General features: G+C 70.9%; 42 protein-coding genes and 2 pseudogenes. 25 read left to right on the top strand and 19 right to left on the bottom strand.

Annotation, left to right across the window (positions count from 1 at the left end; translation table 11 throughout):
* Positions 1-31 precede the first annotated feature (31 nt).
* Together M4D54_RS05610 and M4D54_RS05605 are read right to left on the bottom strand one after the other, a co-directional pair.
* Positions 32-262: a sulfurtransferase TusA family protein gene (locus M4D54_RS05610; protein ID WP_193865253.1), complete on the bottom strand. Its 231-nt coding sequence runs from the start codon at positions 260-262 to the stop codon at positions 32-34.
* Positions 263-340: 78 nt separating this feature from the next.
* On the bottom strand, positions 341-1,411 hold the full coding sequence (locus M4D54_RS05605) for a YeeE/YedE family protein (protein WP_193865252.1): 1,071 nt from the start codon (positions 1,409-1,411) through the stop codon (positions 341-343).
* 107 nt (positions 1,412-1,518) lie between these two features.
* Here M4D54_RS05605 and M4D54_RS05600 point away from each other — a divergent pair, with 107 nt between their 5' ends.
* Positions 1,519-1,890, top strand: coding sequence for an MGMT family protein (locus M4D54_RS05600; RefSeq protein ID WP_396121476.1), 372 nt, complete (start codon positions 1,519-1,521; stop codon positions 1,888-1,890).
* Between the two features lie 141 nt (positions 1,891-2,031).
* Positions 2,032-2,481, top strand: a complete 450-nt coding sequence (locus tag M4D54_RS05595) for a hypothetical protein (protein ID WP_193865251.1) — start codon at positions 2,032-2,034, stop codon at positions 2,479-2,481.
* Between the two features lie 9 nt (positions 2,482-2,490).
* Here M4D54_RS05595 and M4D54_RS05590 read toward each other — a convergent pair whose 3' ends face one another.
* Positions 2,491-4,014, bottom strand: a complete 1,524-nt coding sequence (locus M4D54_RS05590; RefSeq protein WP_259890662.1) for a DUF3375 domain-containing protein — start codon at positions 4,012-4,014, stop codon at positions 2,491-2,493.
* A gap of 409 nt (positions 4,015-4,423) precedes the next feature.
* On the opposite strand from M4D54_RS05590, the gene M4D54_RS05585 reads away from it, so the two are divergent.
* Positions 4,424-7,444 carry a glycoside hydrolase family 2 TIM barrel-domain containing protein gene (locus M4D54_RS05585; protein ID WP_193865249.1) on the top strand — a complete coding sequence of 1,007 codons (3,021 nt, stop codon included), beginning with the start codon at positions 4,424-4,426 and terminating at the stop codon, positions 7,442-7,444.
* Between the two features lie 218 nt (positions 7,445-7,662).
* A complete protein-coding gene (locus tag M4D54_RS05580; protein WP_193865248.1) occupies positions 7,663-8,412 on the top strand; it encodes a hypothetical protein in 750 nt (249 codons plus the stop codon).
* Positions 8,413-8,542: 130 nt separating this feature from the next.
* On the opposite strand, the gene M4D54_RS05575 is transcribed toward M4D54_RS05580, so the two are convergent.
* Together M4D54_RS05575 and tgt are read right to left on the bottom strand one after the other, a co-directional pair.
* Positions 8,543-10,231: a PQQ-like beta-propeller repeat protein gene (locus tag M4D54_RS05575; RefSeq protein ID WP_259890661.1), complete on the bottom strand. Its 1,689-nt coding sequence runs from the start codon at positions 10,229-10,231 to the stop codon at positions 8,543-8,545.
* Positions 10,232-10,238: 7 nt separating this feature from the next.
* Positions 10,239-11,495, bottom strand: a complete 1,257-nt coding sequence (gene tgt, locus M4D54_RS05570; RefSeq protein WP_396121475.1) for a tRNA guanosine(34) transglycosylase Tgt — start codon at positions 11,493-11,495, stop codon at positions 10,239-10,241.
* Between the two features lie 156 nt (positions 11,496-11,651).
* Between tgt and M4D54_RS05565 the strand changes: the two genes are divergently transcribed.
* From M4D54_RS05565 to M4D54_RS05555, 4 genes and pseudogenes are all read left to right on the top strand, one after another.
* The gene (locus M4D54_RS05565; protein ID WP_259890659.1) at positions 11,652-14,192 is read left to right on the top strand and encodes an acyltransferase family protein; all 2,541 of its coding nucleotides are present in this window, start codon (positions 11,652-11,654) and stop codon (positions 14,190-14,192) included.
* Positions 14,193-14,227: 35 nt separating this feature from the next.
* Complete coding sequence (locus M4D54_RS05560; RefSeq protein WP_259890658.1) at positions 14,228-16,393, top strand: DUF6541 family protein; 2,166 nt, start codon at positions 14,228-14,230, stop codon at positions 16,391-16,393.
* A gap of 153 nt (positions 16,394-16,546) precedes the next feature.
* Positions 16,547-16,597, top strand: a pseudogene (locus M4D54_RS13860) (hypothetical protein); the annotation flags it as partial.
* Positions 16,598-16,697: 100 nt separating this feature from the next.
* Positions 16,698-17,492, top strand: coding sequence for a hypothetical protein (locus M4D54_RS05555; RefSeq protein ID WP_250646990.1), 795 nt, complete (start codon positions 16,698-16,700; stop codon positions 17,490-17,492).
* 54 nt (positions 17,493-17,546) lie between these two features.
* Here M4D54_RS05555 and M4D54_RS05550 read toward each other — a convergent pair whose 3' ends face one another.
* The 3 genes from M4D54_RS05550 to M4D54_RS05540 form a co-directional block, all read right to left on the bottom strand.
* Positions 17,547-18,485 carry a lysylphosphatidylglycerol synthase domain-containing protein gene (locus M4D54_RS05550; RefSeq protein ID WP_259890657.1) on the bottom strand — a complete coding sequence of 313 codons (939 nt, stop codon included), beginning with the start codon at positions 18,483-18,485 and terminating at the stop codon, positions 17,547-17,549.
* On the bottom strand, positions 18,485-19,516 hold the full coding sequence (locus M4D54_RS05545) for a glycosyltransferase (protein ID WP_259890656.1): 1,032 nt from the start codon (positions 19,514-19,516) through the stop codon (positions 18,485-18,487). Before M4D54_RS05545 ends, M4D54_RS05550 begins: the two co-directional genes overlap by 1 nt.
* A gap of 68 nt (positions 19,517-19,584) precedes the next feature.
* The gene (locus M4D54_RS05540) at positions 19,585-20,664 is read right to left on the bottom strand and encodes a glycosyltransferase family 2 protein (RefSeq protein ID WP_193865244.1); all 1,080 of its coding nucleotides are present in this window, start codon (positions 20,662-20,664) and stop codon (positions 19,585-19,587) included.
* 212 nt (positions 20,665-20,876) lie between these two features.
* Between M4D54_RS05540 and M4D54_RS05535 the strand changes: the two genes are divergently transcribed.
* Positions 20,877-22,367, top strand: coding sequence for a hypothetical protein (locus M4D54_RS05535; protein ID WP_193865243.1), 1,491 nt, complete (start codon positions 20,877-20,879; stop codon positions 22,365-22,367).
* Here M4D54_RS05535 and M4D54_RS05530 read toward each other — a convergent pair.
* A complete protein-coding gene (locus M4D54_RS05530; RefSeq protein WP_193865242.1) occupies positions 22,300-24,051 on the bottom strand; it encodes a hypothetical protein in 1,752 nt (583 codons plus the stop codon). The genes M4D54_RS05535 and M4D54_RS05530 overlap by 68 nt on opposite strands.
* Positions 24,052-24,308: 257 nt before the next feature.
* Entirely contained in the window at positions 24,309-24,527 is a 219-nt protein-coding gene (locus tag M4D54_RS05525) for a hypothetical protein (RefSeq protein ID WP_193865241.1), read from the bottom strand.
* A 164-nt stretch (positions 24,528-24,691) separates the two neighbouring features.
* Here M4D54_RS05525 and M4D54_RS05520 point away from each other — a divergent pair, with 164 nt between their 5' ends.
* Positions 24,692-26,020, top strand: coding sequence for a UDP-glucose/GDP-mannose dehydrogenase family protein (locus M4D54_RS05520; protein ID WP_259890655.1), 1,329 nt, complete (start codon positions 24,692-24,694; stop codon positions 26,018-26,020).
* Positions 26,021-26,117: 97 nt separating this feature from the next.
* Positions 26,118-27,440 (top strand): M18 family aminopeptidase, encoded by a 1,323-nt coding sequence (locus tag M4D54_RS05515; RefSeq protein ID WP_193865239.1) that lies wholly within the window; start codon positions 26,118-26,120, stop codon positions 27,438-27,440.
* A 260-nt stretch (positions 27,441-27,700) separates the two neighbouring features.
* Here M4D54_RS05515 and M4D54_RS05510 read toward each other — a convergent pair whose 3' ends face one another.
* A complete protein-coding gene (locus M4D54_RS05510; RefSeq protein WP_193865238.1) occupies positions 27,701-28,987 on the bottom strand; it encodes a glutamyl-tRNA reductase in 1,287 nt (428 codons plus the stop codon).
* A gap of 81 nt (positions 28,988-29,068) precedes the next feature.
* Here M4D54_RS05510 and hemE point away from each other — a divergent pair, with 81 nt between their 5' ends.
* From hemE to M4D54_RS05460, 10 genes and pseudogenes are all read left to right on the top strand, one after another.
* Complete coding sequence (hemE, locus tag M4D54_RS05505) at positions 29,069-30,337, top strand: uroporphyrinogen decarboxylase (RefSeq protein WP_228018931.1); 1,269 nt, start codon at positions 29,069-29,071, stop codon at positions 30,335-30,337.
* Complete coding sequence (locus M4D54_RS05500; protein ID WP_259890654.1) at positions 30,334-31,863, top strand: NAD(P)/FAD-dependent oxidoreductase; 1,530 nt, start codon at positions 30,334-30,336, stop codon at positions 31,861-31,863. Before hemE ends, M4D54_RS05500 begins: the two co-directional genes overlap by 4 nt.
* On the top strand, positions 31,860-32,603 hold the full coding sequence (gene hemQ, locus M4D54_RS05495; protein WP_259890653.1) for a hydrogen peroxide-dependent heme synthase: 744 nt from the start codon (positions 31,860-31,862) through the stop codon (positions 32,601-32,603). Before M4D54_RS05500 ends, hemQ begins: the two co-directional genes overlap by 4 nt.
* Before the next feature lie 82 nt (positions 32,604-32,685).
* On the top strand, positions 32,686-34,008 hold the full coding sequence (locus tag M4D54_RS05490; protein ID WP_396121474.1) for a ferrochelatase: 1,323 nt from the start codon (positions 32,686-32,688) through the stop codon (positions 34,006-34,008).
* Entirely contained in the window at positions 34,005-35,012 is a 1,008-nt protein-coding gene (gene hemC, locus M4D54_RS05485) for a hydroxymethylbilane synthase (protein ID WP_193865236.1), read from the top strand. Before M4D54_RS05490 ends, hemC begins: the two co-directional genes overlap by 4 nt.
* Positions 35,012-35,824 (top strand): annotated as a pseudogene (locus M4D54_RS05480) (uroporphyrinogen-III synthase); the annotation flags it as partial. The gene hemC and the pseudogene M4D54_RS05480, both read left to right, overlap by 1 nt.
* 153 nt (positions 35,825-35,977) lie before the next feature.
* Positions 35,978-36,973, top strand: coding sequence for a porphobilinogen synthase (gene hemB, locus M4D54_RS05475; protein WP_259890663.1), 996 nt, complete (start codon positions 35,978-35,980; stop codon positions 36,971-36,973).
* A 91-nt stretch (positions 36,974-37,064) separates the two neighbouring features.
* Positions 37,065-38,396 (top strand): glutamate-1-semialdehyde 2,1-aminomutase, encoded by a 1,332-nt coding sequence (gene hemL / locus M4D54_RS05470; RefSeq protein ID WP_193865234.1) that lies wholly within the window; start codon positions 37,065-37,067, stop codon positions 38,394-38,396.
* An 88-nt stretch (positions 38,397-38,484) separates the two neighbouring features.
* Positions 38,485-38,838: a hypothetical protein gene (locus M4D54_RS05465; protein ID WP_193865233.1), complete on the top strand. Its 354-nt coding sequence runs from the start codon at positions 38,485-38,487 to the stop codon at positions 38,836-38,838.
* 12 nt (positions 38,839-38,850) lie between these two features.
* Positions 38,851-39,669 (top strand): WD40 repeat domain-containing protein, encoded by an 819-nt coding sequence (locus M4D54_RS05460; RefSeq protein ID WP_193865232.1) that lies wholly within the window; start codon positions 38,851-38,853, stop codon positions 39,667-39,669.
* A gap of 49 nt (positions 39,670-39,718) precedes the next feature.
* Here the strand turns inward: M4D54_RS05460 and M4D54_RS05455 are convergent, their stop codons facing one another.
* The 5 genes from M4D54_RS05455 to M4D54_RS05435 all read right to left on the bottom strand — a co-directional run bounded on the left by M4D54_RS05455 (position 39,719) and on the right by M4D54_RS05435 (position 44,024).
* Positions 39,719-40,069, bottom strand: coding sequence for a hypothetical protein (locus tag M4D54_RS05455; RefSeq protein ID WP_193865231.1), 351 nt, complete (start codon positions 40,067-40,069; stop codon positions 39,719-39,721).
* Between the two features lie 35 nt (positions 40,070-40,104).
* Positions 40,105-41,331, bottom strand: coding sequence for a polysaccharide pyruvyl transferase family protein (locus M4D54_RS05450; RefSeq protein WP_193865230.1), 1,227 nt, complete (start codon positions 41,329-41,331; stop codon positions 40,105-40,107).
* Positions 41,328-42,359, bottom strand: coding sequence for a lysylphosphatidylglycerol synthase domain-containing protein (locus tag M4D54_RS05445; RefSeq protein ID WP_193865229.1), 1,032 nt, complete (start codon positions 42,357-42,359; stop codon positions 41,328-41,330). The genes M4D54_RS05450 and M4D54_RS05445 overlap by 4 nt, the downstream gene beginning before the upstream one ends.
* A gap of 1 nt (position 42,360) precedes the next feature.
* Entirely contained in the window at positions 42,361-43,437 is a 1,077-nt protein-coding gene (locus M4D54_RS05440; protein WP_193865228.1) for a nitroreductase family protein, read from the bottom strand.
* A gap of 293 nt (positions 43,438-43,730) precedes the next feature.
* Positions 43,731-44,024, bottom strand: coding sequence for a hypothetical protein (locus M4D54_RS05435; protein WP_193865227.1), 294 nt, complete (start codon positions 44,022-44,024; stop codon positions 43,731-43,733).
* A 94-nt stretch (positions 44,025-44,118) separates the two neighbouring features.
* Between M4D54_RS05435 and M4D54_RS05430 the strand changes: the two genes are divergently transcribed.
* The 3 genes from M4D54_RS05430 (at position 44,119) to M4D54_RS05420 (ending at position 46,463) form a co-directional block, all read left to right on the top strand.
* The gene (locus M4D54_RS05430; RefSeq protein WP_259890651.1) at positions 44,119-44,949 is read left to right on the top strand and encodes a uroporphyrinogen-III synthase; all 831 of its coding nucleotides are present in this window, start codon (positions 44,119-44,121) and stop codon (positions 44,947-44,949) included.
* A gap of 305 nt (positions 44,950-45,254) precedes the next feature.
* Positions 45,255-45,452, top strand: coding sequence for a hypothetical protein (locus M4D54_RS05425; RefSeq protein ID WP_193865225.1), 198 nt, complete (start codon positions 45,255-45,257; stop codon positions 45,450-45,452).
* A gap of 153 nt (positions 45,453-45,605) precedes the next feature.
* The gene (locus M4D54_RS05420) at positions 45,606-46,463 is read left to right on the top strand and encodes a WD40 repeat domain-containing protein (protein ID WP_193865224.1); all 858 of its coding nucleotides are present in this window, start codon (positions 45,606-45,608) and stop codon (positions 46,461-46,463) included.
* 296 nt (positions 46,464-46,759) lie between these two features.
* On the opposite strand, the gene M4D54_RS05415 is transcribed toward M4D54_RS05420, so the two are convergent.
* Positions 46,760-47,401: a hypothetical protein gene (locus M4D54_RS05415; protein WP_193865223.1), complete on the bottom strand. Its 642-nt coding sequence runs from the start codon at positions 47,399-47,401 to the stop codon at positions 46,760-46,762.
* Positions 47,402-47,520: 119 nt separating this feature from the next.
* Here M4D54_RS05415 and M4D54_RS05410 point away from each other — a divergent pair, with 119 nt between their 5' ends.
* On the top strand, positions 47,521-47,970 hold the full coding sequence (locus M4D54_RS05410) for a hypothetical protein (RefSeq protein WP_193865222.1): 450 nt from the start codon (positions 47,521-47,523) through the stop codon (positions 47,968-47,970).
* 48 nt (positions 47,971-48,018) lie between these two features.
* On the opposite strand, the gene M4D54_RS05405 is transcribed toward M4D54_RS05410, so the two are convergent.
* Entirely contained in the window at positions 48,019-49,146 is a 1,128-nt protein-coding gene (locus M4D54_RS05405; RefSeq protein ID WP_193865221.1) for a glycosyltransferase, read from the bottom strand.
* A gap of 10 nt (positions 49,147-49,156) precedes the next feature.
* A complete protein-coding gene (locus M4D54_RS05400; protein ID WP_259890650.1) occupies positions 49,157-50,305 on the bottom strand; it encodes an NAD-dependent epimerase/dehydratase family protein in 1,149 nt (382 codons plus the stop codon).
* Positions 50,306-50,536 lie beyond the last annotated feature (231 nt).

Genomic DNA, 50,536 nt, shown 5'->3' with positions numbered 1-50,536 from the left:
TGCAATCAGGTGCCGTGCAGGGCGCCCGCTCTCAGCTGCCCTTGCGCACGGTGATGGTCCAGCCGGCATCGCCGGTGCGGTCGAAGGCGACCACGTCGTGGCCGGCGTCGGCAGCCCACTGCGGGATGGATTCGGTGGCCTGGGTGCAGTCGAAGCCGATCACGAGGTCGTCACCGGCATCGAGCTGCGCGATGGCCTGCTTGGCATCGATGAGGGGGAAGGGGCACACGGCCCCGTTGGTCTCGAGGGTGTAGGTGGCCATGGGGTGTCCTTTCAGGGGTGGGGTTCGATCCAGCGGTCCTTGAGATGCCACCGGTCGGATCCAGAGCTGCAGAGCGGCTCAGGCGACCGGGCTGAGAACAGGGGCGGGTCGAGCGGTGCCGCGGGCTGCGCGCTGGGGCCGTACCAGCAGGAACCAGGCCGCTGCCCAGGTGCCGGCCATGATCGCCACCAGTGACACCCAGCCCTGGTAGCTGAACAGGCTGGTCTCCACCAGGGAGTTGCCGATGGTGCAGCCGCCGGCGAGCGCGGCTCCGATGCCCATCACCACGCCGCCTCCGGCGCTGCGCAGGATGGTGGCCGAGTCCGGGGTGCGCCAGCGGAACTCGCCGGAGAGCTTGGCGGCGGCGAAGGAGCCCACCAGGATTCCCAGCACCAGCATCACCGACCAGTCAACGAGCGTCGCATCCCCGGTGGTGAGGAAGGTGACCGCCTTGGCCGACGGGGTGGTGATCCCCAGGCCGCCGTTGCGGCCGGCGGCCGTGGACAGCACCCAGGCGGCGATGGCGATCAGGCCCAGCAGCACGCCGCCCACCCACGGGCTCCACGGGATGTCGGCGAGGTAGTGGCCCAGGCCCGTGCGGCGCGGCGGCAGGGCAGCGACCTTCCTGCCGCTGCTGCGGCGCAGTTCGCGCACGACGAGCGCACCCACGATCCCGGCGAACACGACGGTGGGCACCCACACGCTCACTCCCAGGGTCTCGTGCACGGTCGCATCGCCCACCGTGCGCGAGCGAGCGGCCTCGGTGAAGCCGCCCAGCGGCCCGTACTTCATGACCGCGGCGAACAGGGCGTAGAAGATCAGGGCGATCCACGAGCCCACCAGGCCCTCTGCCGCTCGGTAGTAGGTGCCCGTGGCGCAGCCGCCCGCCAGGACGATGCCCACGCCGAACAGCAGGCCGCCTCCGATCACGGCCAGGGGGGCGAAGGAGGCGGGCTCCGGAGCGATCACGCCGATGCCGGTGAGCGCTGCGACACCGACCGCCTGGATGGCGATGGCCAGCAGGAACGGCGTGAAGTAGCGGGTGGATCGAGCCAGGTAGAGGTCACGGAAGGCGCCGGTGACGCAGAAGCGTGAGCGCTGGAGCACGTAGCCCAGCGCGGCGCCGAGGAGAAGTCCGGTGATGATCATGGGGCCCGACGCTAACTTATGACTGCCATAAGCAGAACCCATGATGTCGGAGTATGACGAGCTGAAGCCCCTGCCGGATCCGGTGACGCTCGTGCCAGACTTCGGGCATGCCTGCCGCACCGCGAGCCCGGATGGACGAGATCACCGTGGAGCGCGTGCTGCGGGTGGTGGAGCAGGTGCCGCCCGGCAGAGTGGTCGCCTACGGGGAGGTCGGAGCGATCGCCGGGGTGGGGCCGCGCCTGGTGGGTCGCATCATGCGCGAGTGGGGATCCGGGGTGCCGTGGTGGCGGGTCACCAGCGCCTCGGGGGACCACCCCCTGCTGGGACGGGCCCTGCCCCACTGGCAGCAGGAGGGCATCGAGGTCAAGCCCAACGGCTTGGGCTGTCGGATGAAGGAGTACGGGGTCGATGTGGAGGTGCTGCGCGAGCGGGCCGAGCCCCATCTGGCGGAGCTGGGGGAGGAAGGAGCGACCACATGAGTGGGCGCTGCCGCCGGGCCGGCTCTCGGGTGAGCCCGGTTCGCCACGCTGCCGCTGCTGTGGGTTCTCGCCTCGTTCCGCATCCATGTGACCGACCGGGCGATCGTCACTGGGTCGTTCCTGCCAGGATTCACCCGGAGCGTGTACCTGTTCCAGGACATCGACATCAGCACGATCCGAGCATGGAGCAACCTGAGCGCCTTCCTGCGCTCGGCCCGCATCCCAGCACTGATGACCGCTGGCCGGGTCAACCGGGGCTCCCGGCACGGCATCACCTTCCGCGCTCGTCGCGCCGGTGACCTGAGCGGGGGTCAGCTCAGCGAGAACCAGATGACCCGGCACCTCGGCGGGACCACGGAGATCATGAGTGTGACCGGCGGTGCCGAACGCCTGATCCGCAGCATCGCCACGGCCATGCAGGACGCCGGGGCGGCACCGGCCGACGCGATCCTCGCCCAGGCCCTGCCGCCGGGAAGGCTCTCACCCGAGCGCAACTCGCACCTGCAGCAGATCCCCGGATGGCCGGAGCCCAGCGAGGATCTGCAGCCGGAGGCCCAGGAGCAGCTGCGCAGAGCCCTCAGGGGTCGATGACCACCCCGGTCACTGCGCCGGGACGTCGTCCAGGAAGTAGTAGGCGGGGACCTTCGCGGCGTAGTCGCGACCGTCGAGCTCCCGCCAGCCCACCAGCTCGGTCGAACCCTCGCGCTCCTGCGCGTACTGCGTGGCCAGGAACATCAGGCCAATGATGCTGGCCAGGCCCTGGTCTGCCGGATGGGAGCGCAGCACGTCCCCGATCGATGCCTGCCCGGCCGAGCCGCGCACGTCGTTCACCCGCCCGGTCAGGCCCACGATGTCGATGTCGTTGACCCGCACCAGGTCCTCGAGCACCTCCACGCTCAGCGCGGTGACGTCGTGCACCTCGGCCTCGGCGGGCGCCCCGGGATCGGTGGGGTCCTTCAGCCGGTGCTGCGCCACAGAGGACATCTGTACCCGCGACAGGTCCAGCTCCAGCGGGAACGGGGTGCGGGTGGAGACCTCGTCCTTCTGTGCGAGGGCCACGCCCTGCGCCTCCTGCAGCGCCTCCAGCAGCACCCGGTGCTGGCGGAAGTCCTGGGAGCGCACGAATCGGGCCAGCGAGCGGTACAGCTCGGTCTTGACGTCCAGCACCTCCTGGGCCGGCTCGTAGAGATCCGAGAACACGTTGGCCAGGCGCTCGCGCTCCTCGCGGCTGAGGGCCCGGGCGAAGTCTCGCGAGAGCAGGCGGTCCACCAGCTCCTGGGCGGTGCGGGTCTGGACGGGGTCGTTGAGCATCCGGAAGAACGCGGTGAAGGTGCGGCCCACGCTGGACTGCCCCAGCAGGTCGTCACCGGCCAGCAGCTGTTCGAGCACCTCGCCGCGTGATCCCTCCGGGGAGAGGATCTGCTCGCGCAGGTGCAGGTCCACGGCCCGCAGGTCCTCTCGGTACTGCAGGAAATCGCCGGAGAGGTCGGCGGCGATCTGCAGCACATCGCGCAGGCGGTCCAGGGAGGCCTCGGCGCTCGGCAGCATCAGCTCGCCCTCGGCGAGGTCGCGGATCTCCTGCTCGATGCGCTCGCGCCGACGCTGCAGATCGGCCAGGCGCACGTCCCGGTCAGTCTCGGTCTCCTGCGCGAGGCGGTCGAACTGCTGGACCACCAGCTGCAGGCGGGACTGGGTGGTGGTGGGCCGGTGCTCCTCGAGCGAGGCGATGAACTGGATCGCGTCGATCGTGGCCGGGGAGGGCTCGAAGGTGGTCTCGGTCTGCGCGGGATCGTCGCGGCGGGTCAGGTAGCCCTCGCGCACCCAGCCGTCGACGTACTCCGGCGCGGTGCGGCCGGTGCGGCCGGTGCGGCCGGTGCTGGGCTCCGGCTCGTCGTCGTGCAGCAGCGCGAGGTGGGTGCCCACGCGGGCCACCAGCTCGCTGCGCGGCAGTCGACGGTCACCGGCGGGGAACACGGACTGCAGGATGGCCAGGACAGCGGGCGCCTTGGTGGCGGCCAGCAGGCGCCAGGTGCTCAGGCGCCGCAGCTGCTCGTAGTTCTCCTTGCGGGCCACCACCGCGTCGGCGCGGTGCGAGGTCCACCGGTTCGGCTCAGGCGTGGTCACGAGGGGCGAGTCTACCGGTGCGGCCCTGAACCGGGCTCCGTGCACCGGGCGGCAGTTCCCGCACCGGGGCCAGGCCCCGGACCGGGTGCCGGCCTCCCTCGCCGCGCGACGGCTCCAGCACCGGGCGCCTGGCTTCCAGATCGTGGAAGGTACTCACCCGTAACCGTGTGGGGCGGGTGCGAGAAGGGGCGTCTGCCGCGGATGCACCCGGATCGGGCACGTGGCGCGGGGGCCTCGGGACATCCGGGGGTGCGCGGCCGGACGTGGGGCGGTAGCCTGTTTCGGGAACGTTCACGAACCCTGTTCGGCTGCACCGGTCCGGGCCGTCCACGACGGTCGATCCACCGCGACGTCGCCGGGCCGGGAGTCCCTGATCCCACAGTCCAGGACCACTCGAGGAAGAGCATCGATGACCACCCCGTCACCGTCCGCCGCCGCCACCGGTACCGGCATCACCATCCCCGCCACCGCCCTGACCGATCACTGGTGGGAGGAGCTGCCCGCCGGGAGGAACCGTCTGCGCGGGCGCGCCCACCTGCACAGCGACGCCCCCGAGTTGAGCCTCGACGGCACCTGGGACTTCCGCTACGGAACCCGGGCCGACGGCTCGGACCTGGGCGAGCGCGCCCCCATCGAGGTGCCCGGCCTGTGGCAGCTGCAGGGCTACGGCGCACCCCAGTACACCAACGTCATCTACCCCATCCCCCGCGACCACCCCTACGTGCCCGACGAGAACCCCACCGGGCACTACACCCGTTCCGTCGCCGTGCCCGCCGACTGGTCCTCGGCCCTCGAGGAGGGTGCGCGCGTCCTGCTGCGCTTCCAGGGCGTGGACTCCGCGGCAATGGTGTGGATCGATGGCCAGGAGATCGGTGTGACCACCGGCTCGAGGCTCACCCAGGAGTTCGACGTCACCGAGGCCCTCTCCGGCCCGGGCGAGCACCAGCTGGACGTGCGCGTGGTGCAGTGGTCCGTGAACACCTACGTCGAGGACCAGGACATGTGGTGGGCCTCCGGGATCTTCCGCAGTGTGGACCTGCTGCTGCGACCGGCTGGCGGCATCCACGACCTCGCCACCGTGGCCGACTTCGATCCCGCCACGGGCGCGGGCACCCTGCGCGTGACCGCCTACGACGCGGACGGCTCCGAGATCGACGCCGCCGTGGAGGTGCCCGGTCTGGGCCTGTCCACCTCCTCCGGCACCGAGATCGACGCCGGGCAGGTGCGGCCGTGGTCCGCGGAGGATCCGCACCTGTACGAGGCGACGGTCTCCACCGGTGCCGAGACGGTCACGCTGCGGTTGGGCTTCCGCCGCATCGAGGTGGACGGCGAGATCTTCCGGGTCAACGGCGAGCGCATCGTGTTCCGCGGGGTGAACCGCCACGAGACCGATCCGGTCGTGGGCCGCACCCAGCACCTGGGGAACCAGGACCTGGACGTGGCGCTGATGAAGCAGCACAACCTCAATGCCGTGCGCACCTCCCACTACCCGCCCCACCAGCGCTTCCTGGAGGTGTGCGACGAGGCCGGCCTGTACGTGATCTGCGAGGGCGACTTCGAGACCCACGGCTTCCACGCCGACTCCACCTGGGGCGAGGACCCCACCGGCGCCGCGGAGCGCCCGGCCGACAACACCATGTACGAGGAGCTGCTGGTCGAGCGCAGCGAGCGCTTCGTGCTGCGCGACCGCAACCACGCCTCGATCGTGATGTGGTCGATCGGCAACGAGGCCGCCACCGGCGTGGTGACCGACGCGATGATCGCGGCGGTGCGCGAGGTGGACCCCACCCACCCGGTGATCTACGAGCAGGACTACCGCTGCGACCAGTCCGACGTGTTCTCGCTGATGTACAGCACGGTCGACGAGACAGAGCAGATCGGTCGGCGCGAGCTCTCCGAGGAGTACCGCGCGAAGCTGGTGAGCATGCTGCGTCACCTGGGTGTGGATGCTCCCGACGATGGCTTCGGCACCGCCGAGGACCCGGCCCCGGCACTGTCCAAGCCGTTCCTGTGGATCGAGTACGCCCATGCGATGGGCAACGGGGCCGGCTCCCTCAAGGAGTACATGGAGCTGACCCACCGGTACCCGGCGCTGCACGGCGGGTTCATCTGGGAGTGGATCGACCACGGCCTGGAGACCACCGACGCCGAGGGCAACCGCATCTACGGCTACGGCGGTGACTTCGGGGAGCGCCTGCATGACGCCAACTTCGTGGCCGACGGCCTGGTGCTGCCGGACCGCACCCCCTCCCCTGCCCTGCTGGACGCCAAGCACCACTACTCCCCGGTGGGGCTGGAGGTCACGCGCGGCTCGGTGCGCATCCACAACCGCTACGCGTTCTCGGACCTCAGCGGTCTGCGCGCAGAGGTCTCGCTGGACGGCCAGGAGACGTGGCAGCAGCTGGAGCTGCCCGAGCTCGCTGCCGGCCACAGCGCTGAGGTCGCCCTCCCCACCGGCGAGGGCTATGTCACCACGGTGCGCCTGCTGACCCGCGAGGCGGTGGGCCCGGTCCCGGCCGATCACATCGTGGTCGCTGCCGACCACGTGGATGCCGTGCACCGCCGCGCCGCGGTGCCCGCCTTCGAGGGGGCCGTCGCCCCCGAGCACGGTGAGGACGGCTCCTGGCAACTGGGCCCGGCCCGCTTCGACGACCTGGGCCGCCTGGTGGAGCTGGGCTCGATGGACGTCGAGCACGCCTACGCGGACCTGTACCGCGCCCCGGTGGACAACGAGCGCGCCCGCACCCGCTACCCGCTGGAGGCGCGATGGAAGCGCATCGGGCTGGACCATGCCCGTCGCCGCCTGATCGAGGTGACGGTCGAGGGCGATCAGCTGGTGGTGCGCACGCGCCTGGGGCTGGACGGCTCCAAGCTCGGGGCCGAGGTGACCGAGCGCTGGCGGGGCACGGCCACGGAGGTCGAGGCCGAGGTGACCATCACCCCGGTGGACTTCTGGCCGGCGGACCTGCCACTGCCGCGGATCGGCTGGACCCTGTCGCTGCCGGGCGGCCTGGACGAGGTGGAGTACCAGGGCTACGGCCCCCACGAGTCCTACCCGGACACCGGGGGTGGGACCACCTTCGGCACCTGGCGCTCCACGCTGGCCGATCTCCAGGTCCCGTATGTGTTCCCGCAGGAGAACGGCAATCGCGCCGATGTGGTGCGTGCCGCGCTGAGTGGTGATGGCGCAGGACTAGAGCTGCAGGCACCGGACGGCCTGGGCCTGGCGGTGCGGCCCTGGTCCACGGCGGAGCTGGACCTGCGCCTGCACGACGGCGCGCTGCGGCCGGACGGTCGCACCTGGGTCACGCTGACGGCGGCGATGCACGGCGTGGGATCCGCGGCCTGCGGCCCGATCCCGCTGGACACGTACGTGCTCACGGCGCGGGAGGAGACCTTCACCTTCCGCCTGCGGCCGGTGAACGGCTGACGCACAGCGGACCGCCGGACGGCGACCTCGGGGAAACCCTTCGGTCACGATGGGTCGGCGCGTGACCGCTGGCGCCCCGCGACAGATAGCCTGTCGCGGGGCGTCACCGCGCCATCGCCACGATCGAGGAGAGTCATGACTCAGGGGTACGGACAGCAGAACAATCCGATGGACCCGTACGGCCAGCAGCCCGCCGGCCAGGGGGACCAGCAGCAGGGGTGGGGCAGCAGCCTGAGCAGCAGAGCTGGGGGCACCAGCCTGAGCAGCAGAGCTGGGGCCAGCCCGGTGGCAGCAGCGCGGCCCCGGCTGACCAGCAGCAGTGGGGGCAGGCACCGGGTGCTTCGCCCGCGCCGGCGTACGGCTCCCCTGCGCCGGCCCCGGGCGGGTACGGATCCCCGGCGTCGGCTCCGGCGGGCTACCCCGGCGCCGCGGGAGCAGCTCCCAGTGCACCGGCCACCGCCCCCTCGACGCTGGACAAGCTGACCAAGTGGCTGCTGATCCTCGCGATCGCTGTGGTGACGGTCCGGCTCGCCCAGTACATCGTGGGCGCCGTCGCCGGATTCGCCATCGGCGCCTCGTCGGCAGGCGGAGGCGACACCATGGGGGTGACGGCCCTCGGCGGAGGGATCGTCGCACTGCTCATGCTGCTGCTGAACGGAGTGGTGTCGCTGGCGCTGCTCGTGGTCGCGATCATCGTCGCCGTCCAGGCGCGTGGTCGTGGCCGCATCGGTGCGCTCATCGTCGTCGGCGCGATCGTGCTGGCGGTGATCCTGTACTGGATCGTCCAGGTGATCTACATGATCGCGGTGGGCGCCTCCACCGATCCGACGAGCGTCGGCGTGTGGGCTCTGGTGGTCCTGGTGCTGGAGATCGGCCGCGGGCTGCTGATCGCGGTGGCCCTGATCGTGGGCGCGATGATGGCCCGCCGCTGGGTCAAGCAGAGCTCCGCAGGCGCGCTGAGCGCCTGACGGGATCCCGACCCCGTCGACCTCGCAGCCGAACCGGCCGTCCCCTGGGGGCGGCCGGTTCTGCATGCGGCCTCGCCCGGCGTCAGCGGCCCAGCAGCTCAGCGGCTCAGCGGCTCAGCGGCTCAGCGGCTCAGCGGCTCAGCAGCAGGGTGCGGTCGCCCTCGGTGACCAGTGCGGCACCGACACCCACGGCCGCCACGGGCTCGAGGTCCCCCTCCACCACGACCTCGATCCTCACTTCACCGGTGGCCGCATCGAAGATGCGCAGCCGGCGCGCGTCCCGGGCATCCAGCGGTGCCGTGCGCACCGCCGGGTCGAGCACCACCGCGGATCCGGCACCGAGCACGCCGCGCACCCCCGGGACGCCCTGCGCGGCAGCCGCTTCGTCGTGGACGGCCGAGGTCCAGGTGTTCTCCCCGTCGGCGGTGTCGTAGGCGACCAGCTGGCCCGCATCATTGGTGACCACCATGCGGGCCCCGTCGATGCCGATCCGGGAGGTGAGGGCCGAGGCCTGCTGGAGCACGGAGCCGCCGGGAGCGGTCCAGGCGGACTGCGCCTCCCCAGCGACGATCTCGCCGCTCACCTCGCTCCCCTGCTCGGTGCCGGCGGCGAGGACCCTGCCCTGGTCCAGGGTCACCATCCACTCGCCGGCCGGGGACGGTTCGGACGTCCACAGCACTGATCCGTCGCGGTGGGCGGTGGCGGTCATCGCGCCGTCGTCCTGGCTGCACACCGTGAGCACCACAGCTCCCGGTTCCTGCAGCGACGGCGGCCCAGGGGGCGCGGCGGTGGAGGCGATCCGGCAGTCCTGTTCGGGCCGGGCCAGGACCTGGCCCTGGGGGAAGCCGGTGGCGGGGTCCAGCTGCACCCATCCCTGTGCGGGGTCGTGGACCAGGGCGATCTCCGGCAGGATCCCGGTGCTGCGCAGGGCATCGAGCAGGCCGGCAGGCTGCGCGCCCGTGGCCGGCAGGGGGATCCCGGCAGGATCTGCTCCGCGCACAGCACCGGGATCGCTCTGGGTGCCGTCGGAGATCGTCCACAGGGCGGGGACCGCGGTGCTGCCATCCGACGCGAGGCTCAGGTCGTGGCCGCTGATGCGGCAGGTGCCCTCGGTGCAGGTCCGCAGCACCAGCAGGTCTCCGGCCAGGGCCATCGGTGCCCCGTCCAGTGCGGTCAGAGGCACAGGGACCGTGTCGGGGGTCAGGTCGAGCACGGTGGTGGTGGGACCCTCGGCCTCACCGGTGGTGCCGGTGACCCGCAGCAGGCGGGTGCCCTCGGCGCTCAGGGCCAGGATCTCCCCCGCCTGCGCGGGGATCTCGTCGACCCGGCTGCCGCGCAGGAGTTCCCCTGAGCCGTCGGCGCGCTGCACCAGCACCGGGCTGTCCTGGATCGGGAGAGAGGTGACGCGGTCGTCGTCGGCCAGCGCGGGGATCGAGGCGAGGGCGATGGAGGCCAGTGGCGCGGCGCGGGCGGAGAGCACTGCGGGGACGGTGAGGACCAGTGCCAGCAGGGCCGCTGCGATCCCGGCCAGCACCCAGCGGCGCCGGTGCAGCACCATCAGCAGGGCCGCACCGACCCCCGCACCACCCAGCACCCCGGCCAGGATGCGCAGCCATCCCCACAGGAAGTGCTGCCCCAGCAGGGCGCTCAGGGCTGCCAGCGCCAGCAGCGTGACGGCAGCACCGAGGGCGGTGGTGGCATCCAGGGGCGGGTCCTCGCGCGGAGGCTCCGCGCCGGTCGTGTCCTCGTGCTCCGGCGACTCGGGCAGCTCGAACTGCAGCAGCTCGAACCTCGGGGGTTCGTCATCGGGGGCGGCCACGGGGACCTCAGCGCGGGGAGCCGTAGTAGTCGGCGGTGCGCTGCTCGCGCAGGGCCTCGAAGTCCCCGTCGGCGATGGAGGCGCGGATCTCATCCACCAGGCGCACCACGAACCGCTCGTTGTGGATGGTGCACAGGGTGCTGGACAGCATCTCCTTTGCCCGGAACAGGTGGTGGACATACGCGGCGGTGTAGTGGGTGCAGGTGTAGCAGTCGCAGGTCTCGTCGATGGGTGCGAACTGGCGGCGGTAGCGGGCGCCGGTGAGGTTCACCCGGCCCTTCCGGGTGTACACGGCGCTGTTGCGGGCCACGCGTGAGGGGGAGACGCAGTCGAAGGTGTCGGCCCCGGCCGCGACTGCGGTGAACAGGTCGTCCACCTCGCTGATGCCCAACAGGTGGCGGGGCCGGTCCTCGGGCAGCTCGTCGGTGACCCACCCGACGATGGTGCCCAGGTTCTCCTTCTCCAGCGCCCCGCCGATGCCGAAGCCGTCGAACACCTGGCCGTCCACGTCCATGCCGCCCAGGTCGCGGGCGGCCTGCCGGCGCAGGTCCTCGTACTGGGCACCCTGGATCACACCCCACAGCTGCTGGTAGGGCCGATGGGTGCGCTCGGCGGTGAGACGGGTGTGCTCGGCCAGGCAGCGGATCGCCCACAGCCGGGTGCGCTCCAGCGCTTTCTCCTGGTAGCCGCGGGAGTTCATCAGCGTGGTCAGCTCGTCGAAGGCGAACATGATGTCGGCCCCCAGTCCGTGCTGGATCTGCATGGAGATCTCAGGGGTGAAGCGGTGCACGTCGCCGTTGATGAAGGAGCGGAAGGTGACGCCGTCGTCGTCGACGTGGGCCAGTCGCTCTTTGCCCTCCGCGACGGCGTCGTCCTCCCCGGTGGAGGTGCGGGCGCTGGAGCCGCCGGCGAACTCGCTGGAGAGCACCTTCTTGAACCCGGCGCCCAGGCTCATCACCTGGAAGCCGCCGGAGTCGGTGTAGGTGGGGCCGGGCCAGTTCATGAAGGCGCCCAGTCCCCCGGCCTCGTCCACCAGGTCGTGACCGGGCTGGAGGTACAGGTGGTAGGCGTTGGCCAGCAGGGCCTGCGCTCCCAGCTCACCCATGGTCTCCGGCAGCACCGCCTTGACGGTGGCCTTGGTGCCCACCGGGATGAAGGCGGGCGTGGCGATCGGACCGTGGGGCGTGGAGATCACGCCGGCGCGGGCCTTCTCGCCATGGCGGGCGGTGACCTCGAAGCCGACGTCGGCAGGCAGTTCGTTCACCCTCCCATGCTCCCATGAGCCACCCGCGGTGCCCTGTGATCGCGGTTCCATCCATGGTCACCGGTGGGGTGCTCTCGCATAGGATCCTCCGCAGTGCGCCCGGCGCGCCGCACGGCAGCGCCTGCTGTCCGGAACCTCGGAGAGCCGTGACGGAGCATGGGAGCGGGAGAGCGGAAGGAGATCACGATCAGCTCGCCTGGTGATCAGCCGACCCCGCACGCCCGCCGCGCCGAGCCCATCGGCGAGGACCCGTGGGTCCAGCCCGCCGTGGGGACTGACAGCAGCCCGGAGCGATCCGCGCCGCCCGCCGGTGCGGCCGCCGCACGCTCGATGGCACCTTCCCGGCTGGAGGACTGGACCCAGGGGCCGGTGCCGGCCTCCTCGCTCGACGACTGGCTGCAGGGCCCGCTCGAGGACCACATGGAGCAGTCCGCGGAGGACGCCTGGTCCACCGCGGAGTCCGTGACCGGCCACCCGGACCGCCAGCACCGCGGGGCCACGATCGAGCAGGGCACCGCCGCACCGCTGGGCACCGCGCTCGCTCACGGTGCCGCGCAGGAGGCCGAGGCGACGTCGGCGGCACCTGCGGGCCACCGGGGAGGCACCGGCGCGCGGAAGACCCACCCGGAGCGCCCCGTGTTCCGTCGGGAGCTGCACGGGCTGCGCGCCCTGGCGCTGATGCTGGTGGCGGTGTACCACATCTGGCTCGGCCGGGTCTCCGGCGGTGTGGACGTGTTCCTGTTCCTCTCGGCCTTCTTCCTCACCGGCACCTTCGTGCGCCGTCTGGACGCCGGGCGCCCGCTCGCTGTGCCGCGCTACTGGCTGCACACCTTCAAGCGCCTGCTGCCCCCAGCCGCGGTCACCATCCTCGCCACACTGGTGGCCACCTGGTGGCTGCTGCCGCCTTCGATCTGGCCGACGGTCATGCAGCAGTCCGCCGCGTCCATCGGCTATGTGCAGAACGTCCTGCTGGTGTTCCAGGAGGTCGACTACCAGGCACGCGACGCCGGGGCCTCCTCGCCGCTGCAGCACTTGTGGTCGCTGAGCGTGCAGGGGCAGGCGTTCCTGCTGTGGCCGCTGCTGTTCCTGCTGGCTGTGCCGCTCGCCCGCCGCGGGAAAGCGGTGCGCCGCCCACTGCTGGGCCTGATGGCGCTGATCGTCGCGGCCTCGCTGACCTGGTCGATCATCGAGACCGCGAGCAACCAGCCCGTGGCCTACTTCGACACCGGAGCCCGCCTCTGGGAATTCGCCGCAGGCTCGATGCTCGCCCTCGCTCTGCCGTGGATCGACCATCACACCGGCGCCCGTCGCCCCGAGGACGAGACCGCGCCGCGCTTCGGCACGCAGCGGGCCATGCTCGGCTGGGCCGGTCTCATCGCTCTGCTCGCCTGCGGCATCCTGCTCAACGTCTCCTCGGTGTTCCCCGGCTGGATCGCGATCTGGCCGCTCACCGGCGCCGCAGCCGTCGTCATCGCCGGACATACCGGCACCCGCTGGGGCGTGGACCGGCTGCTGTCCACCCGGCCCGCTGCATTCATCGGCGACATCTCCTACGCGCTGTACCTGGTGCACTGGCCGCTGCTGGTGCTGTGGCTGCACCGCAGCGGCCAGGAACGTGCCGGTCTCCTCGACGGGCTGGTCGTCCTGTTCGCCTCAGGCGTGCTCGCCTGGCTGCTGACACGCCTGGTCGACGCCCCCATCCGTCGCTCCGCCTGGCTGGAGGCCCGCCCCTGGCGCGCCCTGACAGCGGTGGCTGCCAGCATCGCACTGGTACTCGGCGCCGCCGGCGGATGGTGGCTGACACTGACCATGAGCACCCCTCAGCAGCCGGTGGCCTCGGCCGGCCCCGCGCTGCCGACCGACGAGGTCGTCACCGACACCGCACCGGTGATCCGGCCCTTCGGCTGGCAGCTGGGAGAGCAGTGGCCCAACCTTCCCCACGCCTGCGCCGGGCCATGGGCGCCCCCAGAGCCGTTCCACAACGTGACCTGCCAGCAGCTGCTTCCCGGGGACGCCACCGCCGAGGAGACCATCGTGGTGGTGGGAAGCTCGCACGCTCGCCAGTTCATCCCCGCTCTGATCCCCTGGGCCCAGGAGCGCGATGTCCAGATCGTGAACCTCGCGATGGACGGCTGTGCGTTCCAAGCCGGTGCCGAACGCAGCGAGTACTGCAACGGATACGACGAGTACGTGCTGAAGTATGTCGACCAGGTCGAACCGAGCACAGTGCTGACGACGGTCACGCGCAGCGCGCCCGATTCATCGCAGGACGCCATGCACGCCAGCATGGACACAGCCGTGCAGATGCTGCTGGACCGCGGCATCGACGTGATCGCCATGCGGGACACCCCACGCTGGTCGCAGGATCAGTACGAGTGCGCGGAGAAAGAGATCGTCGCGGGCGGCACCCCTGCCGATGCCGATCTCGCGTGCGGCGCGGACGTGGAGGAGAAGCTCGCAGCCGAGAACCCGGCCGCATCACTGGCCGGGCTGCGCGGTGGCGCGGGCCCCTCCGATGCGCCCGCCGACGATGCCGCGTCGGTCACCGTGATCGACGCAACCGAGCACGTGTGTCCGAACGGGCGCTGCTCACCGATCCTCGGCGACACCTACGTGTACATGGACGACAACCACCTCAGCCGGCTCTTCGTCGAGAGGGCGCTCACTGATGTGCTGGCCGGTGCTCTCGACGCGTGAGCTCCGCCTGCCCCGCATGACAGGATGACCCCGATATGTGGACCGATGTGATCCCCGGCGTGATCGTCGCCCTCGTGCTGCTTATCGCACCAGGCGCGGCGGTGCTGCTGTGCTGGCGGGTCCACTGGCCGACCGCGCTGGTCGCGGCTCCACCGGTCTCTCTCGCCCTCGTCCTCCTCTCAGGTCTGCTGGCCCGGCTCGCGGACTCGTGGTGGGGCGTCGACTGGTTGGTGATCGCCACGACGCTGGCCGTGGGGGTCGTCGCGCTGCTGCGGTGGGCCACCCCCTGGGGCCGTCGGATCCCGCGGTGGTCTCCGCTGCCCGCACTCGCCGCCGGCCAGTACCTGATGGGCCAGACGATCGCATGGCTGTTCATGACACCGCTGTTCCTGACCGCCTTCGTGGAGCCCACGACGATCGCACAGCGGTACGACAACGCGTTCCATCTCAATGCCATCTCCGCCATCACGCGCACCGGTCAGGCAACCCCGTTCGACACCGGTGCGCTGCTGCGGGGCTCGATCTACCCCAACGGCTGGCACAGCGCAGCAGCACTGGTCCAGCAGCTCAGCAGTCTGGAGCTCCAGTCAGCCGTGCATGCCCTGACGCTGGTGACGATGCTGGTCGTGTGGCCGTGGTCCATCTGGCTGCTGGTGGAGGTCCTGGCCCGCCCCGGCACCCTGGCCAGGCTCATCACCGGGCCGCTGAGCCTGGCCTTCGCCGGCTACCCCGCGGTACTGCTGGACTGGGGCCTCGTCTACCCGACGATCCTGGGGCTGGCAGTCGCCCCTGCCATGGCGGCGCTGTTCATCCACCTGGCACTCGACCCGGAGCTTCTGCGAAGTCCTGTGCGCACAGCTGGCCTCATCGGACTCACGGGGGTGGGAGTGGGCATCGCCCACCCCAGTGCAGCGCTGTCGGCTCTGATCATCGCCCTGCCGATCGTCGCTGTCGCGCTGGTCCGTCATCTCCGGGCCTCGAGGATCATGGCCAGGAACCCGGCCGGTCCGACGAACGCGCCGGAACCGGGGGAGGGCACGGGTCAGGGGGACGGGCGCAACTCCAGCTCCCTGGCTGGTCGGCTGTCCGCGACGATCCGCGGCGTGAGGGAGATGCCCGGTCCCGCTCAGCTGCGTGCAGCGGTGCTGGCTATTGTGGTGGTCGGCAGCCTCATCCTCTGGGCAGGTCTGGCCCCCAGCACCGCCTCCGCTCCCTGGGTGCCGTTCCAGTCCACACCGCAGGCTCTCGGTGAGGCATTCCTCGGCGGCGCGATCGAGCGGTACACGCTTCTCGTGATCACCTTGCTGAGCGCAGCAGGCCTGATCGGGTCGGCGTTCGGCCGGGGCCGGGATCGGTTGCCGCTGCTGGCGATGCTGGGGCCCGTGATCGTGTACTGGGCCTCCTCGGCTGTCCTGGTCGCGTGGTGGCGCGACCTGCTGTCCGGGTTCATGTACCGCGACAGTCTCCGCACCGCGGCGATGCTCACGGTGACGGCCGTGCCCCTGGCCATATGGGGGGCGCAGTGCACGTGGGACGCGGCAGAGCGCCTGTGGGCCTCGCGCCGGGAGCGGAAGCGGACCGCCTCGCTCCGGTCCGCGAGCGGTGACGGTGCCGAGGGCCGTGCCGGCGGTGGGTCCCGAGCTGCGAGCAGCGAAGCGAGCGCGCCCCGTTCCCGCGCAGTGATCCTCACGGTCGCCGGAGTCCTCGTGTCCACGGTGCTCGCCTGGCACGTCTCGTCCCATCCTGAGGTGCGGCAACGCTATTACACGGCAGCCGAGGCCTACCGGACCTGGGACGGCTCCGAGATGCTGTCCCCCACGGAGTTCGAGATGCTGGAGGACCTGCCGGAGCACGTACCGGGGGACGCGTACGTCATCTCGGACCCCTGGGAGGGCGGCGGGCTCGTGTACGCCTTCACCGGGCGCGAGGTGTCCCGGCTCTACATGACGCTGTCACGGACACCGGCCGAGCGGTACCTCGACGACAACTTCAAGCACATAGCCTTCGACCCGAAGATCTGCGGCACGCTGCCCGAGGACCGCCCCCTGTACTTCCTCGATCTCGAGGAGCTGCGGATCTACGACGACGACATCGAGGTCTCCGGGTTCGAGGGGTACGAGGGGATCACGGAGCACACCCCCGGCTTCGACCTCGTCCACCAGGTCGGCGACACGTACCTGTACGAGGTCACCGCCTGTTGAGGCGGGGATCGCACTCGTACGGGCCCCGGTCGCCGAGGTGATGGTTCAATGACCGGATGACACCCCCGAATGACCGCCCGCTACGTGGTGCGCGACGGCGCGGTCATCGCCTAGTCCGCCCCGGAAGGTGCCGGTGCCAAGAGCAGCTGGCGGATCGTCGGCTCCCACACGCACTCCCCGGCCCTGAAGCTCAAGCCGAACCCGCAGCTCGGCGGGGAGGGGCTCTCGCAGGTGGGCGTGGAGATCTACGGGGGGTCCGCTGCTGAACTCGTGGCTGGGCCGCGAGCTGCGGCTGGCCGGGCAGTTGGCCCTGCGCGACGGCACCACGGTGCTGGTGGACACCCCGCCCCTGCTGCGGGACCGAGGTCATGTCCCGACCGTCGTCCCCCAGCTTGCCGTCCATCTGGATCGCGGGGTCAATGCCGAGGGACTGAAGCCGGATCCGCAGCGGAACATGCAGCCGATCCTGGGGATCGGCCCGGCGGACGTGCTGGAGGTCCTGGCTGAGCGGGCCGGTGAGCACGAGGGCCGGCGCATCGGGGTGGACGAGATCGTCGGCTTCGACGTGGTGACCATGGATGCGCAGGAGCCGGCCCTGCTCGGTGCGAGCGAGGAGTTCCTGGCCTCCGCGCGCCTGGACAACCTCTCCTCCGTCCACGCGGAGGTGCAGGCCCTGATCACCGTGGCCTCCACTCGCCGCGACACGGACGCCCCCATCGCCCTGATGGTCGCCAACGACCACGAGGAGGTGGGCTCCGCCACCCGCTCCGGCGCGGGCGGTCCCTTCCTGGAGGATGTGCCGGTGCGCATGCACGAGGCCGTCGGCGGAACCGACTCCACGCGCCGACGCGCCTTCGCGGGCTCGATGGTGCTCTCGGTCTATGCCGGGCACGCCGCCCACCCCAACTACCCCGAGCGGCACGATCCAGTGACCCGGCCACGCCTGGGCGGGGGCCCGATGCTGAGGATCAACGCCCAGCAGCGGTACGCCACCGACGCGGTGGGGATCGCCGCGTTCGTCCAGGCCTGCGAGGAGGCCAGCGTGCCCCACCAGCACTTCGTGTCCAACAACGCGATGCCCAGGTCGACATGGTCCTGAGCCAGCGCTGAGAGCGCCATCGTCCACGCGGCTGCTCGGCCGCCGTTCTGCGGCTCACGCCCCTGTCGAGCGCCGGCGCCTCATCCGACGGCCGAGAACCAGCCCGAGCATGCCGAGGGCCACATCAGCGATGGTCAGCACCAGTCGCGACAGGATGACGACGACGAGCACTCCCCCCGCGGCGAGGCTCCCTCCGAGGACGACCGCCAGGATCACCTCGCGCACGCCTGCCCCGGCCGGAACGAAGATCACGAGGAAGCCGACGCTCCATGCCATCGCGTACCCGCCGATGCACAGCAGCAACGTGGGAACATCCGGTGTCATCCCCACCCCGACCGCCAGTACCCAGACCTGCACGCCGGCTGCGATCCATGACGCCAGCGTCCATGCCAGTGCCTCACCGACCCCCCTCCAGGTCAGTGCAGTCTCCAGAGGGGGACGTCGAGTCAGCCGCAGGAGCATCCCGAGCAGGCGGTTCAGCACAGGGGGCATCAGCACCGCGACCACCACCGGCAGAGCGACGAAGGCCCAACCGAAGCGATCAGCGATCTCGCTGGGGGCGAACGGCACCACGGCAAGGGCCAGCAGCAGACCGCCGACGAGAGAGAGCAGCACCGCGACAGCCATCGCTGAGACGGAGCGACGACGAGGCACATCGTGATCCGACCCGACTTCGGCGGCCGCCACGATGTTCCACACCCCGCCTGGCACGTACTTGCCCAGCTGGGAGACGAGGAACACGGATGCTGTCGCGGACGGTGCCAATCGGGAGCCCAGGTCCGCGAGAACCGCCCTCCACGCCATCATCGTCAAGAGCACATAGATGAGGGACAGGACCAGGGCCGCTCCGACCGCCCAGGGCGCAGTCCGTCCCAGAGCATCCACCACCTCATCCCAGCGTGCAGCGATCGCCCAGATGGCCAGTCCGAGAGCCAGGAGAAGGAATCCTGCCCGAACCGGCGTGGAGCGCAGCACCTCCAGAATCCGCCCCATCAGCGCACCGCGCACAGTCTGGCCTCGAGATCGGCCACGACCTCGTGGGGCCGGAACCTGTCCCGAGCTCGCTCCGAGCGCTCGCGCGCGGAGTCGAGAGCGGAACTGTCGTTCGCCAGCGTCTGGAGCGCGGAAGCCATCGCGTCGTCGTCACCGGCTGGCACGAGCACCGCGGCATCAGCCAGGACCCTGCGCTGCGGTGCGGTATCGCTGGTGATGTCGACGCAGCGGGCGGCGATTCCCTGATAGACCTTGTTCGGCACGACATCGGCAGCCTTGGGGGTCGTGCCCGTGATGCCCAGGCAGACATCATGATCGGCCACGAGCGCCGGCAGGTCCGCCCCATCGACCCACGGGACCCACTGGACCTCATCGACGCCCTCGAGGATCCGGCGGCACTCAGCGTGGTCCTGCCCTGACCCGATCAACGTGGCGCGGAACGGCACATCACGGTCGTGGAGACGGCGCAGTGCCCGTGCGATCGTCGGCGTCCCCTGCAACGGAGTGAACAGGCCGAAGAACACGATCCGCAACGGGCCCTGAGAACGACGGCCATGGGCCACCTCGAACCATGCCTCGGGGGCGCCCACGGCTGCGATGACAGCACGCTCTTGCTGAACGGGGGTGAGGCGGGCTTGATGCTCTGCGGTGTCCACAACGATCACGTCTGCCGCCCCGAGCGCGATCCGGTCAAGGAGCCGGAGAGCGCTCAGCAGGAGCGTTCCCTTCGCACCCCGATCCGATGCCGTCCCTGCGGCGAAGATCAGATGGTCCAGGACGATCGGGGTCCGGGGAAAGAGGAGGCGCGCCAGAAGAACGTCGAAGTGCCCCATGTACCCCACCATCACGGCGTCAGGAGCGGCTGCGCCTCGGAAACGCAGGCTGCCCAACGCGAGGCGTGTCCACCGATCGGCGAGGCGCGCGGCGAGAAGACCGGCTCGCCATGGCTTCTGAAGCATCTCGACCCGCTCAGCAGTGGAGAAGCCGAGCGGGCGGTTCAGGCGGGAGACCTGCCACCCGCGGTCCGCCATCCCCTCCAGGAGCACCCGGATGCGCGGATGGGCCGACTCGTCGAAGGTGCCGAAGCCGAGGAGCCGACTCACGCGTGGGGACCTCGACGCTCCTGCGGTGAGGCAGGTTCGAAGAAAGCCGTCTGCACAAGGGCCTCTCCGGCGGAGTGCGGATCGTAGGACGCGACGGGTGCCCCAGCGCGAGGCAGGGGTGCTGCGGCGAGAGCAGGATCTCCGTACTCGAGGCGCTTGAGACGTTCGAGTGACTCCTCGATGAGCGTGCGGTTGGTGCGCTGCAGGTCCGCGATGATCATGAGCACCAGGCTCATGAACGAGCACATCAGCAGGGTGGAGCCGAAGACGAGGGACTGGGTGTGGCCGCCGCCCTGGCCCTGCACGAAGAAGTACAGGAAGCGCACGAACGGGATGGCGCCCAGCACTCCCATCGCGATGGCGATCCACAGCAGCACCTGGTGCGGCTTGAACATCAGGTACGCGCGGACGATCGCGGACCCGGACTTCGCCATGTGCTGGAAGATGTTGTTGAACAGCCGCGACTCACGGGTCTTGGGGTTCGTGTCGATCGGGACCGACGCGATCCGCAGGCGCTTGTTGCCGGCCTGGATGATCGTCTCCATGCAGTAGGAGAACTGCGTGATGACGTTCAGGCGGAGCAGCGCGCCCTTGGAATAGGCGCGGAAGCCGGAGGCGGCGTCGGGCAGCTCGGTCTCCGCGGCGAGGTTCACCACATGCGAGCCGACCTGCTGCATGACCTTCTTGAACGGTGAGAAGTGCGCGATCTTCTTGGTCTGACGGTCGGCGATCGCGATGTCCGCCTCGCCTGCGATCACGGGGGCGACCAGGTCGGCGATGCGCTCCTGCTTGTACTGGTTGTCGCCGTCGGTGTTGACGACGATGTCGGCGCCGTGGGCGAGGGCGTAGTCGACCCCGTCGCGGAAGGAGCGCGCGAGTCCCATGTTCCTCGCATGTCGCACGATGTGCTTGACGCCGTGGGCCTGGGCGACCTCGATGGTGCGGTCGGTGGAGCCGTCATCGATGATGAGCACCTCGACGGAGTCGACGCCGGGCAGCTCCTTCGGGATCGTGTCGAGCACCATCGGGAGCGTCTGCTCCTCGTTCAGGCACGGGATCTGGACGAAGACCTTCATGGGGACATCACCTTGTCGTGGACGTGACCGGGCCCCGCGGACTCTTCCGCTGAAGGCCCCCGGCACTGCGCGGAACCGCGTCAGTGTATCCAGAACGACCTGGGACGAGCAGTTACGACGCTCACCCCGGCCGCGTGAGCCCGCGCACCAGCGGGGGTCGACGCCCGCCCCTCTAGGCTGGGCATGCCGCGTCCACGTCACGAGGAGCCTCCATGCGTCGCCCCAGCCCGCTCGATTTCGTCGTGACCTCGGGGATCGTGATCATGGTGCTCGCCGCGACCACGGCCCGCAGCCTCCTCACCCCGCTGTTCTCCTCGGGGGACGAGATGGCCCACTTCGATTACGCGGTGCAGGTGTGGCACGGGGACCTGCCGGTCTTCGAGGACGGTCTTCAGGTCGAGTTGCCGTGGGGCGTCCGCCCGCCCGTGCAGTGGACCTCCCAGCACCCGCCGTTGTTCTACGTGCTGCTCGCGCCGGTCGTCGGGCCGCTGTACGACTCAGGGAGTCCGTACCTCGCCGGCATGTCCGGTCGCATGGTCAACACCGTGATCGCCGCCGTGCTGTGCGCCGCCGTCATGTGGGCCGTGCGACCGCTCTGCGGGGGCCGCCGCTGGCTCCCGTGGATCGCGGGTCTCACCGCCGCCTCCTCTCCCTGGGTCATGGGCGTGGGCAGCGCGATCTACAACGACAACATGGCCGCCCTCGAGATCACGGTGGTGCTCGGTGCAGCCCTTCGGCTGATCACCCTGCCACGCGAGGGTACGGGCGTCTTCGCCACCCGGAGCGGCATGTGGTGGGTGCTCGGGATCGCCGCCGTGGCCGCTGCGTCCACCCGGTTCGCGCTGGTGCCGATCGTCGCCGTGGTGTTCGGCACGCTGGTGCTGCGGGGGCTCCTCGCGCCGGGCCCGCTCCCGCGCCGCTCATGGCTGCTGCGCCCCGTGCTCATCGGGATCGCGATGATCGCGGCGACGGGCTGGTTCTACCTGCGCAACGTGCGGCTGACGGGGACCGTCGCCGGCGGGCACCCCGATTGGGCGAAGGCGAACACGGGCCGCACCTCTCCCCCGGCGCCGCTCGAGGTGGCCGCGGATCCCGTCTACTGGTCGAAGCTGCTCGGGATCTTCTCTCCGGGGAATACCCCGGACGGCCTGACTCTCTGGGCTCTGCTCGCGGCTCCCGCCCTGCTCGGTGCGGTGCTCGCGACCGTGCTGGGCGCCGCCTCCCGCCGAGGGCGGAGCGCGCCGCACGGCTCCCGTACCCCGGGGGCGGCCGAGCGGCCCGTCGCCCTGGCGGGCGTGGCGATGCTGGCGGCCGTCTCCGGCCTCCTGATCACGATGCAGTTCGTGTACGTCTCCGCGGCGGCGGGGAACCTCTTCCCCCGCTATTCGCTGCCGATCCTCTCCGTGACCTGCTTGCTGATCGCCTGGGGCCTCGGCGGTCTTCGCCGGGCCGCGCCGCTCCTGGTGCTCGCGTGGTCCGCGACGGCCTGGTGGCAGATCGTCGTGTTCCTGCTCGGACGACCGCGCACCGCGGCCCGGGGCCAGGCCGAGCTCCGCCCAGACCTCGCGCTACCGCTGGTGGGCTTCGCGGTCGCGGCCGCCGTCGTGACCGTCGCCGCGGTGCTGATCGGGGTGGTCATGACGTCGCGACCGGCTCCAGGCGGCCCTGGGCGTCGAGCTCGTCGAGTAGCGGCCCCGGCATGACCCATGCGTGGTAGCCGTAACTCTCCACCCCGCTGATCATCCGCGCGCCCTTCGCACTGCCCTCGGGCCAGATGTCGCAGCCCAGGACGATCTGCGCCTGGGACGTGTTGCGATCCATGGTCACGTCCATCGTGGTGGGTGAGATCCAGTACGCGAGTTTGTTCTGGACGACGGCGTTGTTGCTGAGCCCGGGCGTGCAGAAGCGGTCGAAGTCGACCGTGAGCTCGCCGTCGTGCTCGGCCTCGAGGCGGTTGATCTCATCAGCCAGGACCGGGCGGCCGCCCTCGAGCTGCTGGAAGTGATCGGTGGCGCGCGTCGAGGCGATCGTGCCGACGCTCGCGAGGACCATGAGCACCGCGACGAGTACCTCGCCGCCGCGACGGCCCAGCCGACCCGCGCCCGTGAGCGCGGCGAGCAGCAGCAGGGCGGGGATGCTCGCGAGCAGCCAGAAGCGGTTCTCGTTGGTGAGGCTCGGCATGAGGCCCCACTGCCAGGTCTCGCTGGTCGCCGTCGGCAGCGTCGAGAACCAGGGCATAACGGCCGGGATATGCGCAGGTGTCACATAGCCCCACGTGGGGGCGTCCGGGGCGAGCCACAGGACGGTCACGCCAACGAGGCCCGCTGTGAGCACGAGCGCTGTGGCGAGCACGCGGCGCGACAGCCCCCGCACGACCGCGCCGAGGCCCAGTGCGACGAGCAGCGCGGTCACCGGGTCGAGGTAGCGCCCGTACAGCCAGGCGTCGAGCCGGCGCCAGGAGGCGAGGTAGAGGGCGGTCTCGTTGGACCACTGGCCGACGGACAGCACCACCACGCCGAGCAGCATCGCGCCGATCAGGCACACGGGGCCGATCGCGTGCTCTCGCCGCAGCTCACGCCACACGAGCACAAGCATGACGACGAGGCCCACGACGACCAGCCCGAGCGATCCGACCGTCTGCTCCCACGACTGGCCAATAACCACGCGCAGGATGATCGAGGGTCGTGAGCCGAGGAGGTTGCCCAGCAGCTTCTCGCCCTGGCTGAAGCCGCCGCCGAGATACTGGTTGAGCAGGCCGCCGGACCAGAAGGCTAGGTAGCCGATCGGGAGCAGCACGACGAGGCCCGCGAGCGAGGCCCTCCACGAGCGGATCGCCAGGCACAGCAGCCAGATCGCGCACGCGATGAGTAGCACCACTGCCCGAGAATGGGTCGAGGTGAGGACGGCCGCGGCGATCGCGAAGACGATCGCGCGCGGGACCGTGGGCTTCTCCCAGAGGCGCAGGGCCGCGAGGACCGTCCAGGCGAGGGCGAGGAAGAGCAGCTTCTCGCTGGTGACGTAACCGGTCTGGACGGTACGCGCGGGCATCGACATGACGAACGAGGCGACCACGACGGACTGCGGCGTGCTGAGGCCCACGCGGGTGATCGCGCGGGACAGCGGCCAGATCGTGACGATCGCGGCGATCACGCCGAGCCCGATCGCGACCCGGTAGGCGACGGCGGGGTTCGAGGTGAACCACCAGATCGGGGCCATGATCGCGCTCCACGCCGGGAAGTAGCCGGCGCCGCGAGGCGGGGTGGGCATGCCGGCGCCGGAGAGAAACTTCGAGTACTGCAGTAGCACAATCTCGTCGAAAGGGAACGAGGGGGTGCGGGCGCCCCAAGCGATGACAACGTGGAGCGTGAGGGCGAGCACCACGCTCACCACGGCGCCCCAGCGCCACAGTGGTCCGAGGCCGCGAGCGGCGCCCTCAACGGGGGCGCGGCGGGGATGCGGGTCCGATGCCGCTGTCGCTCCGGGGTCAGCGCTCACGGTCATCGGTTCTCACGGTCCTCAGTTCTCGGTGGCGATGGACCCTCGGGGCGATCGGTCCTCGAGGGCGGGGGACGCACCGGTGCTCGCGCGCCCGGTCCCCCACGGCAGGGCCCGAGCTTACCGGCGAACCGCCCGCGACCCGGCAATCAGCACCGCGCGGCGTACCGCTCGCGCACGAGCGCCGCGATGAGGTCCGCCTGCTGCAGGGAGCGCTCGCGCCCCTCGGGCAGATGCGCGTCGAGCTTCGCCTGGACCTCGCCGCGTTGCTCTTCGAGCTGCTCGAAGCGCTTCCAGAGGTAGCCCGGCTCGAGCTGGCAGCGGCCGATCAGGTGCCGCAGCTGCCGGGGGCCGAGCTCGCGGTCCACGAACAGGAGGTCCTGGCCCGGCAGCAGGTGCTCGTGGATGCGGGTGCGCTCGGGGAACGATCGACGATCCCGAGAACTCCACGTTCTTGAACAGCGTCGGCCGTGATCCGTCGCACCGGCTCCGTCCCGCGGCGACCCCCCGCGCACGGGTACGATCTGGTCCCATGCGAATCACGACCGTGGGATGCGGATACCTGGGCGCCGTCTACGCCGCCTCGATGGCCTCGATCGGGCACGAGGTCCTCGGCCTGGACGTCGACCAGAAGAAGATCGACGATCTGAAGAAGGGCATCGCCCCCTTCCACGAGCCCGGCTTCGAGAAGGTCCTCACCGAGGCCCTGGCGTCCGGCCGCCTGCGCTTCTCCACCGACTACGCCGACGCCGCGGACTACCAGGTCCACGTGATCTGCGTGGGCACCCCGCAGCAGATCAACGGCAGCGGGGCCGACCTCACCTACGTGCACGCCGCCGTCGATGCCCTCATCCCGCACCTGGACAAGTGCCCCGACGGCCGCAGCCTGCTGGTAGGCCGCTCCACCGTGCCGGTGGGCACCGCGCAGATCCTCGCGCAGAAGCTCAAGGACGCCGGGACGGACACCCTGCTGGCCTGGAACCCCGAGTTCCTCCGCGAGGGCTTCGCCGTCAAGGACACCCTGTACCCCGACCGCATCGTCTACGGCCTGCCGGACGACGGGGCCGAGGCCGCCGAGGCCAAGGCCCTTCTGGACGAGGTCTACGAGCCGATGCTGAAGGCCGACACCCCACTGGTGACCGGCAACTATCCGACCGCCGAGCTGGTGAAGGTCTCCGCGAACTCCTTCCTGGCCACCAAGATCTCCTTCATCAACGCCGTCGCCGAGGTCTGCGAGGCCACCGGCGGCGACGTCTCCGTGATCGCCGAGGCGATCGGCCTGGACGACCGCATCGGCCCGAAGTTCCTGCGCGCCGGCGTCGGCTTCGGCGGCGGCTGCCTGCCCAAGGACATCCGTGCCTTCATGGCCCGCGCCGGCGAGCTCGGCGCCGGGGAGGCCCTGTCCTTCCTGCGCGAGGTCGACATGGTCAACAACCGTCGTCGCGACCACGTCGTGAACCTGTCCCGGGAGATGCTCGGCGGCAGCTTCACCGGTAAGAAGATCGCCGTGCTCGGCGCCGCCTTCAAGCCGGACTCCGACGACACCCGCCAGTCCCCCGCCCTGTACGTCGCCTCGAAGCTCTCGGGCCGCGGCGCCGACGTCACCGTCACCGACCCGGCGGCCAACGAGCGCGTGAAGACCGAGCGCCCGAACCTGAAGGTCGCTAAGGACGCGTTCGAGGCCGCGAAGGACGCCGAGCTGGTCCTGCTGCTCACCGAGTGGGACGAGTTCAAGCAGCTCGATCCGGTCGCCCTGAAGGAGGTCGTCGCCGAGGCGCGCTTCATCGACGGCCGCAACGTGCTGAACCCCGCCGCCTGGCGCGAAGCCGGCTGGGACTACCGTTCCATGGGTCGTCCCTGATCCTCGGGCCTCGCCCGACGCCGACGCCGACGCGTCATCTCCGCCGCCCCGGTCATCTCCCCGGTGACCGGGGCGGCGGTCTGTTTGAATGAGGAACATGACTGCGCAGCGCACCGAGACCCTCACCTGCCCGGACGCCGAGGCCCGCGAGTTCATCGAGGACCTCGGCGCTTTCGTGACCGCCTCACCCTCTTCCTTCCATGCCGCCGCCGAGGCCGCGCGGCGCCTCGAGGAGGCGGGGTTCTCCCGCCTGGAGGAGACCGAGGACTGGGCGGGCGCGGAGTCCGTGACCGGCGCGCGCTACGTGGTGCGCGACGGCTCCGTGATCGCGTGGGTGACGCCGGGTGATGTGTCCGCCGCGACCCCGTGGCGGATCCTCGGCGCGCACACCGACTCGCCGGCCTTCAAGGTGAAGCCGAAGCCGTCGATCGGCGCTGAGGGCTTCGCCCAGGTCGGGGTCGAGGTGTACGGCGGCCCACTGCTGAACTCCTGGCTGGATCGCGACCTTCGCCTGGCTGGCCGTCTCGTGCTCGATGACGGCACCACCCATCTGGTCTCCACCCCGCCGGTGCTGCGCATCCCGCAGCTCGCGGTCCACCTGGACCGCGGCATCAACGCCGAGGGCTTGAAGCTCGACCCGCAGCGCCACATGCAGCCGGTCGCCGGCCTCGGCGAGGTCGACATCGTCGGCCTGCTCGCGCGCTGCGCCGGCGTCGATCCCGAGCGGATCCGCGGTATGGAGGTCGTCACCGTCGACACCCAGGAGCCCGCCATGATCGGCGCCGGGGAAGAGCTGTTCGCCTCCGCCCGCCTGGACAACCTGGCCTCGACCCACGGCGGGGTGCGCGCCATCATCGACGTCGCCGCCGCGGCCCTTCCGAGCGGGCCGATCGCCCTGTTCATCGCCAACGACCACGAGGAGGTCGGCTCCTCGACGCGGTCCGGCGCCGGCGGTCCGTTCCTCGAGGACATCCTGGTGCGCATGCACGCCGCACTCGGCGGGGACGACTCGTCGCGACGGCGCGCCAGCGCCTCCTCGATGGTGCTGTCCTGCGACACCGGCCATGCCGCCCACCCGAACTACCCCGAGCGCCACGATCCGGCGAACCGTCCGCGCCTGGGCGCCGGCCCGCTGCTGAAGATCAACGCACAGCAGCGCTATGCGACCGATGCCGTCGGCGCCGCGTCCTTCGCCGCCGCCTGTGCGCAGGCGGGTGTGCCGTTCCAGGAGTTCGTCTCCAACAACGCGATGCCCTGCGGATCCACCATCGGCCCGATTACGGCCACCCGCCTAGGGATCACCACCATCGACTGCGGCGTCGCCCTGCTGTCGATGCACTCCACCCGCGAGCTGTGCGCCGTGGTGGATCCGCTGATGCTGCAGAAGGCGTCGGTCGCCTTCCTCACGCCTCGCCACTGACCCCACACCGCCACACAGGAGGGCCGGCCCGACGACGTATCGGACCGGCCCTCACTGTCTCGAGGACAGCCTGCGAAACCGGGTGTTCGCCGCGTGCCCCTCAGCCCTGCTTCGACTGCTGGCCGCGGAGCTTCTTGCGGGCGATGGTCTCGATCCGGGCGACGACCGCGCGCACCTCGCCGACGACCTGCGCATCGGGGCCGTGCTCGAGCAAGGTCGGGAGCCGACGGGCGGCGTCGTTGACACGCTCGGGGGGCTGGTCATCGGTGCTCCTTCGGGGATGCCTCGGTCCGGTCATCGGCGGGGTGGCCCGCCGCCTTCTGCGAGGCTCTCACGTCCACGCCGAACAGGGTGTGGAACGCGGCGACATACTGTTCGGCCCGTCCGTTGACGGCGAGCTCCCGGGCGCGCACCGTCGGCGGGTGCAGCACCTTCGCGGCGATCCGCGTCAGGCCGCGCTCGAACTCCGCGGCGACCTCGTCGCCGAAGCGGCTGCGGATCCGGCCGACCTCGTCGTCGAGAGCACCGGAGACGCTGCCGCGCAGGTAGCTGATGGCCGGGTCGACGCTGCGTATGCGGCGCCGAGCGATGAAGCTGCGCACGCCCTCATCGAGGATGGCGCGGGCCTGCTGCTTCTGCCCGTCGTCGTCGATGTCGTGCGCCAGATCGGCGAGGCTGATGATCCGCACGTCCTCGCGTCCGCGCAGATCGGGGTGCAGATCCGAACGCAGGGCCAGGTCCAGGACGACCAGCGCGCGGGAGTCGCGCCCGGCGAGATGCTCAGGCCGTAACACCGCGTCGCCCTGGCCGGAGGCGGCCACGACGAGGTCGGCGTGGGCAACGGCCTCCGGGAGCATCCCCGTGGGCACCGCCTGCACCCGGTGGCTGCTGGCGAAGGCCTCGGCCCGACCCGTCCCGGAGTGGACACGGATGTCCCGGGTGCCGCGACGGCGCAGATCTGCGGTGATCACACGGGCATAGGAGCCGGTGCCGATCACGAGCACGGCGGCGTCGGCGATCCCGAGGTCCAGGACGTCGGCGGCGCGATCCAGGGCGACCGCCCCGCCGGTGCGGCCGACCGCACCGAGCCCGGTGGTGGAGGCGACCTGCTTGGCGTGACGCTGCCCGATCTGGAACAGGTCGTTGAGCATCGCGGTGGTGCGGCCGGCAGCGAGCGCCGAGCTGAAGGCGGTGCGAACCTGACCGGCGATCTCCGACTCGCCCACCACCCGGGAGCGCAGCCCGGCCATCACCTCGTACAGATGGGCGGCGGCTTCACTGTCCATGAGCGCGTCGACGTGGGAGGCGACCTCGTCGCGCTCCATCCCTGAGCACTGGGCGATCGCATCGACGGTGGCGGCGACGGCGTCGTGGAACCGTTCGGCGTCGAGGTAGATCTCCAGTCGGTTGCAGGTGGCGATCACCACAGTCCCGTGGATGCAGTCGACATGGGCCAGGAGGTCGTCGATCTGGTCGGCGCCGCGGGAGAGCGCGTCGAGCACCCCGAGGTCGAGGTGCTCATGGGAAGCGCGCACGGCCACAAGCATGCCGACGATCCTACGACTGATGTCACCTTGGCACCGCCCCCACAGCCACCTCTGTGACGAGTCGTGCACAATGGGGTCGCCATGACAGAAAACAGCACGTCAGAGGCCGTATTTAGCGACACGGCGTCATATCGCGATCGCGTCCGGTCCCACCTGCCACAAGACCATCCGCTGCAGCGCTCGAGCGCCGACTCCGGCACCGCCGAGGCACCCCTGCTGGCCCGTTACCGAGGGGTCAGCACCGACGCCCCGCCGAGTGTGTGGTTCATGCGCCAGGCCGGGCGGTCCCTGCCTGAGTACCGGAAGCTGCGCGAGGGCACCACGATGCTGGACTCGTGCCTGATCCCGGAGATGGCTGCGGAGATCACAGTGCAGCCCGTGCGCCGCCACCGCGTGGATGCGGGCATCTTCTTCTCCGACATCGTGGTGCCGATGCGCCTGGCCGGCCTCGAGGTGGAGATCAAGCCCGGAGTGGGCCCCGTCTTCGCCCGTCCCGTGCGCACCGAGACCGACGTCGATGCCCTGCCCGTGCTGGACGACTCCTTCGAGGAGGCCCTGGAGCCGATCCGTGAGGCCGTGCGCCTCACCGTCGCCGAGCTGGGATCCACTCCCCTGATCGGCTTCGCCGGCGCCCCCTTCACCGTGGCCTCCTACCTGGTCGAGGGGGCACCGAGCCGGGACCACCTGGCCGCACGAGCGCTGATGCGCTCGAAGCCGCAGGTGTGGGACCGCCTGGCCGCCTGGGTGGCCGAGGCCTCCGGTCGCTTCCTGCGCGCGCAGGTGCTGGCCGGCGCCTCCGCCGTCCAGCAGTTCGACTCCTGGGCCGGTTCGCTCTCCGAGCACACGTACCGCACCGGGGCCCTGCCCCATTCCCGCGCCCTGTTCGACCACGTCGCGGACCTGCCGGTGCCGCGCGTCCACTTCGGGGTGGGGGCCGCGCACCTGCTGGCCCCGATGCATGAGGCAGGCGCCACCGTGATGGGTGTGGACCACCGCATCACGCTCGCCGAGGCCGCCGCACATCTGCCTCCCGGCACCCCCCTGCAGGGGAACATCGACCCGGCCGTGCTGTTCACCTCGGAGCAGGTGCGCTTCGCCGAGGCCGATCGGGTGCTCGCCGACGGCGCCGCCGCGGCCGGTCACGTGGTGAACCTGGGCCATGGCGTCCCGCCGGAGACGGACCCGCAGGTGCTCACCGACCTGGTCGCCCACCTGCACGAGCAGCCCCCCGCCTCGGCTTCCTCGTCGGACGGCTCTTCGTCGTCGCAGGGCTTGTCCACGGCCGGTGCGCCCGCCCAGTCGGGCGCCGGCGGCGTCGAGGCTCCTGCCACCACCGGGGCCGCCGGATGAGCTCACCCGAGCGCACCGTCGTCGTCGGCGGCGGCATCGCGGGCCTGCTGGCCGCCCGGCGACACGCCCTCGCGGGCCGACGGGTGACCCTGCTGGAGGCCGAGCCCTCCACCGGCGGGGCGATCGCCGCCCGCACCGTCGGCGGGATCGACATCAACATCGGTGCGGAGGCCTGGTCGGTCGGCAGCGGCGCGGTCGAGGCGCTGATCGCGCAGCTGGGCCTGGCCGATCAGGTGGTCTCCCCCGTGACCGGTCGGGGCAGCCGCCTGGTCTCCGCCGCCGGCGTGCACATCGCGCCGCCCGGGGGCATGTTCGGCATCCCGGCCCGGCCCCTGTCCCCCGAGACCCGCAAGGTGCTGGGGACCACCGGGGCCCTTCGTGCCTGGGCCGAACGCCTCCTGCCGGCCTCCTGGGGGCTGCGTCCGGGCGTCACCCTCGGTGACTACGTGCGCTGCCGGATGGGCAGGCGCGTGGTGGATCGACTGGTCGCACCCCTCGTGGGCGGGGTGCACTCCGCTGATCCCTACTCCCTGGAGCTGGCCTCGACCCTGCCCCGCCTGCCCGACGCCGTGCGGGAGAACGGCTCCCTCGCCGCTGCGGTGCGGTCCCTGCGCCCGGCGACCTCCCGCTCCTCCCGTGGCGGGGCAGGCACGGCCGTGCAGGCCCTCACCCCCACCATGGCCGAGCTGCCCCGGGCGCTCGAGGCGCAGCTGCGCAGCCACGGCGGCGAGGTGCTCACCGGAACCCGCGCACTCGCCGTCGCACGCAAGGACGACGGCACCTGGCAGGTCACGGCGTTCGGCACGGACCGAGGCGCCAGCAGCAGTGGTGCAGCTACCAGTGGTGCAGCCACCAGTGGTGCCGACGGCACCGAGGTGCGCCTGGAGGCCGAGCACCTCGTGCTGGCCTGCCCGCCCGATGTCGCTGCGACCCTGCTGGAGCAGGCCCTGCCCACGCTGGCCCGTGCGATTCCCTCCGCGCCCGCGGTGCCGGTGCGATTGGTGGCCCTGGTGCTGGAGGCTCCCGCACTGGACTCCTCGCCCTCGGGCACCGGCGCCCTGGTGGCGGCCGGCACCCCCGGGGTGCGCGCCAAGGCCCTCACCCACGCCACCGCCAAGTGGGAGCACGTGCGCCGCGCGGCCGACGGCCTGCACGTGGTGCGTCTGAGCTACGGCCGTCCCGGGGAGGAGCTTCCCGAGGACGACTCCCACGGCCCTGACGGCACCGAGGGCACCATCGTCGACCTGGCCCTGGCCGATGCCTCCACGATCCTGCGCACCCCGCTGGACCGCTCCCAGTTGCGGGCCGCCCGCGTGATCACCTGGCAGCGTGCCATGCGCCGCCCCGGCCCCGGCCATCGCGAGGCCCTGGACGCGATCACCGAGCTGCTGGCCCAGGAGCCGAGCCTCGAGCTGGTGGGGGCCTGGCGGGCCGGCACCGGCATCGACGCGATCGTGCGGGCTGACGCCCGCGCCATGACCATCCCCGACCCATCCACCCACCGAGTCCAGGAGGACCGCCCATGACCACCCAGCACCCCGCCCCCTCCCGCCCCGAGGGCCACGACAGCCCCGACAGCGCCGGCAAGGAGATCACCCGCTACACCTCCTACACCGTGTTCCGCCGCCTGGGCGGCTTGGCCGCCGAGGGTGCGGCCAGCCCCGAGCAGCTCACCACCGCCGTGGAGGAGACCATCTCCCTGATCGAGGCCGACGGCTGCGAGGTGCTCGGCTTCTACGACGTCTCCGGATTCCGCGCCGAGGACGACCTGATGCTGTGGTTGGCCGCGGAGGAGCCCGAGGCCCTGCAGGCCGGGCTGCGCACGCTGGAGAACTCCCTGGCGGGCACCCTGCTGCACCGCGAGTGGGCAGCCGTGGGCGTGCACCGCGCCGCCGAGTTCACCCGCTCCCACATCCCCTCGTTCATGACGAAGAACCGCGGTCGCAAGCAGTGGATCTGCGTGTACCCCTTCGTGCGCTCCTACGAGTGGTACCTGCTGCCGGAGGAGGAACGACGCCGCATGCTGATCGAGCACGGGAAACTGGGCCGCGACTTCCCGCAGGTCAACGCCAACACGGTGGCCTCCTTCGCCCTGGGCGACTACGAGTGGCTGCTGAGCTTCGAGGCCGATGACCTGCACGATCTGGTGGACATGATGCGGCACCTGCGCTACTCCGATGCCCGCCTGCACGTGCGCGAGGAGCTGCCGTTCCACACCGGCCGCCGCCTCGACTCCGCCGCCGACATCGCCGCCCTGCTGGCCTGACCCGTCATCGGCCCGGTGGCGACGCTCTGCCACCGGGCCTCCCCCGTCGGGCCCCGGCCCGACCCGCTCTGGAAGGACCCCCGTGACCATTCCCCCTAAGACCGCAGCCGGCCCTGAGACCACCACCGCCGCTGTCACCGAGATCGCCGACGAGCTGCCTCTGCCGCGCGAGGTGGACCACGACAGCGAGACCCACACCCGCCGCGGTGAGCAGCGCGCGTTCGACTCGATCCTGTTCTCCTCCTTCGGCGGCCCCGACGGCCAGGAGGACGTGATCCCGTTCCTGCGCAACGTCACCCGCGGGCGCGGCATCCCCGATGAGCGGCTCGAGGAGGTCGCCGGCCACTACCGGGCCCTCGGCGGCCGCAGCCCCATCACCGAGCAGAACCGCGCGATGATCGCCTCCCTTCAGGTGGAGCTGGCCGCCCGCGGCATCGACATGCCCGTGTACTTCGGCAACCGCAACTGGGAGCCCTACAACGCCGATGCGGTCACGGCCCTGCACGCCGATGGTCACCGCCACGCCCTGGGCCTGGTCACCAGCGCGTACTCGAGCTACTCCTCGTGCCGTCAGTACCGCGAGGACTTCGCGATGGTGCTCGAGGAGACGGGCCTCGCGGACGAGGTCACCATCGACAAGGTGCGCGTGTACTTCAACCATCCCGGGTTCCTGGACCCGGTGGCCGACGGCCTCGAGCAGGCGCTGCGCTCGCTCGGCGATGCCGGCCACGACGTGGACCGCATCGCGGTGCTGTTCTCCACCCATTCGGTGCCGCTGTCGATGGCGGAGGCCTCCGGTCCGGAGGAGACCCGCGTGGAGGGCTCCAGCGGCTGGTACGTGGCCCAGCACCTCGCGGCCTGCCGCTACGTGATGGACCGGGTGGACGACGCCCTGCCGCAGCTGCCGTCGTGGCGCCTGGTGTACCAGTCCCGCTCCGGCGCACCGCACATCCCGTGGCTGGAGCCGGACGTCAACGACGTGATCGAGGAGATCGCCGAGCAGCAGTCGGCCGATGCGGTGGTGGTGGTGCCGATCGGCTTCGTCACCGACCACGTCGAGGTGGTCTGGGACCTGGACACCGAGGCGAAGGAGACCGCCCAGGAGCACGGCCTGACCTTCGAGCGGGTGGCCACCTCCGGCACCGATCCGCGGTTCATCAAGGCCCTTGCGGATCTGGTGCAGGAGCGCCTGGATCCTGCCTTCCCACGGCAGGAGGTCACGGACTTCGGGCCCACGCCGGACGTGTGCGGCGCCAACTGCTGCGTGGGCCGGATGTGCCGACCCACCACCAGCGGCGTGGACTCCGCGCGGGACGTGCAGCGCGCCCGGGCCGCTCGCGAGCAGGAGCAGGCGGCCGGGGCAGGCACCTCCGGGGCAGGCACCGCCGGGGCTGACGCCTCATGACGGCGCACCCCGATCCGGCCCCGCTACGTCTGGGCACCCGCGCCTCGGCCCTGGCCCTGGCCCAGTCCGGTCAGGCCGGGCGGGCCCTGGTGGCCGGCACCGGCCGGGCGGTGGAGCTGGTGCACGTGCGCACCACGGGCGATGTGGACCGCCGGCCGCTGACCCAGATCGGCGGCACGGGCGTGTTCGTCACCGCCGTGCGGCAGGCGCTGCTGGACGGCGAGGTGGACGCGGTGGTCCATTCCTGCAAGGACCTGCCCACCACCCCGGCCGACGGCATCACCATGGCCTGCATCCCCGCTCGGCAGGATCCGCGCGATGCCCTGGTGGCCCGCGACGGCCTCACGCTCGCCCAGCTCCCGGCGGGGGCGCGCGTGGGCACCGGGTCGCCGCGCCGCGCCGCCCAGCTGCTGCGGGCCCGCCCGGACCTGGAGGTGGTCTCGATCCGCGGGAACATCGACACCCGCATCAACCGCGCCCTGGGGTCCGAGGCGGATCTGGACGCCGTGGTGCTGGCCGCCTCCGGTCTGCACCGGGCGGACCGCGCCGCGGAGATCTCCGATCTGCTGGACGTGCAGGTGATGCTGCCGGCACCCGCCCAGGGGGCGCTCGCGATCGAGTGCCGCACCGAGGACTGGCAGGCCGGCGGGTGGCTCGCCGAGGCCCTGGCCGCCTACGACCACGCGCCCACCCGGGCCGCGGTGACCGCTGAGCGCACCCTGCTGCGGGCCCTCGAGGCCGGCTGCAGCGCCCCGGTGGCGGCCCATGCCACCGGTGAGGCGCAGGCGCTGCAGCTGCGGGCCCTGGCGATCTCCCCCGACGGCGCGAAGGTGATCGAGGGCTCCCGCCGCGTGGACCCCGACGGCACCTCCGCGCCCGAGCGCGCTGGCGCATCTGACGCGCACTCCGCCGCCCGGCTCGGTGAGGCACTGGCCGCCGAGCTGCTGGACCAGGGCGCCCGGGACCTGCTGGACGCGGCCTCCGCGGCACCGGATCAGGTCTGATGCCCGTGACCGCATCCTTGCCGCCGTCGGCCGCTGCCCCGTCCCGGGGCGCGGCGAGGGTGCTGCTGCCACGACCTGAGGGCCGCGGCGGCGCGCTCGCGCGGCTGCTGCAGGAGCAGGGCTTGCACGTCGAGCAGCACCCCGTGGTGGAGCTTCGCCTGCACCACGACGCACCGATGCGCGAGGCCGTCTCTGCGCTGGCCGCAGGCCAGTGGGAGCACCTGGTCCTCACCAGCCCGCGCACGGTCGAAGCGCTCGCGGCCGTCCCCAGCCCCCTGCCCGAGGGCACGGGCACCGCCGATGCCGGGCCCATGCTCCAGGAGACGGGCTCCGCCGAGCACCAGCCCGGGGTGCTGCGGATCCCGGCCTCGGTGACCGTGACCGTGGTGGGCGAGGGCACGGCGAGCGCCCTGCGCGCCTGCGGTCGCGAGCCGGACCGGGTGGCCGGCGGCTCCGGGCAGGCCCTGGTGGAGCAGTTCCCGCCAGCCCCCGATACCGGCGCCCGGGTGCTGTTCCCGGCCTCCGCGGCAGCGGCCGGCACCGTCCCGGACGGCCTTGCGGCCAAGGGCTACGCGCTCACCCGGGTGACCGCCTACACGCCCCACCCCCTCCCGCTGCCCCCGCAGGTCGCGCACGACCTGCGCACGGGGGTGTACCGGGTGGTGGTGCTGACCAGCTCGATGATCGCGCGGATCCTGGCGGAGCAGGGCGTGCATCCCTCCACCAGGGTGGTGACCATCGGCGACCCGTCCACCGCGGCGGCCCGCGCCGCCGGGCTCACCGTCCACCACCAGGCCCGGACCGCCACCGACCGGGGCCTGGCCGATGCCGTCCGCGCCGCCCTGTCCGACCCTTCCGATCCCTCCGACAGCGTTCACCAGGAGACCCCCATGACCTCTGATCCCACCGCTCCCCGCACGCCCCGGCAGCAGGCCCCCGATGCCGCCGTCGGCGGGCCGGTCCCCATCGTGCGGCCCCGCCGCCTGCGCACCACCGGTGCCATGCGCTCCCTGGTGCGCGAGCACACCCTGCGCCCGGCAGACCTGGTGCTGCCGATGTTCGTGCGCGAGGGCATCACCGAGGACCAGCCGATCTCCTCCATGCCGGGCGTCCTCCAGCACACCGAGGACTCCCTGGTGCGCGCCGCCACCGAGGCCACCGAACGCGGGGTGGGCGGCCTGATGCTGTTCGGCGTGCCCAAGTACAAGGACGCCGTGGGCTCGGGTGCGACCGATCCGGACGGGGTGCTGAACCGGGCTCTGGCCCGCCTTAGCCGCGAGCTGGGCGATGCCACCGTGATCATGGCGGATCTGTGCCTGGACGAGTTCACCGACCACGGCCACTGCGGCGTGCTCGATGCCGAGGGCCGGGTCGACAACGACGCCACCCTGGGGCGCTACCGCGAGATGGCCCTCGCCCAGGCGGAGGCCGGCGCCCACCTGCTGGGCCCCTCGGGAATGATGGACGGCCAGATCGCCGCGATCCGCGAGGCGCTCGACGCCGCCGGGCACTTGGACGTGGGCCTGTACGCCTATACCGCGAAGTACGCCTCTGCCTTCTTCGGCCCATTCCGTGACGCCGTGGGCTCCTCCCTCAGCGGTGACCGCCGCACCTACCAGCAGGATCCCGCCAACGGCCGTGAGGCCCTGCGGGAGCTGGAGCTGGACGTGGCCGAGGGAGCGGACCTGGTGATGGTCAAGCCCGGCCTGCCCTACCTCGACGTGCTGGCCGAGGTGGCTGCCGCCTCCCCCGTCCCCGTGGGCGCCTACCAGGTCTCCGGCGAGTACGCGATGGTGGAGGCCGCTGCTGCCAACGGCTGGATCGACCGTGACAAGGTGATCCTGGAGTCCCTGCTGGCGTTCCGCCGTGCCGGCGCCACCACTGTGCTGGCCTACTGGGCCAGCGAGGTGGCCGGCTGGTACCGGGACGGCCTGCCCGCCCACTTGCGCGAGTTCCTCTGACCCGACCCGATCCGAGCGGCCCCGGCCCCCGTCGTCCGCCTCGGACCGACCCCAGCACGCACGCCTGAACCCTCTCGAGAAAGGCACCCCCATGACCGACGCCACCGAACACCGCACCCCTGCTCCCACCTCCGCCGAGCTGTTCGAGCGGGCCCGCAGCGTGATCCCCTCGGGCGTGAACTCCCCGGTGCGGGCCTTCGGCTCGGTGGGCGGTACCCCGCCGTTCATCGTCAGCGCCGAGGGAGCCCTGCTGCGCGATGCCGACGGCCGCGAGTACGTGGACATGGTGGGCTCCTGGGGGCCGATGATCCTGGGCCACGCGAACCCGCAGGTGGTCGAGGCCGTGCGGGAGGCCGCCGGCAAGGGCCTCAGCTTCGGTGCCCCGCAGCCCGGCGAGGTGCTGCTGGCCGAGGAGGTCACAGCGCGGGTGCGCCCCGTCGAGCAGATCCGCCTGGTCAACTCCGGCACGGAGGCCACCATGAGCGCGCTGCGCCTGGCCCGCGCCGCCACCGGCAGGGACGTGGTGGTGAAGTTCGCCGGCTGCTACCACGGGCATGTGGACGCCCTGCTGGCCGAGGCCGGCAGCGGGGTCGCCACCTTCGCCCTGCCCGGCTCTGCCGGAGTCACCGCCGCCACCGCCAAGGACACCGTGGTGCTTCCCTACGGCGACCGGGCGGCCCTGACCGAGCTGTTCGCCCAGCGCGGCGGGGAGATCGCCGCGATCATCACCGAGGCGGCACCGGCGAACATGGGCGTGGTCCCGCCGCCGGAGCAGGACGGCACCGGCTTCAACCGCTTCCTGGCAGAGACCGCGCACGCCGCCGGGGCACTGCTGATCTCCGACGAGGTGCTCACCGGGTTCCGGGCGAGCCGCGAGGGCCAGTACGGCATCGACGGCGAGGGGTGGGAACCGGACCTGATGACCTTCGGCAAGGTGATCGGCGGCGGACTGCCCGTGGGCGCCTTCGGCGGCAGGGCCGAGCTGATGGGCCTGCTGGCCCCCGCGGGTCCCGTCTACCAGGCGGGCACCCTGTCGGGGAACCCGCTGGCCACCGCCGCGGGCCTGGCCACGCTCGACGGGCTCGACGAGAGCGCCTACCACGCCATCGGCCGCGCCGCCGATGTTCTGAAGTCAGCGGTCTCCGAGGCCCTGACCGCCGCGGGCGTCCCGCATGTCGTCCAGTCCACCGGCACTCTGTTCTCGGTGTTCTTCCGGGAGGCGCCGGTGCGGACCTACGACGAGGCGAAGTCGCAGGACACCGATGCCTTCGGACGTTTCTTCCACGCCATGCTCTCCCAGGGCGTGCATCTGCCGCCGAGCGCCTTCGAGGCCTGGTTCCTGTCCACCGCGCACACCGACGACGTCCTCGATCGGATCATCACGGCCCTGCCGCAGGCGGCCCGGGCGGCGGCACAGGGCTGACCTCCCCGCCGGGCTCCCGAGCCCCGGTATGCGATCCTGGCGGGGCGCCGCGGCGGGGGACGGCGGCGCCCCGAAGGAGGGGATCGCGATGATGCACGACCGACGGCCGCCGCGGCGGCGCCTGCTGCTGAGCGGCGCCGCACTGCCGGCGGCACTGGCCATGAGCGGCTGCGGGGTGGACCTGCCGCGTCCTCCCGGTCTGCCGGGCCTGCCCGGCCTGCCGCGACGGAGACGCCCGCGCGACGGTGCCGTCACCCGATGCCTGGACGGCGGTGAGCAGGTCCCCGAGGAGTACGAGGACACAGTCCCCGACGGCACGATAGTGGACCCCGCACCGGCGAAGCCGGACAACAGGTTCCTGCGGCGCGGCCTCGCCCTGTCGCCGGACGGCAGCCTGATCACCGCTCACCGCACCGACCAGCAGGCCCCGTTCGAGACCTAGGGCGGCCTGGTCGTGTGGAGCACCGCCGACGGCGCCGTCGCGCACGAGCTCGAAGAGCGCGCCGGCGGGCCGGTCGATTGGCTGGCGGACGGCGAGCACCTGGTCGTCGGCCACCCGCGGTACGCCAGCGTGCTCTCCATCGACGGCGAGGTCCTCACCCACCTGCTCGGCCACGATCTGACCGACGACCTCGCCTCCATGTCAGCGGTCTCCGTCTCGCCCGACGGGTCTCGCCTCGCGACCCTGGGCAACGACGACACGGTCCGTCTCTTCACCGTCGACACGGAGACCTGCAGCGGCGACGGGACGCTGCAGCTCGAGCAGGACGACGATCCGAGCGCCGTGCTCTGGAGCGCCGACGGGAGCCGCCTGCTCATCGGGGCGGCCCGCTCCAGCTACGAGGGCGCGCCGGACAACGCCCCGCAGTGGTGGGACGCCGACAGCGGCGAACGGATCGGCCCCGTCGAGGGGGCGACGGGCCGTGTGTTCGCGATCGCCCTGCTCGAGGACGACACCGTGCTGGCTCTCGCCGAGGACCCGAGCGTCGTCCAGGTCATCAGGCCCGGCGGCACGGTGGACACGGGGCCCGAGCTCACCTCCGGCTGGTTCGGGGACCTGGTCGCGGGTCCCGGCGGGAAGGTCGCGGTCACCGACCGTGCGGACACACTGCTGCTCTGGGACAGCGTCCGGGGCGAGGTCGAGGAGCTCCCCCGCGAGGAGACCACCCAGTGGTGCTTCTCACCGGACGGCAACACCCTCTACGGCCTGTCGCAGGCCCAGGGCGTCATGGTCTGGGACGGTTCGGACTGGGCGGCCTTCGAGACGCCCTGAGACCGCCGTCTCGCCCCTGCCTCGAGGTGGTGGGTCCGGTGGCGCGCGATCAGCCCCCGCTGACAGCACATGGTCGATGCACAGGGCGAGCAGCCACACCAGGGCGGCGCACCTCCCCCGTCACCACGAGCAGGCCGAGGACGGCCAGTGCGAGGACGCCGGAAGCGACACCGACGAGGACTGCGATGACCGTGAATGGAGCCTGCCCGAAGGTCTCCGAGAGGAACATGTCGCTCTTCTCGAGGCCCTCGGGCCGGTGCCGGTTCAGATCGATGGCCGCGAGCATGACCATGACCAGCAGGGTCGTGACGGCGACCAGCAGCGCCAGCGGGCGCCCCCCCGAGAGCCGGGTCAGCCCCTTGTTGAGGGCCGGGAGGACAGAGGCGAGGGCAACGAGCACCTGGGGCTGTCGCTCCCGCCGCCTCGATGCATCGGTCAGGCCTTGCGGACCAGCTCGGCGATCAGATCGGCCTGCATGAGCGAGTTCGCCTTGACCTCAGGCAGGTGCTGATCGAGCTTGGCCTGCACCTCGTCGCGACGGGCCTCAAGGTCGGCGAAGCGCTGGGTGAGGTGCTCGGGGGTGAGCTGGTCGTGACCGAAGGCCCACTCCTCCAGCTCGAACATCTCCAGCACCTCGCGGTACTTGTGGCTCCAGCCGATCACCAGGGTGGGCACGGCCATCGCCAGGGAGGAGACCATGGCATGGAAGCGGCTGGCGACGAACAGGTGGCAGCGACCGATCAGGTAGCGCAGCTCCTGGGAACTCAGCTCGCGGTCCACGAACAGCAGGTCGTTGCCCATGCGCAGGCGACCGTTGATCTCGGTGCACAGCGGCAGATCGTTGTTGTGGGTCTTGGTGGTGCCGGTGCGCACGCTGTGCGGGATCAGCAACACCTTCTTGCCCTCGGCGCGGAGGTGCTCGATGAAGGAGACCATCTGGCCGATGTAGTCGCCGCCGCGGGCGTCGACCTTCTTCTGCAGCACGACCGAGGGGCAGACGCCGACGACGTCGCCCCTGTCGAAGAAGGACAGGTCCAGATGGCGCGAGACCGACTCGGCCTCGGTGCCGTCCATCTCCAGGGAGAAGGCGTAGTCGGCGCCGGCCACGATGTTGGTCAGGCCCAGGCCCTCGGCGTACTCGTGGGTGATGCGACCGCGGGTGACAGTGCAGGCGGCCTTCGGGAGGAAGATCTTCGAGACGATCCGGTTGATCGGATTCTTGAACGGGCCGACTGCCTGCGCGCACTTGAACACCGGGGTGCCGAGGTTCAGGGCTGGCAGGATCGAAGCCACGTTGTAGAGCAGGAACTTCTCACGGCCGTCGGTGAATGTGATGCCGCCCTGGTCCAGGAGGACGTCGGCCTCGGCCAGGGCGCGCACGGCCTTGTCCCGGCGCAGCAGCGGACGCAGCGGCGGCAGCAGACGGTGGAGCAGGGCGAGAGAGTTAATGCGCACACCGAGGGTGGCCGGGTCGGCCTTGACGATCTTCAGGTTCGGGTAGTGGTTCTGTGCGTCGTCCTCGGCCGGGTACATGCTCAGCAGTGTGAACTCGACGTCACCGAGACGGTCGGTGAGCGTCTGCACGGCGGACTCGAGCATGGCCGAGGCACCCTTGTTGCCGGACAGGGCCGAGCCGATGATGGCGATGCGGTGGGTGGTCATGGACGCGTCTCCTTCGGGAGGGTTCTGCGGGTGATCAGGTAGATGAGAGCGACGAGGGCGTCGCCGATGGTGGCCAGGAGCCGTGCGAGCAGCGAGATGATCACGGCCTCGGGGACCGGGACGTACTGGCTGAGGACGATCACGATGACGGCCTCACGCACACCCAACCCGCTGGGCACCAGGATCGCCAGGATCCCGATCGCGCCGGCGAGGGCGTAGGCGGCGCCGAAGGGGAGCCAGTGGGCGGGGGTGATGTCACTGACGGTGTGGGCGATCAGCACGAAACCGACGCCGTTGACGACGCGCGGCAGGATGAACTCCAGCGAGGACAGGGCCGCACGCGGGGCACTCAGGAAGTATTCGCGCGGGATCTCCTGCTTGAGGACCTTCTTCGCCGGGATGCTCATGAGCGCCCGGAACGCCGGCGGGTACAGGAGCACGATCGCGGGGATCAGCACCAGCAGCGGCGCCAGCATCAGCGAGGCATTGGAACCGAAGACCTCGGGGCCGATGCTGATCAGCAGGATCACGGCTGCCGGCACGATCGAGGCGAGCTGCAGGAAGATGTTCTCGTACAGGAAGGTGATCACCACGAGGGTGCGGCTGATGCCCTTCTTCCCAGCCCAGATCACCTTGTTGGCCACGGATCCGACCTGCCCGGGGATGTACTTCAACACCCAGGAGAGGCATTGGACGGCGATTGCCTCGCGGTGGCTGAACTGGGCGTCGCGGTCGAGCCAGCGCAGGATCCTCCCCCAGGCGACACCGGTGACCGGGACGGCCAGGGCGAAGGCGAGGGTCGCCAGCACCCACTCCCAGGAGAAGCCGATGTCCTTGGCGCGCACCGCCTCCCAGTTGTCGATCAGGGAGCGGGAGAACAGCCAGCCGACGGCGCCGACCACCAGGATCGTGACGACCCAGCGCAGCGCCTTCTTAGTCGCCGGCGGCTTCTTCCGCCCCGGAGCGGGGGCCGACGAATCTGCGCCGTGCTCCCCCGAGGGGGAGGACTGTGAGGGGGTGATGGCCACGTCAGTCGTTGTACCGGCGGAAGGTGTCGAGCTCCTTCTTCGCGGAGTACGGGACGAGCGCGTCCGGATCCGCGTGGCCGAAGGCGATCAGCATGACGACACGATCGGAGACGGCGAGCTTCAGGCGCTTCTGCATCTTGGCCTCGAGCGGCTCGAAGTCCGGCCAGTTGATGACGCAGGAGCTCAGGCCTAGGGTCTCCAGGCCGAGCATGAACTGCATGGCCGCCAGCGAACTGTCCACATAGATGGCGTGGCGGTCACGAGGACTGAAGTAGGACTCGAGCTTGCCGACGACGACGGCGATCGCGGGCACATTCTGCGAGTAGCCGCCGGTGCCGAAGGGGATGCCGGCGATCTCCTTGGCCAGCGCCGGGTCATCGTAGATACGGAACTCGTAGGGCAGACGGTTGCAGGCCGTCGGCGCCTGGCGGGCCAGCAGCAGCGCACGATCGATCAGGTCACGCTCCACACGGCGCTGTTCGAACCAGCGCACGGAGCGCCGCTGCATGACGAGCTTCTCGAGCGAGTCGTAGTCGATATCGCTGAGCTGCTCCTTCGGATGCGGGATCTTCCCGGTCTCGACGCCGTCGTGACCGGCCGCCTCGAAACGGGCACGGGCATCGTGGATGCGGGGATCATCGCCGGTGGCGACCCGGAAGTACTCGGCCAGGACGTCGTGTGCCCACTCCATCTCCGCGGTGTCCATGGTGCCGGGGGCGGTGCGGCACTGGCGCGCCGCTTCCTCGTAGAACTCGATGGTCTCCGTGATGTAGTCGCGGGCGAACACATCGCGGCGCGGCCGCATGATCAGACCCTTCTCGAGCCGGTGGATGTTGCGGCGCAGCTCGACATGGGTGACGCGATCGCGGTGCTTGTTGCGGTAGTAGTTGCGGCGTCCGCGCAGGACGGCGCTCTGTTCCCGGTTGAAGGTCAGGAAGCTGACCACGAAGAAGAGATGGGTGAGGACGCGACTGGATCCGAAGGTCTCCAGGAACGCACGATTCACGGTCTCGTAGACGCGGCGGATGGCGGTGATCGCCAGCAGCTCCTTGGCGATCGCCTTCAGCTTCTTGAGCACGGGGACTCCTGATCAGTCTTGCTCGGGGCCGACGGATGCGGGTCCCCTCCGGGCGGCCCCTCCCCTTCGTGCGATGCACGACGACGCGCGCCAACGGGTCAGCAGGCCGTTGAGATCGTATCTTGGAGGCCCTCTGGTTCCGGGGGGTGACGCGCGTGATCTGTGCGGACCTCGTTGAGGTCCTGTGAGGCCGGCGCCGGAACCGCGCTTGGTCTCAGCTTCGCCCGAGCACCTCGATCGCCATCTCGTAGAAGCGCAAGAGGTCGTCGGACGCGTTCTCCCAGGAGAACCTCTCAGCCTCCGCCGGAGCGTTGGCCCGGATCCTCCTGCGCCGCCTCCTCGATCGCGGAGACCGTGCGCCTCACCCGGGCGATGGCCGGGTCGTCCGGACGGTACTCGCGCTGGGCGTCCTTGAGCAGCTCGTCGGCCTGGTAGAAGGCGTCCTCGAGGCGCCCGGCGACGGCCGTGGCCTCGGCCAGCTCGCACCGCAGCTCGATGGCCTCGGCGGTGGTGGCCTCCTCCCCGGTGGAGAGCAGGTTCAGCAGGGCGAGCGTGGCGTCGTGGACGCGCTGCTGGGGCGTGCTCATCATTCATCTCCCGCGGGGCGGTGGGGCATCGGCTGCCATCGATCCTACGGGGCACAATGGACCGCGTGACGTGCTGTCGGAATGGGAGGAACACATGAGCGAACAGTCCTCGAAGCCCGTCCTGGTGCCGAGCCCTGCAGGTGAGGGTCGGGAACTGGTCGCGCGCCTGCGCGAGCTCGGGCACGAGGTGGACCACGCCCCCTTCGTGGAGCTGCGGATGAACCGCGACAGTGACGCCAAGCATGCCGTGGCCGCACTGATGGAGGGCCGGTTCACGCAGCTGGTGCTGGAGGGGCCCCGCGCGGTGGACCTGGTGCTCTCCTACGCCGATCTGCAGGATGCCCGAGACACCGGCGGCAACCCGTCCGACGGGGAGTCGGACCCCGCCTCGGAGGACCCGGACGCCCCCGGCCGTCCTGTGCTCGCGCTGCCGCGCGGCACCGAGATCACCGCCATCGGGGAGGACACAGCGGCGGCCCTCGCCGAAGTGGGCCTGGAGCCCACCCGCACGGTCCCGGCCCTGGACGCGGGGGCCGGCCTCGAAGTCCCTGCCGCGTCACGGGAGGGCGAGGAGCTGCTGCTGATCACCTCGGCCACGGCCCCCGCCTCCCTGACCGGGCAGCTGCAGCAGGCGGGGTACGCGGTGACGCGGGTGACGGGCTACCGTCCGGTGCCCGTGGGGCTGGACCCCCAGGTGGTGCGCGATCTGCGGCTGGCCGGGTACAGCTCCGTCGCGCTGCCCGGCACCTTCCTGGCAGACCTAGCGGGCCATCTGGGCATCCACCGAGACATTCGCGTGGTCACCTTGCACGCCGGGGCGACCAAGGCCGCGGAGGCCCGCTCGCTCGTGGTCCACGGCCAGGCCACCGAGCCCACCGGGGCGGCACTGGCCGAAGCGATCGACAGGGCCGTGGCCGGGAGCTGATCAGCCCCCGGCCGGAACCGGCTCAGAATCTCCGCGTTTCCACAATGATGCGGTCACCGCCCTCACACACGACCGCCATCGTGATCACAGGACCCCCGACCCCTGCGCCGTTAAAGCGGCGTACGGAAGGACCCCTGCCTCACGCCTCCACACCGGCGTCGACAACGTCATGACCAACTAGACCTAGACTGAAAGCGATTCCGCCCTCCTCACCAAGGATGTGATCCCGTGAGCTTCCCGGACATCATGGAGGCCTACGCTCTCGACCCACCGCTGAGAATCTGATCGAGCTGCATCGGGCGATCATGGCGGCACCGAGCTACGACCCGATGGTGATGATCGCCGGTTCTGTGGCGCCGCTCGCGAAGGCCGGGGAGCACCAGGCGATCGTCGACGAACTGTGGAGGAAGATGCCCGGGGCCTGCCTCTCCCCCACCGCACACATGCACCTTTCCCTCGCCTACGCCAATCTCCCCCACCCCGGAGCAGCAGGCGGCCTATGACGAACAGATGGAGCAGTACCGGAACCAGGCCGTCGAGGTCGATGCCCGCACCGCGGCATACGAACAGGGCAGCGGACTGTCCGTCGAGGAATTCAAGCGGATCCGAGACAAACCATGACGCCCCCGTGCCGTTCAGCCCGATACCGTGACCCCGTGCCGCTGCTCACGCGTCGGGCCCTCACCCTTTCTGCGGTGGGTGTCACAGCCCTCGCGGCCTGCACCCCCCGGCGCAACGAGAAGGACGATGAGGAGGACTCCGTGACGACGTCGGAGGGCACCTGCCACCCCGCTGCGAATGCCCCCCAGGGCGAGAACCCCTATGGAGGGTTCCGGATCTCTCCCGACCAGCTCGTCTCACCGGAAGGACTGGCCGTCGCACCGGATTCGTCATTCGTCGCAGCAGGTCTGGAGCACACAGCCCCGGACTCCCTGTCCGTGGAGGACTGGGGCACGGCGATCTGGGACACTGCGTCGGGCGATCTCCTCACAGTGACGGGCAACCATCGTCGAGGTCCGCTCGCATGCCACCCCTCCGGCGACATGCTCGCTGCCGCAGGGCGGTCCCAGATCGACATCCTGGGCAGAGACGGCGCACTGCAGTGGACTCTCACCGGGCACTCCCTCGGCTCGGACGAGGACCGCAGGATCGTCGACCTCGCATTCAGCCCCGACGGGGCTCTCCTGGCCTCGCTCAGCACCGAGCGAACACTGCGCCTGTGGCGGTTCCGGGAGGGGGCGTGCGAGGCCGGTGAGGTGATCGACCTCGGTGACCTCATGCCGGCGTCGCTGTCCTTCTCGCCGGACGGCACCGAGCTGGCCGTCGCCGGGGCCACGGGCCCAGTGCAGATCTGGTCGGTCGGTGACGTCGAGCTCCTCCGCACCGTCGAGGCGCCGGAAGGGTCGCCGCTGGGCGTGGCTCACCTGTCCGACGGCTCCCTCGTGATCAGCAGCTACGAACCCGCTGCACTGGCGGTGGTGGACCCCTCGGGTGCCGTGCGCCCGGGGCCTTAGCCCGCGGCTGAGCGCCCGTACGGCCTCAGCGTCTCCCCCGGGGACGTCGTCGCTGTGTCCGGTGATTCCGGCAGCACCGTGACCGTCTGGGACGTGCACGGTGGGCAGCACAGGAACCTGCCCCCGGCACGCGGGTCGGCCCATTGCGTGCAGTGGGCTCCCGACGGCTCCGCGCTGTACGCGGTCAGCTGGACTTTCGGGGTGCTGCGCTGGGACGGCACGCAGTGGTCGCTCCTGCAGATCCCCTGATGTCGGCGGCGATGAACGACGCTCCGTGGTTCCGCTGCAGGGCGAACTCAGAAATCGCGCGCGTCCACCACGATGCGGTCCCCGCCCTCGCACACCGCGGCCATCGTGATCACCAGGCCGTCGGCGGTGACTGGCCGGATCGTGTCGGTGGGATCGGCCGTGAGGGTCATGCCCAGCAGGATCCATCCGTCCGGGCACTGTCCGGCCTCGTCCTCCAGGGGCTGCACGATCACTCCCCGGATCACCTCGTCGTCCGCGCGGGTCCCCGCCGGGCTGTTCATGGGACTCGTGCCCTCCCCCGTGAGGGGGTCGACCCCGCCTCCATCCGAGACCGCGGCGACTCGCGAGGCAGCGACGAGCTCGGCCACCGCCTCCTCCCCCACCACCATGACGGACTGCCGCCAGTAGTCGTCCTGGGCCGGGATCAGCTCCCGCTCGTCCGGCTCGGTGAAGGTCCCGGCGAGGGACATCCCCGATTCCACCTCGAGATCCGGGAACTGCTCCCGGATCTTCTCCGTCCCGTCGATGAGGTCCGAGGGGGTGTACCAGCGCTCGTTGACCGGGTCTCGCACCGGGTCATCCGGTCCGGCCGGCCGTTGCCCTTGGCCGATCCCGATGCCCGGGAGGCACCCGCTCAGCATGAGCAGCCCGGCCATGGCAGCCACCGCACGCCCGGTCCTGGTGCGCATATCCCCCATCCCCTTTCGTCGCGGTTGTCGCAGTGGTCAGCGTAGCGCCGCTCGCGCACCCGCCAACCCTCGCTCCGCGTCCAGCTCCGCCCCGCCGTGCGCGAGTACGCTGAGCGGCGATGGAGATCAACCCCTACGAGTCCCGCCTGCGAATGCTGCAGCAGATGGACGGCGTGCAGATGCAGCGCGAGGCCGCACCCGACGACGAGACGGCAGGCTGCCCGGGGTGCCCCTACTTCTGGACCTGCCCCGTCCCCCACAAGGGCGAAGAGGTGCGAGCCCCACAGGAGATCGAGCTGGAGGACGTCGCCGATCAGCTGCCTGCGCGGGGCGAGTACCGGCCCCGGGACGAGTCCGACATCGGTTGGACCGACGTGTGGATCGAGGACGACGACATCGACGACGACTCCGACGGAGCCGTCGACCCCGGCACGACCGACGGCTCCCCGGGAGCGGATGATGCCGACGAGAAGGCCGAGGAGCTCCGAACCGATCCGGAGCCCAGCCCGGCCCTGCACGGCAAGCGCGCCGGTGAGCGCCGCTCCCTGTTCCGTCGTCGTCGCGATTGAGCGTCACCCGTACCGTCTTCACTTGCCGCCGGGCTCCCGTGAGCCCGCTCAGTACCGCGGCGCGTGCATCCCGATCGCCATCTCGTAGTACCGCAGCAGGTCGTCCGAGGCGTTCTCCCAGGAGTACTTCTCGGCCTCGGCCCGAGCGGCGGTGCGGATGCGCGTGCGGAGGTCCGCATCGGCCAGGCGGTGGATCGCATGGTCCAGGCTGGCTTCGTCGCCGGAGTCGAACAGCAGCCCGTTCTCCCCGTCGGTGACCTGCTCCAGCGTGGGGCCCGAGCGTGCTGCCACCACGGGCAGACCGGAGGCCATGCCCTCCAGGATCACCAGGCCCAGGGTCTCGGTGACCGAGGGGAACACGAAGGCATCCGCACTGGCGAAGGCACTGGCCAGTTCCTCGCCTTCCATGAACCCGGGGAACACGGTGGAGGTGCCGGCGAACATCTGCTCGAGCTCACCGCGGAACGGGCCGTCGCCCACGATCGCCAGGGCCACGTCGTCGCGCCGGTTCATCAAGGGCCGCAGCCTGTGGATCTCCTTCTCCGCAGCGAGCCTGCCCACGAACACCAGCAGCTTCTTCTCCGGATGCCCCTGGGTGAGCCTCTCCCGCATCTGTCGGGAGGCGAAGCGAGGGTGGAAGGTGCCGGTGTCCACCCCGCGGCGCACCACGTGCAGGTTGTGGATGCCCTGCTCCGTGAGCTCCTGTTTCATGGTCTCGGAGGTCGCGAGGTTGACGTCCGCCAGCGCGTGGTTGCGCTTGATCTGCCACCACACGGGCCGCTTGCCCCACGACCACGCCCGGTACAGGTCCAGGTAGCGCGGCAGGTGCGTGTGGTAGCTGGCCACCAGGGGGATGCGCTGCCGCTTGGCGGCGTAGGCGCCGGAGGAGGCCAGCAGCAGCGGCTGGGCGGCATGGACCACGTCAGGGTGGAAGCCGCGGATGATGCCGTCGACATTGGGGCTGGGCAGGGTGAAGCGCCGGTGCTTGTAGAACGGCAGCGTGACCGGCCGGATGCCCACCACCCGGGCCCCGTGGTGCTCGGTGACCCCCAGGTCAGGAGCCACCACCATCACCTCGTGGCCCAGGTCGGTGAACCGTTCGACGGCGTGGCGGAGCCTTGTCACCACGCCGTCGACGGACGGCAGGAACGTCTCCGTGACGATCGCGATCTTCACGGACTCGTGGTCACTTCCAGGTGACGGTGGGCAGCACCAGCTCGCGCTTGACGCGATCGGTGTTGTTCTGGGCGATCTTCAGCACCTCGGTGAGGTGCTCGTCGGTCAGCAGGTGCGGCTCCAGGCCCAGGTCCAGCAGGTTGGTGTTGACCGCGTTGTAGTAGTGGTCGTACTTCTCCACACGCGGGTTCTCGAGGTGGTCGATCGCCACCTCGGTGCCCAGGTCCTTGGCGACCTTCTGCACCTTCTCGGCCAGCTCCTGCACGGAGAACTGCTCGGTGAACTGGTTGAACACCCGGAACTCACCGCGGTCGGCGGGGTTCTCGCAGGCGATCTCGATGCAGCGCACGGTGTCCTGGATGTTCAGGTAGCCGCGGGTCTGGGAGCCGTTGCCGTACACGGTCAGGTCGTGGCCGATGGCGGCCTGGATGATGAACCGGTTCAGGGCCGTGCCGAACACGGCGTCGTAGTCGAAGCGGTTGACCAGGCGCGGGTCCAGGCGCGTCTCCTCGGTCTCCAGGCCGTAGACGACGCCCTGGTTGAGGTCGGTGGCGCGGATGCCCCAGATGCGGCAGGCGAACATGATGTTGTCGCTGTCGTGCACCTTGGTGAGGTGGTAGAACGAGCCGGGCTGCTTGGGGAACGGCAGGCGGTCCTTGCGGCCCTTGTGCTCGATCTCGATCCAGCCCTCCTCGATGTCGATGTTGGGCTGGCCGTACTCGCCCATGGTGCCCAGCTTCACCAGGTGGCAGTCGGGGGCGTAGTCCTTGATCGCCCACAGCACGTTGAGGGTGCCCTCGACGTTGTTGCGGTGGTTCTCGATCGCGTGCTCGCGGTCGATCATCGAGTAGGGGGCGCTGCGGTGCTCCGCGAAGTGCACGAAGGCCTCGGGCTGCAGCTCCTGGAACAGGCCGGAGACGGTCTCGTAGTCGGTGAGGTCGCCGACCTTCACGGCGATGTCCTTGCCGGAGACCTCCTTCCATGCCGCCACCCGCTCCTCGAGCGGCAGGATCGGGGTGACCGAGTTCGAGCCCAGCTCGTCGTCGATCTCACGGCGTACCAGGTTGTCCACGATCGTGACCTCGTGCCCCTTCTGGGAGAGGTACAGGGCAGTGGGCCAACCGCAGAATCCGTCTCCGCCGGCGACGACGATCTTCATCTTTCGAGTCCTCCAAGGGGTCGCGTCCGGCCCGGTGCATGCACATGGCCAGAATGGGGTGAACTGTGTGCCTGCTCCTAACGTATCTGGTCACCGTGCATCCAGGTGGGAGCAGGCTCAAAGAGGACCGAAGCGCAGGTGAACAGCCGAAGAACAAGCAGTGGCCAGCGGTGCAGCGCCAGTCACGCACGGGCCATGCGACGCCCGCACCAGCACCAGCACCAGCACCAG

Source organism: Brachybacterium sp. p3-SID1565 (assembly GCF_025143785.1).
Taxonomy (GTDB): domain Bacteria; phylum Actinomycetota; class Actinomycetes; order Actinomycetales; family Dermabacteraceae; genus Brachybacterium; species Brachybacterium epidermidis.
Note: the sequence above shows the minus strand (reverse complement) of the source record. Positions and strands in the feature narration are given on the sequence as shown.

Coding starts and splice junctions, on each gene's coding strand:
- M4D54_RS05610 (WP_193865253.1), bottom strand. CDS start 262: ATGGCCACCTACACCCTCGAGACCAACGGGGCCGTGTGCCCCTTCCCC.
- M4D54_RS05605 (WP_193865252.1), bottom strand. CDS start 1,411: ATGATCATCACCGGACTTCTCCTCGGCGCCGCGCTGGGCTACGTGCTC.
- M4D54_RS05600 (WP_396121476.1), top strand. CDS start 1,519: ATGCCTGCCGCACCGCGAGCCCGGATGGACGAGATCACCGTGGAGCGC.
- M4D54_RS05585 (WP_193865249.1), top strand. CDS start 4,424: ATGACCACCCCGTCACCGTCCGCCGCCGCCACCGGTACCGGCATCACC.
- M4D54_RS05565 (WP_259890659.1), top strand. CDS start 11,652: ATGGGAGCGGGAGAGCGGAAGGAGATCACGATCAGCTCGCCTGGTGAT.
- M4D54_RS05560 (WP_259890658.1), top strand. CDS start 14,228: ATGTGGACCGATGTGATCCCCGGCGTGATCGTCGCCCTCGTGCTGCTT.
- M4D54_RS05550 (WP_259890657.1), bottom strand. CDS start 18,485: ATGGGGCGGATTCTGGAGGTGCTGCGCTCCACGCCGGTTCGGGCAGGA.
- M4D54_RS05545 (WP_259890656.1), bottom strand. CDS start 19,516: ATGGCGGACCGCGGGTGGCAGGTCTCCCGCCTGAACCGCCCGCTCGGC.
- M4D54_RS05540 (WP_193865244.1), bottom strand. CDS start 20,664: ATGAAGGTCTTCGTCCAGATCCCGTGCCTGAACGAGGAGCAGACGCTC.
- M4D54_RS05535 (WP_193865243.1), top strand. CDS start 20,877: ATGCGTCGCCCCAGCCCGCTCGATTTCGTCGTGACCTCGGGGATCGTG.
- M4D54_RS05520 (WP_259890655.1), top strand. CDS start 24,692: ATGCGAATCACGACCGTGGGATGCGGATACCTGGGCGCCGTCTACGCC.
- M4D54_RS05515 (WP_193865239.1), top strand. CDS start 26,118: ATGACTGCGCAGCGCACCGAGACCCTCACCTGCCCGGACGCCGAGGCC.
- M4D54_RS05510 (WP_193865238.1), bottom strand. CDS start 28,987: ATGCTTGTGGCCGTGCGCGCTTCCCATGAGCACCTCGACCTCGGGGTG.
- hemE (WP_228018931.1), top strand. CDS start 29,069: ATGACAGAAAACAGCACGTCAGAGGCCGTATTTAGCGACACGGCGTCA.
- M4D54_RS05500 (WP_259890654.1), top strand. CDS start 30,334: ATGAGCTCACCCGAGCGCACCGTCGTCGTCGGCGGCGGCATCGCGGGC.
- hemQ (WP_259890653.1), top strand. CDS start 31,860: ATGACCACCCAGCACCCCGCCCCCTCCCGCCCCGAGGGCCACGACAGC.
- hemC (WP_193865236.1), top strand. CDS start 34,005: ATGACGGCGCACCCCGATCCGGCCCCGCTACGTCTGGGCACCCGCGCC.
- hemL (WP_193865234.1), top strand. CDS start 37,065: ATGACCGACGCCACCGAACACCGCACCCCTGCTCCCACCTCCGCCGAG.
- M4D54_RS05465 (WP_193865233.1), top strand. CDS start 38,485: ATGATGCACGACCGACGGCCGCCGCGGCGGCGCCTGCTGCTGAGCGGC.
- M4D54_RS05450 (WP_193865230.1), bottom strand. CDS start 41,331: ATGACCACCCACCGCATCGCCATCATCGGCTCGGCCCTGTCCGGCAAC.
- M4D54_RS05435 (WP_193865227.1), bottom strand. CDS start 44,024: ATGAGCACGCCCCAGCAGCGCGTCCACGACGCCACGCTCGCCCTGCTG.
- M4D54_RS05430 (WP_259890651.1), top strand. CDS start 44,119: ATGAGCGAACAGTCCTCGAAGCCCGTCCTGGTGCCGAGCCCTGCAGGT.
- M4D54_RS05425 (WP_193865225.1), top strand. CDS start 45,255: ATGGCGGCACCGAGCTACGACCCGATGGTGATGATCGCCGGTTCTGTG.
- M4D54_RS05415 (WP_193865223.1), bottom strand. CDS start 47,401: ATGCGCACCAGGACCGGGCGTGCGGTGGCTGCCATGGCCGGGCTGCTC.
- M4D54_RS05410 (WP_193865222.1), top strand. CDS start 47,521: ATGGAGATCAACCCCTACGAGTCCCGCCTGCGAATGCTGCAGCAGATG.
- M4D54_RS05400 (WP_259890650.1), bottom strand. CDS start 50,305: ATGAAGATCGTCGTCGCCGGCGGAGACGGATTCTGCGGTTGGCCCACT.